Below are 57,671 nucleotides of genomic sequence, written 5' to 3'. Positions count from 1 at the left end.
CCGGCTGGCCGGTGGTGCCGCGCGGCCAGGACTGGAAGACGGGCGTGTGCCGGTCGCTGGGATGGCCGGAGAACACGGGGGCGGCCTGGCAGCGGATCCTGTCCACGGTCCGCTCCTACCGGGACCTGGAGCCGGAGCTGCTGGGCCGGGTGGAGGAACTGATCGACTTCGTGACGGCCCCCGCCACCACCTGAGGAACGTGGCCCGGGTCCTCCAGCCCCTCCGACCCTCTCCAGCCCCTCCGAGCCTCTCCAGCCCCTCCGGCGTTTGAGGAGCGGGGTCCGGGGCGGAGCCCCGGTTACGGGAAGGGGCGGGGAGGGGAACAGGCCCGCCGCAGGCGCCACCCCGCCACGCGACACGCGGCCCCGCACCCCCTCCCCCCTCAGTCCACCAGGTCCCGCACCACCGCATCCGCCAACAACCGCCCCCGCAGGGTCAGCACCGCCCGCCCCTCCCCGTACGGCCCCCGCTCCAGCAGCCCGTCCGACACCGCTCGCCCCGCCGCCGCAAGCCCCGCCGGGGCGAGCAGCGACAGCGGGCAGCCGTCGACGAGGCGCAGCTCCAGCAGGATGCGCTCGACGCGCCGGTCCTCCGCGGAGAGGATCTCGCGGCCCGCGCCGGGCGAGCGCCCCTCGGCCAGCGCCTGCGCGTACGCCCCCGGGTGCTTCACGTTCCACCAGCGCACGCCACCGACGTGACTGTGCGCGCCGGGCCCTGCACCCCACCAGTCGGCTCCGCGCCAGTACAGCTCGTTGTGCAGGCAGCGTCCCTCCGGTGTCCGGGCCCAGTTCGACACCTCGTACCAGGAGAAGCCGGCCGCGGCCATCGCCTCGTCCGCGATGAGGTACCGGTCGGCGTGCGCGTCGTCGTCCGTCATCGGGATCTCGCCGCGCTTGATCCGGCGGGCCAGCTGGGTGCCCTCCTCGACGATCAGGGCGTACGCCGACACATGGTCGGGCCCGGCGCCGATCGCCGCGTCGAGGGAGGCGCGCCAGTCGTCGTCGGACTCGCCCGGGGTGCCGTAGATCAGGTCGAGGTTGACGTGCTCGAAGCCGGCCGCCCTCGCCTCGGCGACACACGCCTCGGGCCGGCCGGGGGTGTGGGTGCGGTCGAGGATCTTCAGAACGTGCTGCCGGGCGCTCTGCATCCCGAAGGAGATCCGGTTGAAGCCGCCCTCGCGCAGCTCGGCCAGGTAGTCCGGGCCGACCGACTCCGGGTTGGCCTCGGTGGTGATCTCGGCGTCGTCCGCGAGGCCGAACTCCTCCCGGATCGCGGCCAGCATCCGGACCAGGTCGGCGGCGGCCAGCAGCGTCGGCGTGCCGCCTCCGACGAAGACCGTGCGGACCTGGCGCGGGTCGTCGCCGAGGACCTTGCGGGCCTGGCGGACCTCGCCGATGAGGTGCGAGGCGTAGTTGTCGCGGGAGGCCAGCGCACCGCCGGAGCCGCGCAGCTCGGTCGCGGTGTAGGTGTTGAAGTCGCAGTAGCCGCAGCGGGTCGCGCAGTACGGCACGTGGAGGTAGAAGCCGAGCGGGCGTTCTGCGGCGCCTTCCAGGGCATGGCGGGGCAGCGCCCCGTCGTCGGGCACGGGCTCACCATCGGGCAGTACGGAAGGCATACCGTCCATTGTCGCGCGCCGCCCGGCAGCCGGACGCCACACGCGTGCGTGCCTACTCGGCCTGGAGGACCAGCAGCGCCAGGTCGTCGTCCGGCGGGCGCTCCGCGAAGGCGTGCACGGCGTGCTTGATGCGGTCCGCGATCCCTTCGGCACTCAGCCCGGCGCACCCGGAGAGCGCCTGTGCCAGCCCGTCCTCGTCGTCGAACATCAGCGGCCCCGAGCGCCGCTCCGTCACCCCGTCGGTGACGCAGAGCAGGCTGTCGCCGGGCGCCAGGTCGAAGCTCTGGGTCTCGTAGACGGCGTCGTCCATGACGCCGAGGAGCAGTTGCGGTTCGGCGGCCGGCCGCACCGTGCCGTCGGGGCGCAGCAGCAGCGGCAGCGGGTGCCCGGCGCTGACCAGGGTGCAGCGGGCGCCGCCGCCGGGCAGCGGGACGAGCTCCCCGTACAGCAGGGAGAGGAACCGGGACTGTCCGCTGTCCGCCGAGTGCTGGCCGCCGGCGGCGGCGACCATGAGCGCGGCCGCCTCGGCGGCCTCCATCGCGTCGTCGAGGAGCAGCCGGTTGAGGCGGACCAGGACCTCGTCGGCCTGGAACCCCTCCCGGGCCAGCAGCCGCAGCCAGGGGCGGGCGAGCCCGGTGACGACGGCGGCCTCGGGGCCGCTGCCCTGGACGTCGCCGAGGACGAAGCACCAGCGATCGTTGGGGCACGGGAAGATGTCGTAGAAGTCACCCCCGACCACCCCGTCGTCGCTGGGCTCGTAGACGAGGGAGCTGACGACGCCCGGTATGTCGGCGACCTTGCTGGGCAGCAGTCCGCGCTGGAGGATGCGGCTGATGGTGGCCTGCCGGGTGTAGGCGCGGGCCGCGCCGACGGCGAGGCCGACCCTGCGTACGAAGTCCTCGATCAGGGCGGTGACCTCGTCGGGGACGCGGGCGATGCCCTCGCGGCCGAGGAGTACGGCTCCGAGGGTGCGGCCGCCCGAGGTGATCCGGTAGGCGAGCGCGACGCCTTCGAGCCCGTCCGGCTGCCCGCCGTCCTCCGCGCTGCCGGGCCACGGGATCGACACGGGTCCGGTGCCGACCCGCTCGGGGAGGCGGAGCGGGTCGCCCTCCAGCAGGGTGCGCAGCGGCTGGATGCGGGTCTCGTCGACGTGCCAGACCTTGGCGAGGCGGGGGACGGCCGCGCGGCCCGGGGTTTCGGGCTCCAGCCAGATCGCGCACCAGTCGGCGAGCCGGGGCACGAGTAACTGTCCGGCGAGCGCGGCCACGATGTCCTCGTCCAGCTGACCGGCCAGCAGGTCGGAGGCCTCGGCGAGGAACGACAGTGCGCCGCGGCCCGCCCAGTCGGCGTCGTCGCGCAGGGCGCGGCGTGCGGTGGGGGCGAGCAGTTCGGCAGCGCGCAGCCCCTCCTGGAATCCGGGCTCCGGGCGGGCGTCGGGGAACGGGTTCCAGTCGTCGACGGGGAGCCGGGCCCAGACGGTCTTGAGGCCGGTGCGGTAGGTGATGCCCCAGCGTTCGGCGAGGGTGGCGACGAGTTCCAGGCCACGCCCGTACTCGGCCGGCTCGCCGGGTCCGGCCGCGCCCGCGAAGCCGCCCTCGGAGCCGTCGCTGCGTACGGCACGGGCCGGGTGGTGGTCCGAGATCTCCAGGACCAGCGCGGCGGCCTCGTCCTCGGTGGCCTCCTCCAGCCGGAAGAGGAGTTCGACGTTGGTCCCGGCGTGCACGACGGCGTTGGTGACGAGTTCGCTGACGACGACCGCCGCGTCGTCGGCCAGCCGCTCGCTGAATCCGACGGCCGCGGGGAGCCCGAGCCCGCTCCACTCGGCGAGTGCCGCCGCGACGAACCGCCGGCCCGCGGCGGGCGCCAGCAGGTTGCCGGGCAGGCTCGTCCGGGCGGCGGGCTGTGCGCCCGTGGACGCGCCGTTGGTTCCGGGACGTTGCACGATGTCCCGCTGCAAGGGAATGGACCCCACAGGGCGGCTCCTGACCTGTTCTCGCTCTGCCTGTTCTCCGTTGGGACGAACCCTCTTGGACCGACCGGCCCAGCGCCGCTGACGACACGGACAGAGTGACAGATCGACCCCCCGCATACGCGTCGAGTTACCGAAGTGCCCGGAGAAACAGGGCCCGGCCCCCTGCGTGGTGCGCGGGGGGCCGGGGTGTCAGGCGGCTGTCACGCCTCGCGGGAGCCCGCGTACATGTCGTCGATCAGGTCCTTGTACGCGCGCTCGACGACCGGCCGCTTCAGCTTGAGGCTGGGCGTGACCTCGCCGTGCTCGATGTCGAGGTCACGCGGGAGCAGCCGGAACTTCTTGATGGTCTGCCAGCGCTGCAGGCCCTCGTTGAGGCGCCTGACGTAGCCGTCGATGAGCTCGACGGTCCTCGGGGACGCCACGACGTCCGCGTACGACTTGCCCTCCATGCCGTTGTCGGCGGCCCAGCCGAGGATGGTCGGCTCGTCGAGGGCGATGAGCGCGGTGCAGAAGTTACGGTCCGCGCCGTGCACCAGGATGTTGGAGACGAACGGGCAGACCGCCTTGAACTGGCCCTCGACCTCGGCCGGTGCGATGTACTTGCCGCCGGACGTCTTGATCAGGTCCTTCTTGCGGTCGGTGATCCGCAGATAGCCGTCCACGGACAGCTCACCGATGTCGCCGGTGTGGAACCAGCCGTCGGCCTCCAGCACCTCGGCCGTCTTGTCCGGGAGTCCCTGGTAGCCCTCCATCAGGCCGGGGCCGCGCAGGAGGATCTCGCCGTCGTCGGCGATGCGGACCTCGGTGCCGGGGAGCGGCTTGCCGACCGTACCCGTGCGGTAGGCCTCGCCCGGGTTGACGAAGGAGGCGGCGCTCGACTCGGTGAGGCCGTAGCCCTCCAGGATGTGGATGCCGGCACCGGCGAAGAAGAAGCCGATCTCGGGGGCGAGCGCGGCGGAGCCGGAGACGCAGGCGCGGAGCCGGCCGCCGAACGCCTCGCGGATCTTGGCGAAGACGAGGGTGTCGGCGACCTTGTGCTTGGCGCCGAGCCCGAAGGGCACGGAGGCGGTGCCGGTGCGCCGGAAGTTGTCCTGGGAGACCTTCGCGTACTCGCGGGCGACCCCGGCCGCCCAGAGGAAGATCTTGTACTTGGCCCCGCCACCGGCGCGGGCCTTGGCCGCGACGCCGTTGTAGACCTTCTCGAAGATCCGGGGGACGGCGGCCATGTACGTCGGCTGGACGATCGGCAGGTTCTCGATGATCTTGTCTACCCGGCCGTCGACGGCGGTGACGTGTCCGACCTCGATCTGTCCGGAGGTGAGCACCTTGCCGAAGACGTGGGCGAGCGGCAGCCAGAGGTACTGGACGTCGTCCTTGGTGATCAGGCCGGTGGAGACGGTGGCCTTGGCCATGTACGACCAGTTGTCGTGCGGCAGTCTCACACCCTTGGGACGGCCGGTGGTGCCCGAGGTGTAGATGAGGGTCGCGAGCTGCCCGGGGGTGATCGCTTCGACCCGCTCGGTGATCGCGGCCGGGTGCTTGGCCAGGTGCTCGGCGCCCAGGGCCTCCAGGTCGGCCAGCGAGAGCACCCAGCCCTCGGGGTCGCCCTCGTCCGGTACGAGGCCCTCGGTGTCGATGACGACGACGTGCGCGAGGTGCGGCAGTCCGGACCGGGACGCGCGGGCCTTGGCCAGTTGTGCGGCGTCCTCGGCGATCAGGACCCGGCTGTCGGAGTCGGACAGGATGAACGCCGACTCCTCGGTGTTCGTCGAGGGGTAGATCGTGGTGGTCGCGGCGCCTGCGCACATCACCCCCAGGTCGGCCAGGATCCATTCGACCCGGGTGCTCGCGGCGAGCGCCACGCGCTCCTCCGGCTGCACGCCCAGGGCGATCAGCCCGGCCGCCACGGCGTAGACCCGCTCGGCTGCCTGCGCCCAGCTGAGGGACTTCCACTCGTCGGGACCCTGGCCGGTGGCCGCGGGGACGGGATAGCGGTAGGCCTCCCCGTCCGGGGTGGCCGCCACCCGGTCGATGAAGAGGGTCGCCACGGAGGGCGGACGGTTCTCGATCATGGTCTGTGTGTCGCTCACGACATCCTCCGGGCCTGCGGCAGTGCTTCACGACGGGCTGCTGGTTGGGGTGTGCTCTCCGCTTGCTTCTGCGTGCTTGACGGTGCTTGTTTAACTGGCGAGTAACTACGAAGCCGTGATCAGAGTAAAGCGCCCGCGCGCCCGGCGTAAGAGGCAACGGGACCCCGCTTCATAACGAACGGGCCCCCGCGGCGCAGCGTTCTGCGATGCGGGGACCCGTTCGTCTACCGGCCAGTAGAAGTGCGGGGCGGGGCTGCGTGCCGCCGCTCCTCACTCCTTCTCTGCGTGCTACTTCTTGGCCTTGGTCTCCCCGGCGGACTCGTCGGTCGACAGCACGGAGATGAACGCGTCCTGCGGCACCTCCACGTTGCCGACCATCTTCATCCGCTTCTTGCCTTCCTTCTGCTTCTCCAGCAGCTTCCGCTTACGGGAGATGTCACCGCCGTAGCACTTGGCGAGGACGTCCTTGCGGATGGCGCGGACGGTCTCACGGGCGATGACCCGGGAGCCGATGGCCGCCTGGATCGGCACCTCGAAGTTCTGCCGCGGGATGAGCTTCTGCAGCTTGGCGACGAGTCGTACGCCGTACGCGTAGGCCTTGTCCTTGTGCGTGACCGCGGAGAACGCGTCGACCTTGTCGCCGTGCAGCAGGATGTCGACCTTGACGAGTTCGGCGGACTGCTCGCCGGTGGGCTCGTAGTCGAGCGAGGCGTAACCGCGTGTCTTGGACTTCAGCTGGTCGAAGAAGTCGAAGACGATCTCGGCGAGCGGCAGGGTGTAGCGGATCTCGACCCGGTCCTCGGAGAGGTAGTCCATGCCGAGAAGCGTGCCGCGGCGCTGCTGGCAGAGCTCCATGATCGCGCCGATGAACTCGCTGGGCGCCAGGACCGTGGCCCGGACGACCGGCTCGTGCACCTTGTCGATCTTGCCTTCGGGGAATTCACTCGGGTTGGTGACGGTGTGCTCGCTGCCGTCCTCCATCTCGACGCGGTAGACCACGTTGGGCGCGGTGGCGATGAGCTCGAGGCCGAACTCGCGCTCCAGCCGCTCGCGGACCACGTCGAGGTGGAGCAGGCCGAGGAAGCCGACGCGGAAACCGAAGCCGAGCGCGGCGGAGGTCTCCGGCTCGTACACCAGGGCGGCGTCGTTGAGCTGGAGCTTGTCCAGGGCCTCGCGCAGGTCCGGGTAGTCCGACCCGTCCAGCGGGTACAGACCCGAGAAGACCATCGGCTTGGGGTCCTTGTAGCCGCCCAGCGCCTCGGTCGCGCCCTTGTTCAGGGAGGTGATCGTGTCACCGACCTTGGACTGCCGGACGTCCTTCACCCCGGTGATGATGTAGCCGACCTCGCCGACACCGATGCCGTCGGACGGGGTCATCTCCGGGGAGGAGACACCGATCTCCAGCAGCTCGTGGGTGGCTCCGGTCGACATCATCCGGATGCGCTCGCGCTTGTTCAGCTGGCCGTCGACGACTCGGACGTACGTGACGACACCGCGGTACGCGTCGTAGACGGAGTCGAAGATCATCGCGCGGGCGGGTGCGTCCGCCTTGCCGACGGGCGCCGGGACGTCCCGGACCACCCGGTCGAGCAGCGCGTCCACGCCGACACCGGTCTTCGCGGAGACCTTGAGGACGTCCTCGGGCTGGCAGCCGATGAGGTTGGCCAGCTCCTCGGAGAACTTCTCGGGCTGGGCGGCCGGCAGGTCGATCTTGTTGAGCACCGGGACGATGGTGAGGTCGTTCTCCATCGCCAGGTAGAGGTTGGCCAGCGTCTGGGCCTCGATGCCCTGCGCGGCGTCGACCAGCAGGACCGTCCCCTCACAGGCGGCCAGCGACCGGGAGACCTCGTAGGTGAAGTCGACGTGTCCCGGGGTGTCGATCATGTTGAGGACATGGGTGCTGCCCTGGCCCTCACCGGTCGTGGGCGCCCAGGGCAGTCGCACCGCCTGGGACTTGATGGTGATGCCACGCTCGCGCTCGATGTCCATCCGGTCGAGGTACTGAGCGCGCATCTGCCGCTGGTCGACCACACCGGTCAGCTGGAGCATCCGGTCGGCAAGGGTCGACTTGCCGTGGTCGATGTGCGCGATGATGCAGAAATTGCGGATCAGCGCCGGGTCGGTACGGCTCGGCTCGGGCACGTGGAGAGGAGTCGCGGGCACGCAGGGTCCTGATTCTTGAGACGCCGAACGCCGTGTCTCGGGTCGATGTCGGGTCGGTCGGATCTGTACGTAGCCTCCATCGTCCCACGCCTGCGGCGCGAAGACCGGTTTGGGCCGGTCGGAGTGCGGCTGGTACCGTGGACAGCTGTGCCTCGTGGCTCTCGGGCCGCAAGGACACACATCGAAGATCCAACGAACCTGAAAAGGCTCTTTCGTGGCGAACATCAAGTCCCAGATCAAGCGGAACAAGACGAACGAGAAGGCGCGCCTGCGCAACAAGGCCGTCAAGTCGTCGCTCAAGACCTCGATCCGCAAGGCCCGCGAGGCCGTCGTGGCGGGCGACGTCGAGAAGGCCACCGTGGCCGTTCGCGACGCTTCGCGCGCCCTCGACAAGGCTGTCTCGAAGGGTGTCATCCACAAGAACGCCGCCGCCAACAAGAAGTCGGCGCTGGCCACCAAGGTTGCCACCCTCCAGGGCTGAGCATTCTGATGTGATCGCCGGTACGGATCCAGCGGGCCCTCTCTCCCGCTCCTGACCGGCACCCCGCGCCGCACACCGAACCTGCGTTCGCCACGCGGGTGCGGCGCACCAAGCGCACGTCGAAGGCCCCCGCTGCTCCCCTCCCCAGGGAAGCAGCGGGGGCCTTCGTCATGTCCGGCCGGAACAGTGCGGGCACTGCGTCAGGCTCGGGCTTCACGGCCGGGCCCGACCGCGTCCACCCCCCGCCGGGGCGCCTACCGCCCCGCCCGCGCGGCCCGCGCCACCGCGACCACGGCCTTCTCCAGCGCGTACTCCGGGTCGTCCCCGCCGCCCTTGACCCCCGCGTCCGCGTCCGCGACCGCCCGGAGCGCCACCGCCACTCCGTCCGGCGTCCAGCCCCGCATCTGCTGACGCACCCGGTCGATCTTCCAGGGCGGCATGCCCAGCTCCCGGGCCAGATCGGCCGGACGGCCGCCCCGCGCCGACGAGAGCTTGCCGATCGCCCGTACGCCCTGCGCGAGCGCGCTGGTGATCAGGACGGGAGCGACCCCCGTCGACAGGGACCAGCGCAGCGCCTCCAGGGCCTCCGCCGCCCGCCCCTCGACCGCCCGGTCGGCGACCGTGAAGCTCGACGCCTCCGCACGCCCCGTGTAGTAGCGCCCGACTACGGCCTCGTCGATCGTGCCCTCGACGTCCGCGACGAGCTGCGACACCGCGCTGGCCAGCTCCCGCAGATCGCTGCCGATGGAGTCGACCAGCGCCTGGCACGCCTCGGGGGTGGCGGAGCGGCCCAGCGTCCGGAACTCGCCCCGCACGAAGGAGAGGCGCTCGGCCGGCTTGGTGGTCTTCGGACACGCGACCTCCCGCGCCCCGGCCTTGCGCGCCGCGTCGAGCAGTCCCTTGCCCTTGGCGCCGCCCGCGTGGAGCAGCATGAGGGTGATCTCCTCGACCGGGTCGTCGAGATACTTCTTGACGTCCTTGATCGTGTCGGCGGAGAGATCCTGCGCGTTGCGCACGATCACCACCTTGCGCTCGGCGAAGAGCGAAGGGCTCGTCAGCTCGGCGAGTGTGCCCGGCTGGAGCTGGTCGGAAGCGAGGTCCCGGACATCCGTGTCGGCGTCGGAGGCGCGGGCCGCCGCCACCACCTGCTGCACGGCGCGGTCCAGGAGCAGGTCCTCCTGCCCCACGGCGAGCGTGAGGGGAGCGAGCGGGTCGTCGGTGGAATTCCTTCTGGTGGCCATCGCCGTCCAGCATCCCACGGGCCACTGACAGCCCGGCTGCGACCGGGGCACTCCGGCACGTACCGGAGAATGGGCGGGTGAGCGATGTGAGACATGTACTGGTGCTGCCCGACCGCGACGCCGCGGACGAGGCGGCCGGAGAGCTGGCCGACCGGTTCGGGGTAGCGGAGGAGCCGCAGCTCGTACGCGACGCGCTGGCCGGCGAGGACGACGCCGAGGACGCCCAGTGGCTGCTGGTCGTGGAGGACCCTGACCGGCGCCTGGACTCCGCGGCGCTCGATGCGTTCGCCGCGGAGTACGAGGGCTGGCTGGAGGCCCCGTAAGGGGCGCCCCGCGCCGGCCCGTCAGCTCTTCGGAACGATCTGGATGTCCATGTCGATCGAGATGCTGGAGCCGACCGCGGCGATGCCACGGGCCAGCATCGTCTGCCAGGTGAGGGTGAAGTCCTCACGGTGCAGCTCGGTGGTGGCGCGGCAGGCTGCGCGGGTCTCGCCCTCCAGGCCGTTGCCGAGGCCGAGGTACTGGGTGTCCAGCGTCACCGTACGGCTCACTCCGTGCAGGGTGAGCGCACCGCTGACACCCCAGCGGGTGCCGCCCCGGTGGACGAAGCGCTCGCTGTAGAACTCCAGCGTCGGATAGCGGCCGACGTCGAGGAAGTCGCCCGAACGCAGGTGGTCGTCACGCATCTGGACGTTCGTGTCGATCGACGCGGCATCGATGATCACGTGCATGGCCGAGTCCTCCATGCGGTCCGCGATCCGGACCGCACCGGCGAAGGTGTTGAACCGGCCGTGGATGCGGGCCATGCCGATGTGCCGGGCCGTGAAACCGATCTGCGAGTGCATCGGCTCGATCTCCCACTCGCCCGGGGCGGGCAGTTGCGGAGGAGCGGAGACCTGCAGGGTGACATCGCCCAGGCCCGCGTGGGCACCCTCGGTGACCGCGGCCGAACCGTGGAACGGGGTGAACCCCTCCGCCGTGACAGCCAGCCGGTACTCCCCCGCCGGCACCGTGGCGAGGACATTGCCGAAGGGGTCCGTCTCCCCGCCGACGACCTTGCGTCCCGCGGCGTCCGTGACGACGAACTCGGCCTGCTGCACCGCCTCGTTGACCGGGTCGAGCACCCGGCAGCTGAGGACACCCGCGGAGTCCGGTACGGCAAGTCCGGCGAGGGCGTTGCCGCGTACGGCACCCGTCGCTCCCTTGTTTCCGAGCCAACGGCCGAACATCTCCACGCACTCCCGGGGGCGGTTTCACCTCGGGCCGAAGGACTGGACGTCGTTGTCGGAACAGCGGCCCGCCGACGAGCATGCATTCGATCACCCTTGGGGTGTTCGAGGCAAACAGAGCGGCTCGCCAGGGCTTGGGTGGAGGTGTTACCGAAGGTCCGAATTGATAATTCCGTTTGTGTGTGTCACCCATTCGACGCAGAAACACCCACCCCTCCCTCGGGAGGAAGCCGGTCGAGGCGCACTCCGAAGTGCTCGCGGTAGGCGGCGAGAACCTCCTCGTCGCTCCCCAGCGGCGTCTCGTGGCGCTCCGTCCCCACCGTCGTAAGGAGCTTGTGGCCCTTGAGCGTGATCCGCCCGGTGGCGGTGAAGCGCGAGCAGACCGGCGACCGGGTGAAGCCGGATTCGGGTGAGGTCCGGTGGTACCAGGCCCCGGCCCGGAAGTCGGCGAGTGCCCGGGGCCGCAGGTCCAGACGGAACTCGGGCGTACCGTCCCGCAGCAGATCGAGGTCCCCGTACGCGCAGGGCGTCCCGTCGACGCCGCCCTCGGCAGGAGCCTGCGCGATCCGGAAGGTGCCGCGCGGGTCCCGCTGGTCCGAGCGGTCGCCGAGTGCGAGCGGTCCCTCGGCATGGTCACCGAAGCCGACATCGGCGAGCCACGGCCCCGTGCCGTCGTCCGTCTCCACCCGCAGCGCCATGTGGTCGTACGGGATGCCGAGCCGCCCCGACCCACCGTGGACGCGCGCCTGGAGCAGCGTGACGCGGAAGCCGAGGGCCCGCAGCAACACCGCGAAGGCGCCGTTGAGTTCGTAGCAGAACCCGCCCCGGCGGTCCGCCACGATCTTGTCGAGGAGCAGCTTCTCCTCCAGCACGATGTCCTCGCCGAGGTGGATCGAGAGGTTCTCGAACGGCACGGTGGTGAGGTGGCGCAGTTGCAGCTCGCGCAGCGCCGCCGCGTCGGGGCGGGCCGGCCGGGCGGCGCCGATGCGCTCCAGGTAGGCGTCGGTGGTCTGCGGCAGTTGTGGGTCCATGAGGGCAGTCTGTCCCGGCGGACGGCTCCGCGTCCTGTGCCCGTGATCAATACATCCAGGGCCTCTCGTCCGGCCGTGGTCCGGACGAGAGGGTGCGGGCACTCCCCGGCCTCGCGGACACCGCGGCCGCCGGCGCAGGCGCGGTGTCATGACCGGCCCACCGCCCGCAGCCCCGCCCCGGCGCCGGTCACCGCGATCGCGCCGTCCCGGTCCGTACGGAGCACCACCGCTCCCCCGGAGCGGAGCGCCTCGACCGTCCGCGCGGCAGGATGCCCGTACGGGTTGTCCCGCCCCACGCTCACCAGCGCGACCCTCGGACGCGTGCTGCGCACCAGGGCCGCGTCCTGATGCGCGGAACCGTGATGGGCGACCTTGAGGACATCCACCCGCGGCAGCGCCGGATGGCTGCGCAACAGCCCCTGCTGAGCCGGGGGTTCGAGGTCGCCGAGGAGTAACAGCGTGAGCCCGCCGGTCCGTACGAGCAGGGTGACGCTCGCGTCGTTCGGCTCCTGGGGTACGGGGCCGGCGGCCGGACCCGTCGCGGTCGTCGCGCCGCCGGGCGGCCACAGCACCTGCCAGGCCAGCGCGCCGGTCCTGCGCCGCTCACCGGGGGCGGTGCGCACCAGCGGGATGCCGGCCGCAGCGGCGGTTCTCCTGACGAACGCGGCTTGTTCCGGGGGTTCGTCCAGGCTCGTCGTCTGGATCGCCCCCACCGCTCTGCCCCGCAGTACCCCGGTCAGGCCGCGCACGTGGTCGGCGTGGAAGTGGGTGAGCAACAGCAGCGGGACGCGGGTGACGTCCAGGTCGCGCAGGCACCGGTCGACCAGCCGGGGATCGGGTCCGGCGTCGACGACCACGCCTGTCCCGGGGCCCGCCGCGAGCACCAGGGCGTCTCCCTGGCCTACATCGCACATCGCGAACGCCCAGCCCGGCGGCGGCCATCCCGTCAGCACCCGGGTCAGCGGCACCGGCCGGAGCACCGCGAGAACGAGCAGCAGCGCGGCGGCCGAACAGATCCAGGGGCGGCGTCCGACGCGCCGGGCGAACAGCACCAGCAGCACCGTCAGCGCCGCCAGCAACAGCGCCCCCGAGCGGCCGTCGGGCCAGTCGGCCTCCGCCCCGGGGAGCCCGGCCCCGGTACGGGCCACGGCCGCGATCCACGCCGCCGGCCATCCCGCCACCCGGGCGAGCAGCTCGGCCACCGGCATGGCCACCGGGGCCAGGGCCAGCACGGCGAACCCGAGCACCGTGGCGGGCGCCACCGCGAACTCGGCCAGCAGATTGCACGGGATGCCCACCAGACTCACGCGCGAGGCGAGCAGCACCACGACGGGCGAGCACACCGCCTGCGCCGCGGCAGCGGCCGCCAGCGCCTCCGCCAACCGCGGCGGCACCCGGCGCCGTTGCAGCGCTTCGCTCCACCGCGGAGCCAGGGTGAGAAGGGATCCCGTGGCCAGCGCCGACAGCACGAAGCCGTAACTGCGCGCCAGCCACGGGTCGTAGAGCACCAGCAGCAGGACGGCGGCGGCCAGTGCCGGAATCAGTGCTCTGCGCCGCCCGGTGCCGATGGCCAGCAGCGTGATCAGACCGCAGGCGGCGGCCCGCAGCACGCTCGGCTCCGGCCGGCAGACGAGCACGAAGCCGAGGGTGAGTCCGCCGCCGAGCAGAGCGGTGCCGCGCAGGGAGATCCCCAGCACGGGCGCCAGACCGCGGCGTTCGGCGCGCAGGGCACGCCCGGGCGGCCCGATGAGCAGCACGAGCAGGATCGCCAGGTTGGCCCCCGACACCGCCATGAGATGCGTGAGGTCGGTCGCCCGGAAGGCCTCGTACAGTTCGGGCGTGACCCGCGTGGTGTCGCCGACCACCAGCCCGGGCAGAAGCGCCCGCGCATCGGGGCCGAGGCCGTCCGTCGCCGTGCGCAGTCCGGCGCGCAGCCCGCCCGCGGTGCGCTGGAGCCGGGTGGGCGGGCCGATGACGCGGGGCAGGCCCTTTCCCCCGGCGCGCAGCACGGCGGTGGCGCGCTCCCCGCCGCGCAGCGGCGGTGCCAGCCTGCCGCTGACGCGCAGCCGGGTGGACGGAAGCAGTCGCTGCCACTGCGCCGCCGCGGTCCCGGGCGTGACGATGACCAGGACCGGCGTACGCAGCCTGACGGCCGTCCCGCCGGGCCTCGCCAGCCGGACGATCTCGGCGTCCAGGAGCAGGGAAACAGGAGTGCTGTGGTCGCCACGGACCCGGGGTGCCGTGCGGCGGGCGTCGGAGGTCAGGATGATCTCCGCGTCGATGCCGGCGAACTGCGCGGCCAGCCCGGGCACGGGCCCCTGCCGCGCATCGGCCCTGTGCAGCCCTGCTGAGGCCGCCCCGGCCGCCGCGCACAGCAGCGCCGCCGCGGCGGCCGTGGTGTGCAGCCTGGTGGCCGGCCGCCATCGGCTCCCCGCGCCGTTCCCCCCATGGCCCGTTGCTGACGGGTGTGCCGTGCGGAAGGGCCGTAAGCAGGGCAGGGAGAGGAGGATCATGGCCGCGCCGAGGCAGAGCCCCACTCCCACGGTCGCCCAGCGGCCGGGAACATCCAGAGCCGTCGCGGCACCGGCCCAGGCCGCCAGGGCCGGCGGAACCAGCCGCAGATCGACGGGACCCTCCTGCCGGGGGTCGGAGGCCCCCAGCCGGCTGCCCGCCGCCGTGTGGACGTCCTGGGCGCTCACGGACGCACCAGTGGGCGTAGGTCGGCGAACCTGCGGTCACCGATGCCGTTGACCTCGCGGAGCTCGTCGACGGACCGGAATCCGCCGTGCCGGGTGCGGTAGTCGACGATGTGCTGGGCAAGGACGGGGCCGACGCCGGGCAGGGTGTCGAGCTGTTCCACCGTCGCGGTGTTGAGGCCCACCGGGCCGGCCGCCCCGCCCGGCCCGGCCGCCGCCGCGGGACCGCCGACAGCTCCTGCCGTACCGCCTGAGGCAGCCGGGCCCGGCGGGGCACCAACGATGATCTGTTCCCCGTCGATGAGGACGCGGGCCCGGTTGAGGCTGTCGAGGCTCACGCCCGGCCGGGCCCCTCCCGCCACGCGCAGCGCGTCGGCGACCCTGGCACCGGACGGCAGTCGATGGATCCCGGGCCGCCTCACCTTCCCGCTCACGTCCACCACGACCTGCCCACCCGGCCCGGCGGCGGGTGGCGTGCCCGGCGAGGGCTCCGGCGTCCCGGCCCCGCCGCCCGTATCCGCGTGCGCGTCACCGTTCGCGTCCGTCTCCGCCACAGGCATGCGCACGGCCTCGCCCACCCGCTCCGGAGCGGGTACGGAACCGGGGCGCGCGGACCAGAAGTGCATCGCCGCGAACACCGCTGCCGCGACCAGAACGACGCTGAGCGCGGCCAGCGTCCTCGGCTCCAGGCCGCACCTGAGCTGGAGCCACACCGGGAGCCGCTCCCGCAGCGCGGGAACGGCCCGCCCCCACCGGTCCCCGGCTACCGGACCCGGCGAAGGCCGCGCCGACGGACCCGGCGAAGGTCCCGGGGCAGAGCCCGGGGCAGGGCCCGGCGCAGAGCCCGGGGCAGGGCCCGGCGCAGAGCCCGGGGCAGGGCCCGGCGCAGAGCCCGGCGCAGAGCCCGGCGCAGAGCCCGGCGCAGAGCCCGGCGCAGAGCCCGGGGGTGAAGTGCCGTGCGGGGGCGGCGGCCCGGACGGCGGCGGGACCGTCGTCGCAGGGCGAGAGGCGGTCGCCGCCGCAGAGAAGGAGGCCGCCCCCGCGCGGATCGGCGCCGGCACATGAGGCGCTGTCACGGCAGACGGCAGGTCCGGGGCCGGCCGCGCGGGCGACGACGGGCGCCCCGCCGGCGCGGTATCCACGCCCACCCCCAGCACCGGCCGCGCGACCCGCCCCCCGTAACCGCCCGCCATCAGCGCGTCCGCGCGGCTGCGCGAGGCCGCAGCCGCGGCGGTACGCCCCCGCGCCCGCCGGCGGCCCGGCCCGGTCCCGGCCCCTCCCCGGATACGGCCCGGCCCGGACCCTCCGCTTCCGGCGCCGGCGAAACGACTGAGGCCGGTAACACGCCCGACGCGTCCCACGCCTACGCCTACGCCTACGCCACGGTCGGCACGACTGCTTGCACGCCTGCCTGAAGAACGGGTTGCAGAACTGGTTGCACGACTGGTTGCACGGTGTGATCGGGAAGCCATGCCACGTGACGCTAGGCGCATCCGCGGGATCGCCGCTGAGCACACCCAATTCCGGTGGAAAACCGGCCCGTTGTGTATAACCACGCCACTCCGGAGAGTGACGTCAGCGAGGCGAAATCACCGCTCCCAGCAGCCCAGGACCGGTGTGCGCGCCGATCACCGCGCCCACCTCGCTGACATGCAGGTCGGCCAGGCCCGGAATCCGCTCACGCAGCCGCTCGGCGAGGCGCTCGGCCCGCTCCGGGGCCGCGAGGTGATGCACCGCGATGTCCACCGGTCCGCTGCCCGCCCGCTCCGCGACGATCTCCTCCAGCCGGGCGATGGCCTTCGAGGCCGTCCGTACCTTCTCCAGCAGTTCGATCCGGCCGCCGTCCAACTGCAGGAGCGGCTTCACTGCGAGGGCCGAACCGAGCAGGGCCTGCGCGGCGCCGATCCGGCCGCCACGGCGCAGATAGTCCAGGGTGTCGACGTAGAAGTAGGCCGACGTACCCGCCGCCCTCTTCTCGGCGGCGGCCACCGCGTCGTCCTGGCTGCCGCCCGCCTCGGCCGCCTCCGCCGCGGCCAGGGCACAGAATCCGAGGGCCATGGCGACCATGCCGGTGTCCACCACGCGCACCGGCACCGGGGCGTCCTTCGCCGCGAGAAGAGCGGCGTCGTACGTGCCGGAGAACTCCGCCGACAGGTGCAGCGAGACGATGGCGCTCGCCCCCGCGTCGGCAGCCGCGCGGTAGGCGGCGGCGAAGACCTCGGGACTGGGCCGTGAAGTCGTCACGGAACGGCGCTTCTGCAGGGCCAGGGCGAGGGAGCGGGCCGAGATCTCGGTGCCCTCCTCCAGCGCCTGGTCGCCGAGAACGACGGTCAGCGGCACTGCGGTGATGCCATGCCGTTCCATCGCCTGGGGCGGCAGGTAGGCCGTGGAATCGGTGACGATCGCGACATGGCGGGACATGAGCGGGAGGTTACCTGCCGGGGAGGGGGCTCGGCAGTCCGACCCCGACCGAATGATCAGTTCCGGTCGCTTCGGGCCGCATCCCGCCATCCTCGTTCACCTGCTGCCGGCCGCCGCCACCCGCTCCTGCCAACCGTGGCCACGACCACAACCGCCGACCCTGGCCACGACCACAACCACAACCACAACCAACAAGATCAGTTCGTGGTCTCCGGCCGTGCCGCCTTCTGCCACGGATATCCCGTCCCCAGCCGGGGGTCCGGGGCCGTGATGGCCTGCGGGGCCCCCTCACTGCCCGCCGGGTCCGTCCCGGACCGCTCCTGACCGCGGGCCGCCGGAGACTCCGGAGCCGCCGCCCGAGCCTCCGCGGCCGGCTCCTCCGTCGTCCAGTGCCGCAGCGCCCCGGCCTCCACGTCGATCTGCACGTTCAGCGCCTCCAGGTCGTCGTCGGCGAACTGCCGGGCCCGGTCCCTGGCGGCCCACCGCAGGGACTCCGCGGCGCGCGTGATCCGCTCGGTGCGCTTCTTCAGGTCCGGCAGCAGCGAGGTGACCGTCGCCTTGTCGGGCTCGCGCTCCAGCCGCTTCAGGTCCTCGTCCAGCTCGCGGCCGTGCACCCCGAGGCGCTGGAACAGGCCCAGCGACTCCGAGAGCGAGGCGTCCTCGACCGCGCCCGACTGCAGCGCCTCCTGAGTGGCCCGCATCGAGGTGCGCAGCGAGAGGCGGAGCTGCGCCAGTTCGCCGCCGACGCCCAGCTGCCCGTAGCTCTTGGCCCGCAGCGTGGTGTCCTCCACCGTGCGGCGGGCCTGCGTGATCGTGCGGTCCACGCCGCGCTTGGCGGCGCCGACGACCTTGACGGTCGCGTAGACGCCCAGGGCCATGAAGGCGACGACGAGCAGCCCCAGAATCAGGATCACGGCTTCCATGAGCGCCCCTCGGATGGTGTGACGGCTTGCGGCACGGTTTCACCCGCCCCTCCACCGTAAACGGAACGGGCAGGCGGAGGGTTCCATCGGAACCCCCAACCTGCCCGTAGGGGAAAGCCCTCACACCCGGAGAGCGGCCCCACACCGTCACGACGACGAGCGCCGCGGCCGCCGACTAGGCCGGAACGATGTTCACCAGCTTCGGTGCCCGGACGATCACCTTGCGGATGCCCGCTCCGTCCAGTGCCGCGACGACGGCCGGGTCGGCCAGGGCCAGGGCCTCCAGCTCGGTGTCCGTGATCGACGGGGAGATCTCCAGGCGAGCCCGGACCTTGCCCTTGATCTGGACGACGCAGGTCACGGTCTCGTCCACGACGTACGCCGGGTCGGCGACCGGGAAGTCCTGGTGCACGACCGACTCGGTGTGACCCAGCCGGCGCCACAGCTCCTCGGCGATGTGCGGCGCCAGCGGCGCCACCAGCAGCACCAGTGCCTCGGCGACGGGGCGCGGCAGCGGGCCACCGGCCTTGGTCAGGTGGTTGTTCAGCTCGGTGACCTTGGCGATGGCCGTGTTGAAGCGCATCCCGGCCATGTCGCCGCCGACGCCGTCGATCGCCTTGTGCAGCGCGCGCAGCGTGTCCTCACCGGGCTCGGTGTCGACGACGGTGACCTCGCCGCTCTCCTCGTCGACGATGTTGCGCCACAGCCGCTGCAGCAGCCGGTACTGGCCGACGACCGCACGCGTGTCCCAGGGACGCGACACGTCCAGGGGGCCCATGGCCATCTCGTACAGGCGCAGCGTGTCCGCGCCGTACTCGCCGCAGATCTCGTCGGGCGTCACGGCGTTCTTCAGGGACTTGCCCATCTTGCCCAGGACGCGGGAGACCTTCTCGCCCTCGTAGTAGTACGCCCCGTCGCGCTCCTCGACCTCGGCTGCCGGGACCGCGATGCCGCGGCTGTCCCGGTAGACGAACGCCTGGATCATGCCCTGGTTGTACAGCTTGTGGAAGGGCTCGGCGGACGAGACGTGGCCCAGGTCGTGCAGCACCTTGGACCAGAAGCGGGCGTACAGCAGGTGCAGTACGGCGTGCTCGGCACCGCCCACGTACAGGTCGACACCACCGGTCGGCTGCCCCTCGCGCGGGCCCATCCAGTACTGCTCGATCTCCGGGTCGACCAGCTTGTCGCTGTTGTTCGGGTCCAGGTAGCGCAGCTCGTACCAGCAGGAACCGGCCCAGTTGGGCATCGTGTTGGTCTCGCGGCGGTACTTCCGCGGACCGGCGCCGTCGCCCAGGTCCAGCGTGACGTTGACCCAGTCGGCGTTGCGCGACAGCGGCGTCTCCGGCTGGGTGTCGGCGTCGTCCGGGTCGAAGGTGCGCGGCGAGTAGTCGTCGACCTCCGGCAGCTCCAGCGGCAGCATCGACTCGGGCAGCGGGTGGGCGATGCCCTCCTCGTCGTACACGATCGGGAAGGGCTCGCCCCAGTAGCGCTGGCGGCTGAACAGCCAGTCGCGCAGCCGGAAGTTGACGGTGCCCTCGCCGACCCCGTGCTCCTTCAGCCACTCGGTGATCCGGATCTTGGCATCGACGACGCCCAGGCCGTCCAGCGAGATCTCGCCGTTCGCGGAGTTGACCAGCTTCGCGTCGTACGAGCCGAAGGCGTCCTCCCACGTGGAGGCGTCCGTGCCGCGGTCGTCCGACGGCTCGACGACACAGCGCATCGGCAGCTCGAAGGCGCGTGCGAAGGCGAAGTCGCGCGCGTCGTGCGCCGGTACGGCCATGATCGCGCCGGTGCCGTAGCCCATCAGGACGTAGTCGGCGATGAAGACGGGTACCTGCTCGCCGCTGACCGGGTTGGTCGCGTACGCGCCGGTGAAGACGCCGGTCTTGTCCTTGGCCTCGGCCTGGCGCTCCACGTCGGACTTGGCGGCGGCCTGCTTGCGGTACGCGGTGACGGCCTCGGCCGGGGTCGCGTGGCCGCCGGTCCAGACCGCGTGGGTGCCGTCGGGCCAGGCGGTGGGAGTGATCCGTTCGACCAGCTCGTGCTCGGGCGCCAGCACCATGTAGGTGGCGCCGAACAGGGTGTCCTGGCGGGTGGTGAAGACGGTGATGCTGCCGGCTCCGTCGACCGGGAAGTCGACGCGCGCGCCCTCGGAGCGGCCGATCCAGTTGCGCTGCTGCAGCTTGATGGCCTCGGGCCAGTCCAGCCCGTCCAGGTCGTTCAGCAGCCGGTCCGCGTAGGCCGTGATGCGCATGTTCCACTGGCGCAGCTTGGCCTTGAACACGGGGAAGTTGCCGCGCTCGGAGCGACCGTCGGCCGTGACCTCCTCGTTGGCCAGGACGGTGCCCAGGCCCGGCGACCAGTTGACGGGCGCGTCGGAGGCGTAGGCCAGCCGGTGGTCACTCAGGACGTCGGCGCGCTCGGCGGCGCTCAGGGCGCTCCAGTCACGGCCGTCCGGAGTCGGGCGCTCGCCGCTCTCGAACTGGGCGACCAGCTCGGCGATCGGCCGGGCGCGGTCCGCGTCGGTGTCGTACCAGGAGTTGAAGATCTGCAGGAAGATCCACTGGGTCCACTTGTAGTACTCGGACTCGATCGTGGCGAACGAGCGGCGCTTGTCGTGGCCCAGGCCCAGCCGGCGCAGCTGCGCCGTCATGTTCTCGATGTTGGCCTCGGTCGAGATCCGCGGGTGCGTGCCGGTCTGGACGGCGTACTGCTCCGCGGGCAGGCCGAAGGCGTCGAAGCCCAGGGTGTGCAGGACGTTGTGGCCGCTCATCCGCTGGTGACGGGCGAAGACATCGGTGGCGATGTAGCCCAGCGGGTGGCCCACGTGCAGCCCCGCCCCCGAGGGGTACGGGAACATGTCCATGATGAACTTCTTCGGCTTGGCGGCCAGCTCCGGGTCGCCCGCCAGGTCACCGGTCGGGTTCGGTGCCTCGTACGTGCCCTCGGCGTCCCAGAAGTCCTGCCAGCGTGCCTCGATGTCGGCGGCCATCGCTGCCGTATAGCGGTGCGGCGCAGCAACGTCGGCTGCGGAATTCGTCTCGCTCATGATCCTCAAAGCTCCATCGATCGTCATCTGCCGGCGCCCACGTCTACGGACACGCGTCTACGGAAACGAAAAAGCCCCTCGCACAGGAGGGGACGCCGCGCTGATGCCGACCAGGCATTCTCACCGGTCGGGACTGATCAGCGCGGCTCGCTAAGCAGAAGGCGTACGGCACGCATGGCGTCAGGGTACCGCACGGGCCCGGCTCTCATCCGGGCGCCGCCGATCCGTGGACACGAGGGGCGGTGGACCACGCGTCAGAACGTCCGGGAAGCGGGGGTTACTCCGCGTAATGCCCTCTATCGGGGCAACCATCCAAACCTCGTACCGGCCGGTATGGGGCGACTTAGCATGCGGCAACGGGACCGCTTTGCCGAGCCATTCGGAGTCGCCCCCCATGAACCCTCATCGCAAGATCCGCTCATCGGCCGCCCCTTTCCAGGGGCCGAGCCGTCAGGTGCAGGGCGGGCTGACCGTCACTGTGCTGGTTCTGCTGCCGCTGCTCGCCGTGGCGGGCAGTGACGGTGTACGCGCCACGCTCGACTTCACGACCGGTGTCCTCTCGCTGGTCTCGCTCACCGCCGCGGTGGGCTGGGGCCTCCTCGCGACCGACCGGCTGTTCCTCTCCTCGCGTCAGCGGCTGATCGGCCAGGCCGTCCACCGCACCGCCGCGGCCGCCTCGCTTGGCTTCCTGCTGCTCCATGTCACGGTGAAGGTCTCGCTGGGGCACGTGGCGCTGCTCGGCGCCGTCGTCCCCTTCGGTCTCGGTGTCGGGGGTACGGCGGGGCTCATCGGCTTCGGCGCGCTGGCCGGACTGCTGATGGTGGTGGCCGCCGCCACGGGTGCGCTGCGCAGCGCCTTCGCCAGCCCCAGCAAGGTCGCCGGGCGCTGGCGTGCGCTGCACGCGCTGTCCTACCCGGCCTGGTGCGCCGCGCTGGTGCACGGCCTGTACGCGGGCAGGCCGCCCGCGGTCTGGGTCGTCGTGATGTACAGCCTGTGTCTCGTCGCGGTGGCGGCCGTGCTGTGCCTGCGCATGCTGCCACCGCCGGTGAAACGGCGGATCGCCGGACTGATCACCGCTCTGGTCAAGCCGGACGCCCTGCCCGACGATCCGGAGCCGGTGGCCCGCGCGGCCCCGCTGCCCGGTGCGGACACCACGGCCCTGCCGGGGGCGTACGGTGCGGACGCCGTCAGCACCGGCACCGGCCGCAGCGGCCTCGGCGGTCAGTTGCGCGGCACCCCGCTGCCCTCGTCCTTCGAGCACCCCCGGACCACGCTCCCGGCACCCGCCCCGCCGTTGTACGAGGCCCCGCCCCGCAGCTCCGACCGCCTCACCGGCCCTCCCCCGAGCAGGCCCGGCGGCCTCAAGGGGCCCGGGCCGGGGATAGCCGCCGGGTACCGCGCGGTCTCGCCGGCCGCCGGAACGGCCACGCGGCGGGAGCCGTCCGGACGCTGGCCGGCGCCTTCGCCCGCCCCGCCGGTCCAGGCGCTGCGCCCGCCGCCCGGGCCCGCGGCAGCGGCGGACCCTCCGTACACGGCGTACGAGCCCCCCGCGCCCTACGCACCCGCCCAGGAACCTCCGTACGTCTCCGGAGCCGCGACCGCCCCACTGCCCGCCGTCGGCGACACCGCACCGCTTCCGGGGCCGTTCTACCCGCCCCCGGCCGGAGAGCCCTGGACCGCACCCGCAGGAGACCGACCGTGAACATCCCCCTCCCCGACGTACCGGAAGTGCGCGTCGTCGGCCTCCCCCAACTGACCAGCGGATTCGACCTGGTGGAGCGGCTCGACCTCGGTATGCACCTGAAGGTGCACGGACCACTGGAGCCGATGACCGGCGAACGTCTGGCGGAGCTCGCCGAGTCCATCTCGCTGAACGGCCGCGGCGGAGCCGGATTCCCCTTCGGCAGAAAACTGCGGGCCGTCGCCAAGGCGTCGATCCGGCGAGGGGTGCGGCCGGTCGTCGTGATCAACGGCAGCGAGGGCGAGCCCGCCTGCCGCAAGGACACGGTGCTCCTCAACCGCGCCCCCCACCTCATCCTGGACGGCGCCCTGCTGGCCGCGGAGGCGCTCGGCGCCCGCACCCTGATCGTCGCCGTCACCCGCAACTCCACGGAGATCTCGGTACGGTCCGCCCTCGCCGAGCGGGGTCTGTCCGACCGGCGCGGGCAGCCCTTGCGGGCCCGGGTGGTGCGTACGCCGGAACGCATGGTCTCCGGTGAGGCCTCGGCCGTCATCCGGGCCGCGTCCGGTGGCCCCGCACTGCCGCCGGGGCGCCGCGAACGGGCTGCCGAGTCGGGGGTCGGGGGCGCCCCGACCCTGCTGTCGAATGCGGAGACGTACGCGCAACTCGCCGTCGCCGCCCGCATGGGCGCGCGTCGCTACGGGAACACCGGGCTGCCCGACGAGCCGGGAACGGTGCTCCTCACGCTCTCCGGCGCGGTCGCGCGGCCGATGGTCGTCGAGGTGCCCACGGGGGTGCCGCTGCGGTACGTGCTCCAGCTGGCCGGCGCGCCCCCACTGCCGCAGGGCGTGCTGACGGGCGGTTATCACGGCAATTGGATCAGTGCGAACGCCCTGCATGACGCCGTCGTCTCCCGTCAGTCGCTGGCCGCGGTGGGCGGCGCGCTGGGAGCGGGCGCGATCCTGCCGATCGGGCCGGAGACCTGTCCGCTCGGCGAGTCCCTGCGCGTGGCGAACTGGCTGGCCGCCGAGACCGCGGGCCAGTGCGGCCCGTGCAAGCTCGGGCTGCCGGCCGCCGCGGGCGGGCTCTCCGACGTGCTGAACGGGGGCGGGCCGGCGGCACTGGAGGCGCTGCGTGAGGTGACCCTGGCGGTGAAGGGGCGGGGCGCCTGCAAGCACCCGGACGGTTCGGCGCGCTTCCTGTCCTCCACACTCTCCACGTTCACCGACGATCTGGCCGCGCATGTGCTGGACGGCGGCTGCGGCCGCGAGACGCTCGGCGTCCTGCCGCTTCCGGCACCCGGTTACCAAGATGTGGAGGAGTCCATTCCCAGCGGCGAGAAGCTGGCCGTGGACTGGACGCTCTGCCGGGGCCACGGCCTGTGCGCCGACATCGTCCCGGAGTTGATCAGACTGGGCGCCGACGGCTACCCCGCCCTCGCGGACGCCGCGGTCCCGATGCATCTGCGGGGACGCGCACAGCGTGCCGTACGCCGTTGTCCCGCCCTGGCGCTCCGGATCGAGCAACCGGCTCCCGAGCGGCCCGTCCTGCCTCCGGGCAGCGGCCGGAAGGCCCTCGGCAGCGGCCGGAGTTGACCTGACACAAACGACTGGCGGGCCATCCGAATCGGATGGCCCGCCAGTCGTTCTTCACTGTGGAGCTAAGGAGAATTGAACTCCTGACCTCCTGCATGCCATGCAGGCGCTCTACCAACTGAGCTATAGCCCCGTGCTGTGTTGCCCGGTCTCCCGTGGCGACATCGAGAACATTACCGGTCACCCCGGCCGTCCACCAAATCGTTTCCGATCGGCCCCTCTCCGGCCGATCACCGAGGCGGGTCAGGCGGTGGCGAAGGAGTAGAACCGCTTCAGCGTGCAGTGCTCCTCCAGCAGCCGTCCGTAGATCGGCTCCCCCTCGAGCTCCCGATAGGTCTCGATGGGGTCCCCCTTTATGACCAGCGCCCGTGCGCATTCCTCGCACCAGTACTGGTAGTCCACGTTGACCGGGTCCATGTCCCTGACGATGGGCGTACCGCTGCCGCACCAGTCGCATTTCCGCCTGTGTGCACCCATGCATCAGCTCCGGGTGCGGCCGCGGGCCGTGCACAGGGGGAGGATTCCGGTGTGACCACCGGGCGTTCGGATCACCGGGGGACGCATCGGGACGGGCTCCGGGGGCAGGTCCGGGAGCTCGTGGCGGCTCGCAGGCATCGCACGCTCCTCCCCGTTCGGTCCGTCTCCCCCTCCGGCGGTCCGATTCTGCCATGAGCCCGCAAGGGGGGCAGCCCGCCGGAGATCCTCGGAGACCAGACCCGGGAACAAGCAAGGATCCCGCCCCCTGACGGGGACGGGATCCTGATTGTGGAGCTAAGGAGAATTGAACTCCTGACCTCCTGCATGCCATGCAGGCGCTCTACCAACTGAGCTATAGCCCCGCTGTCCGCTGTGTTTCCCTGCGTTTCCGCGCTGCGAACAAGAAGAACTTTAGCCTGTGACCAGCCAGAAAGTGAAATCCGGCCCGTGCTGCCCGAAGACGCCCCGCGGGCGCCGCCCGGGCACCCGGTCAGGCGTCGTCGCCGAGCACAGGTTCGGGCAGGGTGCCGGCGTTGTGCTCCAGCAGGCGCCAGCCGCGGGCGCCCTCGCCCAGCACCGACCAGCAGCAGTTGGAGAGTCCGCCGAGCCCTTCCCAGTGGTGCGCTTCCAGACCCAGCAGCCGGCCGATGGTGGTCCGGATGGTGCCACCGTGGCTGACGACGACGAGCGTGCCGTCGTCGGGCAGCTTGTCGGCGTGCGCGAGCACGACGGGGGCAGCCCTGTCGGCGACCTCGGTCTCCAGCTCACCGCCGCCGCGCCGTACGGGCTCGCCGCGCTTCCACGCCGCGTACTGCTCGCCGTACAGCCCCACGATCTCCTCGTGGGTGAGGCCCTGCCAGGCACCCGCATAGGTCTCACGCAGACCCGGGTCGTGCGCGATGGCGTGCCCGGTGATCGCGGCGAGCTCGGCCGCCGTGGCCGCGGCCCGCCGCAGATCGGATGCGACGATCGCGTCCGGCTTCAGCGAGGCGAGCAGCCGGGCGGCCCGCCGGGCCTGCCCGACGCCCTCTTCGGTGAGGTCGATGTCCGTGGTGCCCTGGAACCGGCGCTCCAGGTTCCACGCCGTCTGGCCGTGTCGCCAGAGGACGATCCTGCGGCCCCTGCCGCCTCCGCTGCCGGTCAGCTCTGTTCACCTTCCGTGCCGCCGGTGAGCTGTGCGTGCTCCTCGGCCTTGCCGCGGGTCTTCACGGCGTCCTCGGGAAGGGGGATCTCGGGGCAGTCCTTCCACAGGCGCTCCAGCGCGTAGAAGACGCGCTCCTCGCTGTGCTGGACGTGGATGACGATGTCGACGTAGTCGAGGAGGATCCAGCGGGCGTCGCGGTCGCCCTCACGGCGGACCGGCTTGGCGCCGAGCTTCTTCTGAAGCTGCTCCTCGATCTCGTCGACGATCGACTTGACCTGGCGGTCGTTGGGGGCCGAAGCCAGCAGGAAGGCGTCCGTGATCGACAGCACGTCGCTGACGTCGTACGCAATGATGTCGTGCGCGAGCCGGTCGGCGGCCGCCTGAGCGGCGGCGTTGATGAGCTCGATGGAGCGGTCCGTGGCGGTCACATGCAGGCTTTCGTCGGCGGTCAGATCAACCTCTAGGGTCTCACGGACCGCCGACAGCCCACGCAGTCATCTTTCGAAGCCGTTCAGAAGTCGTCGGGCGGCGCCCCGGAGCAGGACCGGAGCAGGTCCGGGAACGGCTGCGGGGCGGCTCCGGAAAGGACTCCGGAGCCGCCCCGAACCTGACCGGTGCCCCGGCCCGGCCGCGCCGCCGAGCTACTTGATCTTGTAGTCCTTGCCGAGGACGACGGACACGTCAGCGTTACCGGCCGGCTTGCCCGGCTTGGCCGCGCTCGCCGGCAGCCCGAGGGTCGTGGCGACCTCGGCCGCCTTCTTCTTGTCCGCCGCGTCCTTGTAGACGACCTCGGAGGAGGTCACGGCGTCGGACTTCCCGCTGTTGACGAAGGTGTAGCCGCCGTTGACCAGCTCGATCCGGGCGGACTCCGTACCTCGGTCGCTGCCCGTGGCGTTCTTGACGCCGACCCGCACCGCCGCGTCCGCGGCCGGGGCCTTGAACGAGCCGCCCAGGATGTCCTTGACCACGCTCTCCGTGGCGGCCTCGGTCAGGGTGCCGTCGTCCTGGACGGGCAGCAGCGCGGTCTTGTAGTCGCCGATCTTGGCGTGCTCGGCAAGCTTGGCCAGGGAGGCGCCCAGGTCCTGCTCGGGCAGGGACGGGTCGAGGATCTGGGCCAGCGTCTGGACGGTGACCGTGGCGGCCTTCGGGTCGTCGGAGATCTTCCGCAGCACGCCGCGCATGACCTGCCCGAACCGCATCAGCTGCTTGGCCTCGGCCTCGTCGGGACCGCGGTACGTGGCGTACGCGACGGCCATCGGGCCACTGAGGGTCTGCGCCTCGCCCTTCTTCACCAGCGGCGCGGCGCCCTTCTTGGCGTCGGGAACATCGGTGTCCGTGTCGACCTCGATGTTGCCGACCAGGTCGACGAGGTTCTCCAAATACGGGGTGTCGAGCCGCCACGTGCCGCTGATCTCGGTGCCGAGCAGGGAGTCGATGGACTCGCGGGTTCCGGACGTCCCGTCGTCGTCGACCGACTTGCCGAGCGTGGTGGTGGCACCGTCCTCGTCGGAGACGGCCAGCGAGTTGGGCAGCAGGACGGTCGTGCCCTGCTTGGTGGTGACGTTGTCGACGAGCAGGGCCGTGGACGTGCCGCCTGCCTTGGTGTTGTGGAGGTGGACCACGATGACGTCCCGCCGCTGCGGGCCGGTCGCCGCGGTGCTCTTCTCCTCCGACGCGGAGAGGCCGGGAAGCTTGTCCGCCGACCACAGGTAGCCGACGCCGCCGACCACGACGAGGGCGGCGACGACGATCAGCGCGACCATCCGGTTGTGACCGCGCCGGCGCGCTTCCTCCCGGCGTTCACTGCGGCTCTCGGTGAACTTCAGCCAGTCGATGACGTCTTCGGAGTCCTCGTCGGGCTCCTCGATGAAGGAGAACTGCTCCGTGCGGTAGTCGCGGTCGCCTCTGCGCGGCCCCGGGACACCCGTCTCGGGCTCCGTGGCCTGCTCCGGTTCCGGGGCCTGCCGAGGCGGGGCCGGCGCGGCTTCGGGCGCCGGGGCCTGCTGCGGGATGCTCCACTGCTGGGTGGTGTCGACCGCGGCGGGCTGCTGGCCCGTGTCGTAGCCGTAGCCACCGTCGTAGCCGTAGCCCTGCTGCGGAGGCTGCTGCTGCGGGTGGTGCTGGGTGCCGTACGGGTCGTACCGCTGCGGGGGCGCGGTGGGCTGCTGCTGTTGCTGCTGGGCGTACGGGTCGTAGCCGTACCCCTGACCGGCCTGCGGCGCCTGCTGCTGGGGCTGCTGGGCCTGGTGCGGCGCCTGGGGCTGCTGCTGGGCGTACGGGTCGTACGGCTGCTGTCCGGGCTGCTGGTACACCGGCTGCCCGTACTCGTCGTAGCCGACGATCTGCGGCTGCTGGTAGTACGGGTCGTACGGATTCTGTCGGTCGTTCACCGGTGCCCCTCTCCGTGGCTCATTCGCCGCGGTACAGCTGGCGCTTGTCGATGTAGCGGACCACACCGTCCGGCACCAGGTACCAGACCGGCTCCCCCTGGGCGACCCTCGCACGGCAGTCCGTGGAGGAGATGGCCAGTGCGGGAACCTCCACCAGGGAGACGCCCCCCTCCGGCAGCCCGTCGTCCGTGAGCACGTGCCCCGGCCGCGTCACACCGATGAAGTGGGACAACGAGAAGAGCTCGTCGGCGTCCCGCCAGGTGAGGATCTGGGAGAGGGCGTCGGCGCCCGTGATGAAGAAGAGGTCCGCGTCGCCGTGGACCTCGCGCAGGTCCCGCAGGGTGTCGATCGTGTACGTCGGACCCTTGCGGTCGATGTCGCTCCGGCTGACGGAGAACTGCGGGTTGGACGCCGTCGCGATGACGGTCATCAGATAGCGGTCCTCGGCCGGGGAGACCTCCTTGTGGCTCTTCTGCCACGGCTGCCCGGTCGGAACGAAGATCACCTCGTCGAGGTGGAACTGGGCGGCCACTTCACTGGCCGCCACCAGGTGTCCATGATGAATCGGGTCAAACGTCCCGCCCATCACGCCGAGTCGGCGCTTTCCGCGGCCGGTAGGCACTTCCTGCTCTCCCATGCGTGCAGAGCCTACTGGCACAGCTGTACGCCTCGGCCTCAGCGGTCGCGGTTGAAGCGCGTGGTGATCCACAGAAGGAGGAGAAGCGCGACAAACGCACCGCCACCGGTGAGGAGCGGGCTGAGACTTTCGTGGTTTCCACCGTGCTCGCCCTCGGCGGCGACGGTGACCAACTGGTGTGCGGTGCTCGTGAGGCTCATCTTCGGCAGGACCTATCGATCGGGAGTCGGAGGGAAGACGTCGCGGACATCGTATGCGGGCGCCCCGGGCACGCTCACGCCGACTCAGTCGTTGTTGTCGTCGTTGCGGTATCCGCGCAGCAGGAACCAGGCGAGCAGGGCCGCTCCGACGAGCGAGGCGATCAGCACGATGCGGATCGTGTTGCCCGGCCCCTGGTCCTCGGATGCGGCAGCGAGCAGAGCAACGGTGTGCGGCATGTCGGGCGTCTCCTTGGTTATCCACAGCCCCCCGCACACCGTAGCCCCAGCACCTACGCTGGGATTTGTCAGGGGGCGAGCAGCGTCTCGTACGAACAGGGGGCCCATTCATGACCGACGGCAGCCACGAGAGCCAAGGCCAGGTGCCGAGCAGGCAGCGCAGGCGATTCCCCGGGATCTCCTCCCGGGCGTACGAACACCCGGCGGACCGCTCGGCCCTGGTGGCGCTGCGCAGGCTGAGCGGTTTCGACACCGTCTTCAAGGCGCTGAGCGGACTGCTGCCGGAGCGCAGCCTGCGACTGCTCTTCCTGTCGGACTCCGTCCGGGTGAGCGACGCACAGTTCAGCCATCTCAACGACATGCTGCGGGACGCCTGTTACATCCTGGACCTGGAGAAGGTCCCGCCGATGTACGTCAGCCAGAACCCGCAGCCGAACGCCATGTGCATCGGTCTGGACGAGCCGATCATCGTGGTGACGACGGGCCTGGTCGAGCTGCTCGACGAGGAGGAGATGCGGGCGGTCGTCGGCCACGAGGTGGGGCACGCCCTCTCCGGTCACGCCGTGTACCGCACGATCCTGCTCTTCCTCACCAACCTCGCCCTCAAGGTGGCCTGGATCCCCCTCGGCAACGTCGCGATCATGGCGATCGTCACTGCGCTGCGCGAGTGGTTCCGCAAGTCCGAGCTGTCCGCCGACCGGGCCGGGCTGCTGGTCGGCCAGGATCTGCGGGCCTCGATGCGCGGGCTGATGAAGATCGCCGGCGGCAACCATCTCCACGAGATGAACGTGGACGCGTTCCTCGCCCAGGCCGACGAGTACGAGAAGGCCGGCGATCTGCGCGATTCCGTCCTCAAGATCCTTAACGTGCTCCCCCGTTCTCACCCGTTCACCACGGTGCGCGCGGCCGAGCTGAAGAAGTGGTCCGAGACCCGCGACTACCAGCGGATCATGGACGGCCACTACCCGCGGCGCGACGAGGACAAGGACACCTCGGTGACGGACGCGTTCAAGGAGTCCGCCTCGCACTACGCCGATTCGGTGCGCAGCAGCAAGGACCCGCTGATGAAGCTGGTCGGCGACATAGCGGGCGGCGCCGGCGACCTGGGCGGCAAGCTCCGCGACAAGTTCACCGGCGCGGGCGGCGGCAGCGGCAAGGGCGCCGGGGCGGCCGGGGGCGACGCTACGGACGGCTCGCAGGAGTCCCGGAGGCCTGAGGACCCTGAGGATCCGTCCGGTCCCGGGGCGGCGGGGAGCTGATCTCCAGGGTCCCGCACAGCGCTCCGGTGGGCCGGCCCGTCGCGTACGGGTCGGTTCCCGCCGGGCCGCGGGCCACCGCCCGCTCGCCCGCGAGCAGCGGCCGCAGGGCACCGGTGGTGTCGTCCGGGCAGGACTGCGGGCCGGCCTGGACGTAGCTGGTCTGCACCTCCAGCCGGTGCAGCCGCAGATCGTCCCGGTCGAACCGGAAGCGCATCTCCCTCCGCACGGTGAACAGCGAGGCGCCGCCCGCCTTTTGGGGTCCGGAGACGGCCGGGTGGAGCACATAGGCGAAGGTGTGGTCCGACACCACCTCCAGGGCGTCGGCCCCCGTCTCGGCGTACCGCAGGGTGCCCCGGACGCGGATCTCCGGATCGGGGGTGACCTCGTCCGGGTCGAAGCGCACCAGCCAGCCGGCCGCCGCGTGCCGGCCGTCGTCGTGCGGGGTGTCCATGCTCCGTTCGAACTGCTCCATCTGGTCCGGATCGAGGAGTGACTCCACGGGCCGTACCGCGTTCCCGCCGAGGACGTCGAGGTCGAGCGAGGAGGCCATCAGATAGTCCTTGGCCGTGGCCAGGGCGGTGTAGACCTGGCTGTCGGAGAAGTTGTCCGTCCGCCGGGTCACCGGAAGGCTGATGCCCGCGGCCCCCTTCGGGAACGAGGCGGCGGGGCTGCTCGCGAAGAGGCCCGCCGGAGTGCCGGCGGGCACGGCCCCGCGCGGGGCCAGCGGGACGACGGTCATCCGCATCGGCTCGGCCCGCCTGGTGACGGGGTTCTGGTAGGGGTGCCGGAAGCCCATGAAGACGGCGGCACCGAAGGCCAGGGCGATCAGGACGACCAGGGCGAGCGCGGCCCGTGAGCCGTTGCGGACGGACCGGCCCGGCAGGCTCCGGACGGCACGGGCGTGCTCCCCCATGCGCTCCTGGGCGGAGAACTCCTGCAGCCGGGCAGCCCGGACGAAGGACTCGTCGAAGACGAGTGAGCGGTACTCGTCCTCGCTGCCGCTCGCCCCGTTCTCCGACGGGCCTTCGGGTGGATCTCCGCGGTCTGCCATGACTTCTCCCGACTCCACGCCACCGACCGGGGCCGAAACGGTGCACCCCTTCCGGCCGGAAGGCTCCGGGCAGGGTCTGCCCGCCATGCGTGGGCATGCACGGACAAGTGAGAAGCCCCCTCTTCGAACGGGTGAGGGGTCATATCTTCAGAGTAGGTCGATTACGACGGAGGTAAACGCGGTGACGGGCGGGAACTGCCGCGGGGTTCCCCCGGTCGGGCGGATCCGGGCCGGGGAATCGTCAGCGGCCCGGGAGACGTCAGCGGCGGGAGCGGGCACCTCGGCGGCCGGGCCCGGCGGGCGCTTCGGCGGTGTCAGGGGGTGCGCGGGACGGCGGAGACCATCGGGCGGGAGTAGCCGTCCGCGGCGGACGGGGCCGCTGTGGGCCCGGGCGCGCTGTCCACGCCACTCGTCGCCGGGGGCGGCACCTGGTCCTGGCGGTCGCCCGAGGTGTTGCGGAAGACGGCGCTGAAGGCCAGCGCGACCATGCCGACGCCCATCAGCAGTGCGAGCAGCCAGGCCACCGGCCGGTGCCAGCGGGCGGCGCCCCGGTAGGGGCGCAGAGCGCCGCCGTGACGCCCGTAGGGGCCGCTGACGTGGTATTCGTCGTCCTCGTCGAGCGGGTCGTAGTCGGGCCCGTAGGTGCCGCCCGGCCCGTAGCCGTCGTCGTAGAGGTCGTCGTCCAGCGGGCCACCGCCGGCCCGGGCCCGGAACGCGTCGGCCTCGGCGCGCGCCTCGGCGGCGGCCAACAACCGCTCGACCGCGGTCGGTTCGTGGAACTCGGCTGCCTGGACGAAGTCCTCGTCGAACACCACGGAGGCGAAGTCCTCGTCCGCGCCCCCGCGGTCGTCGTCGGGCTCCCAGCCGTTCGGGAACGGCCTGCCCCCCACGTCGTCCGGCACAGCTTCAGCCTAGACCCGCGGGGTGGTTTTGGGCAGGGAGACGGCACATTCGCCGCGTCACACCGGTCACCTCACATGGCCGTCGCCGGTCACGATGTACTTCGTGGACGTCAGCTCCGGGAGCCCCATCGGGCCCCTGGCGTGCAGCTTCTGGGTGGAGATACCGATCTCCGCGCCGAAGCCGAACTGGCCGCCGTCCGTGAACCTCGTCGAGGCGTTCACGGCCACCGTCGTCGAATCCACCAACTGGGTGAAACGGCGTGCCGCGGCCTGCGAGGTCGTCACGATCGCCTCGGTGTGGCCGGAGGACCAGAGCCGGATGTGCGCCACGGCCGCGTCCAGCGACTCCACGACGGCCGCCGCGATGTCGTACGAGAGGTACTCGGTCTCCCAGTCCTCCGCTGTCGCCGCCACCACGGTGGCCTTGGTGCCCTCGGCGTACTCCAGGACCCGCTCGTCACCGTGCACCGTCACACCGGCCTCGGCGAGGGCGTCCAGGGCCCGGGGCAGGAACGCGTCGGCGACGTCCTTGTGGACCAGGAGCGTCTCCGCGGCGTTGCAGACGCTCGGGCGCTGCGCCTTGGAGTTGACCAGGATGGCGACGGCCATGTCGAGGTCGGTCTGCGCGTCCACGTACACGTGGCAGTTGCCGGTACCGGTCTCGATCACCGGAACGGTGGACTCCTCGACGACGGTGCGGATCAGCGAGGCGCCGCCGCGCGGGATGAGCACGTCGACGAGGCCGCGCGCCCGCATGAGCTCGCGTACTGAGTCACGGTTCTCGCCCGGCACCAGCTGGACCGCGTCGGCCGGCAGACCGGAGCCGCCGACCGCGTCACGCAGCACCCGTACGAGTGCGCTGTTGGAGGCGTAGGCGGATGACGAACCCCGCAGCAGCACGGCGTTGCCCGACTTCAGGCAGAGGGCCGCGGCGTCCACCGTGACGTTGGGCCGTGCCTCGTAGATGATCCCGACGACGCCGAGGGGCACCCGGACCTGGCGCAGGTCGATGCCGTTGGGCAGGGTCGAACCGCGCACCACCTCGCCGACCGGGTCGGGCAGCGCCGCCACGTCCCGCACGTCGGCCGCGATGGCACGGATCCGCTCGGGGGTGAGGGTGAGCCGGTCGACGACCGACTCGCTGGTCCCGGCCTCGCGGGCGCGCGCCACGTCCTCGGCGTTGGCCGTGAGGATGTCGCTGGTCCGCACTTCGAGCGCGTCCGCGATCGCCAGCAGCGCGTCGTCCTTCGCCGCGCGCGGAAGTGGCGCGATGTCGGCGGCGGCGGAGCGGGCCCGGTAGGCGGCCTGGGCGACCGGGGACATGTTGTCGTACGGCGAAAGCGTGGTCATGCCCGCAGGGTAATGCGCACGCTGCGGGCATCTGTCACGTATCCCGTGATGCGAGACGGCCGTCCGGGGACGGCCGTCTCAGTACGGGTGCACGCCGACCGGGGCGGCCGGGGGTGGCCCGTACCCCTCGGCGACGCGCTGGTGGTACGTCTCGCGGTCGATGACCTCCAGGCCGACGATCTCCCAGGGCGGCAGCCCCGCGCTGGAGCGGTGCTCACCCCACAGCCTCAGGGCCACCGCCGCCGCGTCGTGCAGGTCGCGGGCCTCTTCCCAGTAGCGGACTTCCGCGTGGTCGTTGGCGTAGCGGCTGGTCAGCAGGAAGGGGTGGTCGTGCGCGAGCTGTTCCAGGCCGCGTCTGACCTCCTTCAGCGGAATCTCGGTGCCGGAGACGCAGAGCGTGATGTGCCACAGCTTCGACTGCGTGCGTTCCTGGCCCGCTGACGCCGGTTCGGGCCCGGGCCGTTCGTCTCTCCGGTCCGCGGACCTGCTTCCGTCGAAGCCGATCCCTGCTCCGACGCTGGTCAGGGCGCGGCCACCCGTTCCTCGGGGCGGCGCCCCCGGGCGCGCTCGTCTCACCGGCGGCCTCCTGTGAATGTGTTGCTGTGCTGAACCCCGCAGTGTCCCTGCTACAAAGTGGACCAGTCCGCGGCCCGGCTTGGGGCGGTTTTCGTGAAGGTCTCTGCCCGGAGGCTGGACTTTCAGCCGTTTCAGGGGTTCGTCAGGTGTCGAGAACGACAAGATCGTCCCTGTGTACGACCTCGCGTTCGTAGGCGGGACCGAGTTCGCGGGCCAGGTCACGGGTGGAGCGTCCGAGGAGCTGCGGGATCTCCTTGGCGTCGAAGTTGACGAGGCCGCGGGCGACCGGCCGGCCCCGCAGATCGCGGAGCTCCACCGGGTCCCCCGCGGTGAACTCGCCCTCGACCGCGGCGATCCCGGCCGGCAGCAGCGAGCTGTGGCGCTCCACGACCGCCTGCACGGCCCCGTCGTCCAGGGTCAGCGAACCCTGCGGGGTGGAGGCGTGGGCGAGCCACAGCAGCCGGTCCGCCGAGCGGCGTCCGGTGCGGTGGAAGTAGGTACCCGTGTCGCGGCCGGCCAGCGCGTCGGCCGCGTGGCTCGCGGAGGTCAGGACGACCGGGACGCCGGCCGCTGTGGCGATCCGGGCGGCCTCGACCTTGGTGACCATGCCGCCGGTGCCGACGCCCGCCTTGCCGGCGCTCCCGATGCTGACCCCGGCCAGATCGGCGGGGCCGGTGACCTCGGCGATGCGGGTGGTGCCGGGGATGCTCGGGTCGCCGTCGTAGAGGCCGTCCACGTCGGAGAGCAGGATCAGCAGGTCGGCGCGGACCAGGTGCGCGACGAGCGCGGCGAGCCGGTCGTTGTCGCCGAAGCGGATCTCGTCGGTGGCGACGGTGTCGTTCTCGTTGACGATCGGCAGCGCGCCCATGTCCAGGAGCTGGTCCAGGGTGCGGTAGGCGTTGCGGTAGTGGGCGCGGCGGCTGGTGTCGTTGCTGGTGAGGAGGACCTGGCCGACACGGACGCCGTAGCGGGCGAAGGAGGCGGTGTAGCGGGCGACGAGCAGCCCCTGGCCGACGCTGGCGGCGGCCTGCTGCCTGGCCAGGTCCTTGGGCCTGCGGTGCAGGCCCAGCGGGGCGAGTCCGGCAGCGATGGCGCCGCTGGAGACGAGGACGACCTCGCGCTCGCCGCCGCTGCGCACCTTGGCGAGTACGTCGACGAGTGCGTCGACCCGGTCGGCGTCGAGGCCTCCCGCGGCGGTGGTGAGAGAGGAGGAACCGACCTTGACGACGATCCTGCGGGCCTCCGTGACGCCCTGCCTGGCCCCTGACACGTGCATCCCCCATGGTTCGCCTCGCTGGACCCTGCAATCTACGCGAGCACGGGAATCGGCGCCTTCACGTTCCGCACCGTGGACCCCGCTTCGTCCGCATCCGTACCGTTCCGTATCCGTTCCGCCCCGCGACTCGTTGCAGGGGGTGGCGGCTCCACCGCCGAAGACCCGGCGAATTCCAGGAACAGGACGTGATCGCATGCGCCAGCTCTCCATCCCCGGGGCCTGGGTGCACGAGCCCGAGGTCATCCCCGACTCCCGCGGGAGCTTCCACGAGTGGTTCAGGGCCTCGGATCTCGGGGAGGCCGCGGGCCATGGGCTGGGGCTCGCGCAGGCCAACTTCTCCACGTCCCGCCGGGGCACGCTGCGTGGGATCCACTTCGCCGATGTGCCGCCGGGTCAGGCGAAGTACGTGAAGTGCGTACGGGGCGCGGTTCTCGACGTGATCGTGGACGTCCGGGCCGGCTCGCGCACGTACGGACGGTGGGAGGCGGTCCGTCTCGACGACACCGATCACCGGGCGGTCTACATCGCCGAGGGGCTCGGTCACGCCTTCATGGCGCTGACGGACGACGCGGGCGTCCTCTACCTCTGTTCCGAGGGCTACGCGCCCGGGCGCGAGCGCGGCATCGATCCGCTCGATCCGGAGCTGGGCATCGAGTGGCCCGCGGACATCGTGCCGCTGCTGTCCGGGAAGGACGCCGCGGCGCCGTCGCTCGCCGAGGCGGGGCAGCTGGGGCTGCTTCCCTCGTACGCGGAGTGCGAGGCGTACTACGCGCGGCTCCGGGCGGGGGAACCCGCGCTCAGCCCGGCCGGCCGCTGATCAGGGGGCGTTCCGCGGCGAGCAGCGCCGGGAACGCCTCGCCGAGGGCGGCGCGCCAGTCCCGGATGGGCTCGATCCCGGCGGCGGCGAACCGGTGGTGGGCGAGCACGCTGTACGCGGGCCGGGGGGCCGGGCGGGGGTACGCGCCGCTGGTGGTGGGCCGGACCCGGGCGGGGTCCGCGCCGAGCAGCCGGAAGATCTCCCGGGTGAAGCCGCACCAGGTCGTCTCGCCTGCGCTGGTGCCGTGGTAGATGCCCGCCGGGGCGGTGCCGTCGAGCGCGGCCTGTCCGAGCCGGACCAGCCGCGCGGCCAGGTCGACGGTCCAGGTGGGCTGTCCGCGCTGGTCGTCCACCACGTCGAGGGTGTCCTTGGCGCCCTCCAGCCGGATCATCGTGCGGACGAAGTTGGCGCCGCCCGCGCCGTAGAGCCAGGCGGTGCGCACGACGTAGCCGGTGTCGGGGAGGGTCTCCAGCACGGCGCGTTCGCCGGCGAGTTTGGTGCGGCCGTAGGCGCTGCGCGGGTCGGTGGGGGCGTCCTCGGGGTACGGGCGGGCGGCGTCCCCGGCGAACACGTAGTCGGTGGAGACATGGAGCAGGACGGCGCCGTGCTCACGGCAGGCCGCCGCCAGGACGGCGGGGCCGGTGCCGTTGATCCGCAGGGCGGCGTCCTCCTGGCTCTCGGCGTCGTCGACGGCGGTCCAGGCCGCGCAGTTGACGACGACGGCGGGCCGGTGGGCGGCGAACATCTCACGGACGCGGCCGGGATCGGCGATGTCCAGGGCCGTGCGGTCAGCGGCGACGGCGGTGACGTCCTGGTGGGCGAGCGCGGCCACGAGGTCCTGCCCGAGCATGCCCGCGGCCCCGGTGACCAGCCAGCGCGCGCTCACAGGGCGGCCCTCTCCTTGAGCGGCTCCCACCAGGAGCGGTTCTCGCGGTACCACCGCACGGTCTCGGCGAGCCCGGTGCGGAAGTCTTTGCGGGGCTCGTAGCCGAGTTCCTCGCGGATTCTGGTGCAGTCGACGGAGTAGCGCCGGTCGTGGCCCTTGCGGTCCTCGACGTGGACGACGTCGGTGTCCCATGCGGCGTCGCACGCCTCCAGGAGCAGTCCGGTGAGCTCCTTGTTGGAGAGCTCGGTGCCGCCGCCGATGTTGTAGACCTCGCCCGCGCGGCCCTTGGTGCGGACGAGTTCGATGCCCTGGACGTGGTCGTCGATGTGCAGCCAGTCGCGGACGTGGGCGCCGTCGCCGTACAGCGGGACCGGCCGGCCGTCCAGCAGGTGGGTGACGAAGAGCGGGATGACCTTCTCGGGGAAGTGGTGGTGCCCGTAGTTGTTGGAGCAGCGGGTCACCCGCACGTCGAGTCCGTGGGTGCGGTGGTAGGACAGCGCGATCAGGTCGCTCGACGCCTTGGAGGCGGAGTACGGGGAGTTGGGCGCGAGCGGTTCGCTCTCGGTCCAGGAGCCCTCGTCGATCGATCCGTAGACCTCGTCGGTGGAGATGTGCACGAAGGTCCGGACGCCCGCCAGGTGCGCGGCATGGACGAGGGTGTGGGTGCCCAGGACGTTCGTACGCACGAACTCGGCGCCGCCGTCGATGGAGCGGTCCACATGGGATTCGGCGGCGAAGTGCACCACCTGGTCGTGTCCGGCCATCAGGCCTCCGACCAGCTCCGCGTCACAGATGTCGCCCTGGACGAACGAGAATCCGGGGTGGCCGCGCACGGCGTCGAGGTTGGCCGGATTGCCCGCGTAGGTGAGCTTGTCGAGCACGGTCACGGCGATGTCGCCGGGGCCGTCGGGGCCCAGCAGCGTACGGACGTAGTGGGAGCCGATGAAGCCGGCACCGCCGGTCACCAGGAGGTGGTTCGTCATGAGGAGATCTGCACCTTGCTGTGGTCGCCGAGGACGAGTCGGTGGGCGGAGGGGCTCCGGGGTGCGGGGGTCACCTCGACCTCGTGGCCGATGAGGGAGGCCTCGACGCGGCGGACGCCGTCGATCGAGGCGCCCCGCAGGACGATGGAGTACTCGATCTCGCTGTCCTCGATCCGGCAGTCGTGGGCGACCGAGGTGAACGGTCCGACGTAGGCGTCGCTGATCACCGAGCGGGCGCCGATGATGGCGGGGCCGACGATCCGGCTGCGGGTGACGCGGGCACCCGGCTCGATCCGGACCCGGCCGATGATCTCGCTCTCGTCGTCGACGTGGGCGCCGCGGGTGCAGGGCTCGACGGTCTCCAGCACGGTGCGGTTGACCTCCAGCATGTCGGTGACGTTGCCGGTGTCCTTCCAGTATCCGCGGATCGTGGTGGAGCGGACGTCGCGCTCCTGGTCGATCAGCCACTGGATGGCGTGGGTGATCTCCAGCTCGCCGCGCCAGGACGGGCGGATGGAACGGACGGCCTCGTGGATGACCTTGGTGAAGAGGTAGACGCCGACGAGCGCCATGTCGCTCTTGGGCTCCTTGGGCTTCTCCTCCAGGGCCACGACCCTGCCGTCCCCGTCGAGTTCGGCGACGCCGAAGGAGGTCGGGTCGGGCACCTGGGTCAGCAGGATCTGGGCGTCGGGCCGGTCCGCGCAGAATCCCTCGACCAGTCCGGCGATCCCGCCGACGATGAAGTTGTCGCCGAGGTACATGACGAAGTCGTCGTCGCCGAGGAAGCGCTGGGCGATCAGGACCGCGTGGGCGAGGCCGAGCGGTTCGGACTGCGGGATATAGGTGACGTCGATGCCGAACCGGGATCCGTCGCCGACCGCCGCACGGATCTCCTCCTCGGTTTCGCCCACGATGATGCCGACCTCGGTGATACCGGCTTCCGCGATGGCTTCGAGCCCGTAGAACAGCACCGGTTTGTTCGCCACCGGGACCAGTTGTTTGGCCGAGGTATGAGTGATGGGACGAAGCCGGGTGCCTGCCCCACCGGAAAGTACGAGAGCCTTCACTGATCTGCCCCACGATGAGTCGGCGGTCCTGTCGCAGCTGCGACCTACCGGGTGACCTTAGTCAGGTCCGTCCGCTCATCCGCGGCGAAACAGCTGCGCCGACCCGCTTACCGACTCGTCCGGAGGAAAAGCGACGGCCCCCCGTAACCATTCCGCCTCTTTCCGCTCCCGTCGGTTCACGAAATGCGTCACACCGGCGCGTGATGTCGAACTCGATATCGAATTCTCCGCATTTCGCTTATCTCTCGGCCAGAGGCCCCAGGGTCTTCCGTTTGGATCAGGCCGGACCCCGCGAGCCCGGCCTGATCCAAACGAGAGGCCTCAGGGGTGGCGCAGCCGCCAGCCCTGCCAGGCGGACTCGATCATCTCGTCGACGCCGTACCGGGCCGACCAGCCAAGCTCCGCGCGGATCCGGTCCGCGCCCGCGACCACGCGAGCCGGGTCACCGGCACGGCGGGGGGCCACCTCTGGCGTGATGTCCCCGTGGTCCGTCGCCTTGAGGATGCGGTCGACCATCTCGCGCACCGAGCTGCCCTCGCCGCGGCCGATGTTCAGCGTGAGGTCCGTGCCGGGCTCGGCCCCCTCCAGCCGGCGTGCGGCGGCGAGGTGGGCGGACGCGATGTCCTCCACATGGATGTAGTCGCGGACGCAGGTGCCGTCGGGCGTCGCGTAGTCGTCGCCGAAGATCCGCGGGCCCTCGCCGGCCTCCAGGCGCTCGAAGACCATCGGGATGAGGTTGAACACGCCGGCGTCGGCGAGCTCGGGCGAGGCCGCACCGGCGACGTTGAAGTAGCGCAGGGACGCGCAGCGCAGTCCGTGGGCCCGGGCGGCGGCGTGGATCAGCCATTCGCCGACGAGCTTGGTCTCCCCGTACGGGCTCATCGGCGCGCAGGGGGTGTCCTCCGTGACGAGGTCCACGTCGGGCATGCCGTAGACGGCGGCCGACGAGGAGAACACCAGCCGGTCGACTCCCGCCGCGACCATGCTCTCCAGCAGCACCTCCAGACCGGTGACGTTCTCCCGGTAGTAATGGAGGGGGCGCTCGACGGACTCGCCGACCTGCTTCTTGCCTGCGACATGCACCACACCCGTCACGGTGTGGTCACGGATCGCGGCGTCCAGGGCCGGCCGGTCCAGCACGCTGCCGGTGACCAGGGGCACACCGTCGGGCACGCTCGCGGCGTTCCCCGTGGAGAGGTCGTCGTACACGACCACCCGCAGTCCGCCGGCGAGCATCGCCCGCACGACGTGCGCACCTATGTATCCGGCCCCGCCCGTAACCATCCAGGTCATTCTGTGCGTCTCTCCCTCTGTACGTGGTGCTGCCGTGCGCGCTCCGTCGACAGGTTCACCTTACGTGCACGCGAAATCGAATCAGACAAATAGCCGTCAACCGTATTATCGTGCGACATGAAGCCGTGCATGGAGTGACACCCGGGGAACACCGCGGGTGAAGCCGGACAGTCATGGATGAAGCCGGGGCAAACACAAGGCCACGGCGGGTGGATGTCGATCAATTACGCTGTTCAGGTGCTCAGGCCCTCCCCCACGATTCCGCGGTGCGAATCGGTGCCTGCGCACAGACCCTGCAGACAGCTCTCTGGACTGGTGAAGGATGCCTCGACTGACACTCATCGTGCCTGCGTACAACGTGCAGGGGTATGTTCGGGAGTGCCTCGACTCCGTGCTGCAGCAGGACTTCACCGACTTCGAGGTCGTCGCCGTGGACGACTGCTCGCCGGACGGCTCCGGCGCCATCCTCGACGAGTACGCGGAGCGCGACCCCCGGGTGCGCGTACTCCACCTGAGCGAGAACGTGGGGCCGGGCCACGCCCGTAACGCCGGGATGGATCTGGCGACCGGCGACTACCTGCTCTTCCTCGACAGTGACGACACCCTGGCGCCCGGCTCGCTGAGCGGCATCGCCGGACGCCTCGACGCGACCGACGACCCCGACATCCTGGTCCACGACTACGCGCGCAGCTTCTGGGACGGCCGGCTGCTGCCCGGCCGGCGGGCGGATCTCCTCGGCGGCGCCGAGCCCGCGGTGTTCCCCCTGTCGGAGCGGCCCGCGCTGCTCGACCTGCTGCAGATCGTCTGGAACAAGGCCTACCGGCGCGATTTCGTCGAGGCGCACGGGTTCCGCTTCCCGTCCGGGTACTACGAGGACGCGCCCTGGACGTACACCACCCTGGTCACGGCGGAAAGCATCGCGCTGCTCGACCGTGTCTGCGTGCTCCACCGGCAGCGACGCGAGGGCGGAAACATCCTCGACACCGTCAGCCGCAGGCATTTCGATGTATTCGACCAGTACGACCGCGTCTTCACCTATCTGGACGAGCATCCGGAATTCGATTCCTGGCGCCCCGTCCTTTTCCGTAAAATGGTCGACCACTACCTCACGGTGCTGGAGAAGCCGGGCCGCCTCCCCAGGAATGCGCGGGCAGAATTCTTCCACCGTGCGGCCGCCGACTACAACCGCCGGCTGCCCGAGGGATTCGAACGTCCGGGCGGCGCCCTCGGTTACCAGTACGCGATGCTCGGCAGGGACTCCTATCCGGCACTGACCGGTGTCACCCGGGCGAACCAGGTGCGCACCCGGGCCCGGGCGCGCAACACCCGGAGCATCAGCCGGGCCAAGCGGGCCGCGATGCGGATGATCTACCAGTCGCAGCTGCGGCTGCCCCTGGACGAGAACCTCGCGGTCTTCTCCGCCTACTGGGGCCGCGGCTACGCGTGCAACCCCGCGGCCATCGACGCCGAACTGGCCCGGCTGGCCCCGCACATCCGCCGGGTCTGGACCGTGCGCGCCGAGCATGTGAGCCGGGTCCCCAAGGGTGTGGAGGTGGCCGTCGTCGGCTCCCGCGAGTACTGGACGGCGCTGGCCCGCGGCACGTACTTCATCAACAACGTGAACTTCGCGGACTCGCTGATCAAGCGCCCGGGCCAGATCCACCTGCAGACCCATCACGGCACCCCGCTGAAGACGATGGGCCTCGACCAGGCCGACTACCCGGCGTCCACGAACATGGACATGGCGGATCTGCTCCGGCGCTGCGACCGCTGGGACTACAGCATCACGTCCAACCGCCACTCCACCACCGTGTGGGAGCGGGTCTATCCGTGTTCCTACACCTCGCTGGAGACCGGCTACCCGCGCAACGACGTCCTGATCAACGCCGGGGCCGAGGAGGTGGCACGGGCCCGCCGCGAGCTCGGTGCGGCGGACGGTTCCAAGGTCTTCCTGTACACGCCGACCCACCGCGAGTACCAGAAGGAGTTCTCGCCCCGGATCGACCTCGCGAAGCTGGCCGAGGAGCTGGGCCCGGACGTCACCCTGCTGGTGCGCGGCCACTACTTCTACAAGCCCACGGGCAGGCTCGCCGAGCTCCAGGCCAGCGGCCGGGTGATCGACGTCTCCGCACACCCGTGCGTGGAGGAGCTCTACCTCGCAGCCGACGCCATGATCACCGACTACTCGTCGGCCATGTTCGACTACGCCAACCTCGACCGGCCGATCGTGATCTTCGCCGACGACTGGGACACGTACAAGGTCGTCCGGGGCAGCTACTTCGACCTGATGGCCGAGCCTCCCGGGGCCGTGGCCACCACCCAGGCGCAGCTCACCGATATCCTCCGCTCCGACGAGTGGCGGAGCGAGAGGTCCGCGGCCTTCCGGGCCGCGTTCCGTCAGCGCTTCTGCGACTTCGACGACGGCCGTGCGGCCGAGCGCGTCGTACGCACCGTGTTCCTCCGCGAAGAGGAACCACTCCCTGTCACACCGCTTGCCGAGCGCACTCCGGCACCGTCCCCTACCCAGGCGCTCGAACTGGTCGAGCGGGTCTGACCCGAAAGGAATGCCGAAAAACATGACCCCCCGGCTCAGTGTCATCGTGCCCGTGTACAACGTCGAGGAGTACCTCGAGGCCTGCCTCGACTCGGTGGAGGCACAGACCTTCACCGACCTGGAAGTCGTCATGGTCGACGACGGCTCCACCGACGGCTCGGCTGCGATAGCCGCCGCCTTTGCCGAGCGCGACCCGCGCTTCCGGCTGGTGACGAAGGAGAACGGCGGCCTCGGCTCGGCCCGCAACGCGGGCCTGGCCGACATGGCGCCGGAGAGCGAGTACTTCGCCTTCCTCGACAGCGATGACGTCATCCCGCCGGACGCCTACCGCATGATGGTCGCCAGCCTCGACGACACCGGTTCGGACTTCGCCACCGGCAACGTGTTCCACGTCAAGGGCGAGCGGTCCTGGCAGGTGCCGCTCCTCAAGATGCTGGCCGGCGAGGCCCGCAAGCGCACGCACATCTCCGAGTACCCCAAGCTCGTCGCGGACCGCATCTCCTGCAACAAGGTCTGGCGCCGCACCTTCTGGGAGAAGAACGGCTTCGCGTTCCCCGAGGGCGTGCTCTACGAGGACAGCGCCGTGGTGCTGCGTGCCCACTACCTGGCCGACGCCATCGACCTGATCGGCGAGCCCGTCTACTACTGGCGGCAGCGCGAGGGCGAGGCCGCCCCGTCCATCACCCAGCGCCGCACCGACCCGCAGGGCGTCCGCGACCGCGTCGCCGCCTGTGAGTCCGTGACCCAGTTCCTCGCCGACCGCCCCGGCCCCCAGTGGGCCCAGTTCAAGCGGGAGTACGACGCCCGCGTGCTCCGGGACGACCTGCGCATCTTCCTCAACGTCGTGCCGGACGGCGACGTTGAGTACCGCGAGGCCTTCCTCGTGGCCGCCAACCGCTACCTCGACCAGGTCGATCCGCAGGTCCTGGACGAGCTGCCGGCCGTGCTGCGCGTGCAGTACGCGCTGGTGCGCCGCGGCGCGATCTCCGAGCTGATCGACCTCCTCGCCGACCAGCGGCGCCGTGAGCCGGTCGAGGTCAGCGGCTTCCTGCGCAAGTACGCCGGGTTCAAGGCCCTGGACCGCAGCGGTGTCACGCTCTCCCGCAAGACCCTGCGCATCGACAAGGACCTGGAGCTCAGGACCCCGCTGGTCGGTGTGGAGTGGCAGAAGGGCAAGCTGCTGCTGAGCGGCGACGCCTGGATAGACAAGATCGACATCCCGAACCGGCGCAGCACCGCCAAGTTCATCCAGATCAAGAAGGGCGGCTCCCGCCGCCGTCTGATCTTCCCCGCGAAGAACGTCTTCCGCCCGGGACGCACGTCGGACACGTGGCAGAAGCGCTACAACTACGACTGGTCCGGCTGGGAGTTCTCCTTCGATCCCGCCAAGCTCCGCCACAACGGGCAGTGGGAGGAGGGCATCTGGCACATCGGCGTGATCGTCATGAGCTCCGGTCTCCTGCGCCGCCGGGGCATCCAGTCGAACGGCGGCAGCGCCGCCAACTTCCCGCCCTATCAGTGGCTCGACAAGAACTACCGGATGCTGCCGAGCGTCGAGGGTGCCGCGCTCAAGCTGCGCATCGAACGGGTCGACGCGCTGGTGACCGGCCGTGAGCTGGACGGCGACCGGGTCGTGATCCGAGGTGAGATCCGCACCCCGCTGGAGAGCGGCGCGTCCGTCGCCCTGCACGTCTCCAACCAGTCCAGCGGCGAGATCCGGCGCTACCCGGTCACCGTCGGGGCCGAGCAGAACGGCACCAGCGCCTTCGACGTCGAGGTGCCGCTCACCGACATCGCGCTGGTCACCGCCGAGAGCACCGAAGGTCACGCCCAGCCGCGGGTGCGCAACTGGTCCACCGCCCTGATGGTCTCCGGCCCCGACGAGACCGCGGAGCCGCGCCGGCTGAGCCCCGTCGTCCAGGAGGGCATCGAGGACGCGCGCTTCCAGCTGCCCGCGAGCATGGGCCGGCAGGCGGGCCGTCACGAGCTGGCGGTCATCGCCGGCCACAACGGCTACCTCAAGTTCCGCGGCCAGACCGAGCGTGCCGTCATGACGCGGGCGAGCGAGCGGGACGGCAAGCTCGTCCTGTCCGGTCACGCACCGCTGCACCTCGTGGGTTCCGAGCTGCTGCTGAAGGCCAAGGGCCGGTTCGACGAGCGCCTGGTTCCGGTCAACTGGGCCGCCGACGGGACGTACGAGACGGCCTTCGACCCGTCGACCCTGGGCGGTGGCGCCCAGGGCACCGTTCCGCTCAAGGCCGGCCGGTGGAACTTCTTCCTCCGCCAGGCCGATGGTCCGGACGTCGAGTTCGTCATTGACCGGCTCGCCTCGGACCAGTTCCCGCTGCACACCACGCTGAAGGGCCGCCGGTACTGGCTCGAGGCCCGCTGGCACGACTTCCCGCAGCTCAACTGCCGCTCCGAGCTGGCCGATGTGGAGCGCGGCCCGTTCCGCCAGGCCCAGTTGCGCCGTGAGGTGTACGACGCCAAGTGCCTGGAGCCGCTGCGCGACCAGGTGTTCTACCTGAGCTACAACGGCAAGCAGTACTCGGACAGCCCGCGTGCCATGCACGAGGAGCTGGTGCGCCGGGGTGCCGACCTCAAGCACCTGTGGGCGGTCCGCGACGGCCAGGTGGAGCTTCCGCCGACGGCCGAGAAGGTCCGGATGTGGGGCACCGAGTGGTTCGACGCGCTGGCCTCCAGCAAGTACATCGTGACCAACGCGCACCTTCCCGAGTGGGTGGTCCGGCGTCCGGGACAGGTCATCGTCCAGACCTGGCACGGCACGATGCTGAAGAAGATCGGTCATGACATCGACACGCTCCACTTCGACAAGGAGTACCAGAAGCGTCTGGAGCTCGAGGCGAAGAACTGGAGCATGCTCGTCTCCTCCAACCGCTTCAGCACGCCGATCCTGAAGCGTGCCTTCTCCTACGACGGGGAGATCCTCGAGGCCGGTTACCCGCGCAACGACTACCTGTACTCCGACGAGCGGGTCAAGCTCGCCGAGGAGATCAGGAAGCGGATCGGGCTGCCCGAGGGCAAGAAGGTGGTGCTCTACGCGCCGACGTGGCGCGACGACCAGTCGCACCGGGCCGGGCAGTACTCCTTCGACCTCCGCCTCGACCTGGAGGATGCCCGGCGCCGCCTCGGCGACGAGTACGTCCTGCTGATCCGGCGCCATTCCAACGTCGTGGACCAGGTGCCCGGCGCCGGCAACGGCTTCGTCTGGGACGTCTCCGAGTACCCGGACATCGCCGACCTGTATCTGGCGTCCGACATCATGATCACCGACTACTCGTCCGTGATGTTCGACTACGCCCACCTCAAGCGGCCGATGCTCTTCTTCGCGTACGACCTGGAGCACTACCGCGACACGCTGCGCGGGTTCTACTTCGACTTCGAGAAGGACTCGCCCGGCCCGCTGGTCCGTACGTCCTCCGAGCTCATCGACTCGATCATCAACATCGACACGGTGTGGCCCGAGTACGGCGAGCGGTTCGACCGCTTCCACCACCTGTTCTGCGACCTGGACGACGGCCGGGCCTCGCAGCGCGTCGTGGACCGCATGATCGAGCAGGCCACGGAACTCACCGAGGAGAAGTAGCCGCACACGCCGAAGGGGCGGGCCCGGAGATCAGATCTCCGGGCCCGCCCCTTCGTTCTGTCCACGCCGCCCTACGGCGCGACGTCCACCGTCTTGAAGGCGAGCTGCGACAGAGCCGTGTAGTACGGCCGGATCTCGACCTTCGTGACCGGGCGCGGCGCCGGCTTGCCGCCGTTCAGCGTCCGGGTCACCCGGCGCCCCACCTTCGCCAGCAACGTCCTGCTGGGATCGGGCAGGATCCGGATCACCGGGCGCGGGAAGGTGAACACTCCTATGGGCGCCAGGACGTCGGTGGCGAGCTTGCCGACCTGGACGCGGTCCGCGCCCGCGGCCGGGCGCAGCCACACGTCCCAGATCTGCTCGGGCCCCTCGTGCTCGGCCACCAGCGCGGCGCAGTCGACCGAGGCGGTGATCCGTCGGTCTTCCAGTGCCGCTGCCGGGAACGACAGCACCCTGTCCTTGTCCTTGCGGTGCACGGCCTCCAGGACCGCGCCGGGGCCCAGGGTCACGCCCCAGGCGGCGGCCTCCAACTGGATGGTCCCGGTGTCGACCGCGAGCGCGTCTATCTCCAGGTGGGCGTCGCGCACCACACTGCGAATCCGCAGACGGTCCATCTCACCCCGGTGCGGGAGCAGCAACTCCAGCGCGGGGGCGCCGTTCTCCCGGGGCAGCTGGACGTTGAGCAGATCCCGTACGTCGCAGCCGTAGCCGTCGACCGTGAGCGGAACCTCGTTGCCGTCCGGGGTGCGCACGGACAGCTCCCAGGTCCCCTCGGGCAGCCCGTCGTGCCAGGGCACCACGGCGCTGCCGTCGGGCGCGATCGCGAACCGCTCCTCGGCCGGGTTCCGCCCGACCCTGCGGCAGGCGATCTCGGCGCCGTGGGCCTCCGCGGGCAGCGTGCCGACGTCGATGCGGACCGATCCCAGGGTATCCACCTGCGCCGTCGCGGTCGTGGGCAACGCCCGGCGGGCGGCCGCGTCGCGCAGGATCGCCTCGAAGCGCGCACAGCTGGCCGGCTCCTGGAAGCGGACCGCGTTGCGCACGGCTGCCTCCCCCATGCGCTTGCGCCGCTCGTCGTCCTCGACCAGTTCGAGGAGGGCCTCGGCCATGGCGGCGGTGTCGCCGCGCGGGACGATGAGTCCGTCCTCGCCGTGGGTGAGGATGTTGCGCGGGCCGTGGTTGGCGTCGGTGCTGACGACGGGAAGTCCGGCCGCCATCGCCTCGACGATCACGTTGCCGAACGCCTCCCGCTTGGAGGGGAGCACGAAGATCGAGCCCTTGCTGAACTCCGGCGCCACCGGGGCGGCCGGTCCCATCAGCGTCACGGTGTTGTGCAGGCCGAGGCTCTCGATCTGCTTGCGGAGGTTGGCCTTCTCGGTACCGCCGCCGTAGATCCGCAGGCGCCAGTCGGGACGCTTGGCCACGACGGTGGCGAACGCCTCGACGACCGCCGCGAAGTTCTTGTTCTCCTTGAGGAGACCGGCCGCGATGATGACCTTGTTGGTGGTCTTGGACTGCACGGGGGCCGGGGGCACACAGTTCGGCATGACGGCCAGCCGGTTGCGTACGCCCGGCACCAGCTTGCCGATGCTCTCGACCTCTTCGGGCGTCAGCGCGGTGAGCGCGTCCAGCGAGTGGTACGCCTTGAACAGCCGTCCCTGGTAGTACTTCGCGTAGATCGAGGGCATCGAGTGCTCCTGCGTGACCCGCAGATAGTCGCCCTCGGCGTACGACAGCATGATCGTGTTCCGCGGGCTGGAGCTGACCACGACGTCGGAGTCCGTGGTCGCGAGGAACTCGAGGAGCCGCAGCTCGGCCAGCCGGCTGACGACCGGCTTCTTCTCGGCCGGGTCGACCGGGTAGACCTTGGGGAAGACCTCGATCAGCGGGTCGTCCAGATCCGACATCGGCGAGTGCTTGCGCAGATCGGTCAGCGCGCGCACGGAAACCCGCGGGTCGAGTGGGAAGTAGGACTCGTCCCGCACCTTGCGGAGAGCGATGATCTCCACCTCGTGCCGGGCCGCCAGCGCGCCCGCCAGGTTCTGTGTGGCACTGACCACTCCGCCCATGTGGCAGAGGTCGCGCACCAGAAATGAAATCTTCACTTGCGTCTTTCGGCTGGGCCGCGGCTCGCGGCAGTCCCCGGGCGGCCTCGCGTGAATAACACCTTCACGCTTCCCCTACCCCCTCGGCGTTGCGAGGGCAGGCGCTGCCCTCGCACAAGGAAGACGGACAGGAGGTGCACAGGGTTGTGTGGGAAGTCAGAGTTTATCGAACCTTGAACTGAACGGACGGACAACGACGGCATACCGAATCCACTTCTCAGCCGCCCCGATCGCCCGGCCGGCGAAAGAGGCGTGTCCCCGCACCGGGAAGCCGGTACGGGGACACGCCTCCCACACATCCGTCCTACGCGAACGGATCGAACTCCTGGTACTCCTTGCTGACGTCGTCGCGCTCCGTCTCACGGTCACGACGGCGCTGCGCCGCCGGACGCGGCTCCTCCAGACGGTGGTCCTCACCGCGGCGGCCGAGCATCTCCGCACCGGCCGTCACCGTGGGCTCCCAGTCGAAGACCACGGCGTTGTCCTCGGCGCCGATGGCCACGCCGTCGCCGGCCCTGGCACCTGCCTTGCGCAGCTGGTCCTCGACGCCCAGCCGGTTCAGCCGGTCCGCGAGGTAGCCGACGGCCTCGTCGTTGTTGAAGTCGGTCTGGCGCACCCAGCGCTCCGGCTTCTCGCCGCGCACCCGGTAGATGCCGTCGTCCTCCAGGACCACGGTGAACCCGGCATCGTCCACGGCCTTGGGCCGGATGACGATGCGGGTGGCCTCCTCCACGGGCTTGGCGGCACGCGCCTCGGCGGTGACGCCGGCCAGCGCGAAGGAGAGCTCCTTGAGCCCCGTGCGCGCGACGGCGGACGCCTCGAAGACGCGGTAGCCGCGGGCTTCCAGCTCGGGACGGATCATGTCCGCGAGGTCCTGGCCGTCCGGAATGTCGATCTTGTTGAGGACGACGATACGGGGCCGGTCCTCCAGTCCCCCGTACAGCTTCAGCTCCTCCTCGATCATGTCGAGGTCGGAGACCGGGTCGCGGTCGGACTCCAGCGTCGCCGTGTCCAGGACGTGGACGAGTACCGAGCAGCGCTCGACGTGCCGCAGGAACTCCAGGCCGAGGCCCTTGCCCTGGCTGGCGCCCGGGATCAGACCCGGTACGTCGGCGATGGTGTAGACGGTGCTGCCCGCGGTGACCACGCCCAGGTTCGGGACGAGGGTCGTGAACGGGTAGTCGGCGATCTTCGGCTTGGCGGCCGACAGGACCGAGATCAGCGAGGACTTGCCCGCACTCGGGTAGCCGACGAGCGCCACGTCGGCGACGGTCTTCAGCTCCAGGACGACGTCCCGGGCCTCACCGGGCTCGCCGAGCAGCGCGAAGCCGGGGGCCTTGCGGCGGGCGGAGGCCAGCGCGCCGTTGCCGAGGCCGCCGCGGCCGCCCTGGCCGGCGATGAACATCGTGCCCTGGCCGACGAGGTCGGCCAGCACGTTGCCCGCGCCGTCGAGGACGACGGTGCCGTCCGGCACGGGCAGGACCAGGTCCTGGCCCTCCTTGCCGGTGCGGTTGTCGCCCGCGCCGGGCTGGCCGTTGGTGGCCTTGCGGTGGGGGTGGTGGTGGTAGTCGAGGAGCGTGGTGACAGCCTGATCGACGATCAGGGTCACGTCGCCGCCACGGCCGCCGTTGCCGCCGTCCGGGCCGCCGAGCGGCTTGAACTTCTCACGGTGAACGGAGGCACAGCCGTGGCCTCCGTTACCCGCGGCGACATGCAGTTCGACGCGGTCCACGAAGGTGGTCATGGGTGGAACCTCCAGTTACATACGTGCAGAAATGTCTCGCTCGTGCGCCCCTGTAGGAGCAACACGCGAAAGGCGGACCCACTTCCCGTATCAGGAAGTGAGGTCCGCCTCCACGTCATACCGCTCGACGAGCGCCGAAAATCAGCCGGCGATCGGAACGATGTTCACGACCTTGCGGCCACGGTGCGTGCCGAACTCGACCGCACCGGCGGCGAGGGCGAACAGCGTGTCGTCGCCGCCACGGCCGACGCCCGTGCCCGGGTGGAAGTGGGTGCCGCGCTGGCGGACCAGGATCTCACCGGCGTTGACGGCCTGACCGCCGAAGCGCTTCACGCCGAGCCGCTGAGCATTGGAATCGCGCCCGTTCCGGGTGGACGATGCGCCCTTCTTGTGTGCCATGTCTCCTCAGTCCCTTACTTCGCAGCCGCGGGGATACCGGTGACCTTGATCGCCGTGTACTGCTGGCGGTGACCCTGGCGACGGCGGTAGCCGGTCTTGTTCTTGTAGCGAAGGATGTCGATCTTCGCGCCCTTGTGGTGGTCCACAATCTCGGCCTGGACCTTGATGCCGTCAAGCACCCACGGGTCGCTGGTCACGGCGTCGCCGTCGACAACGAGCAGGGTAGAGAGCTCTACCGTGTCGCCAACCTTGGCGGTGGGAATCTTGTCAACCTCAACGATGTCGCCGACAGCAACCTTGTGCTGGCGACCACCGCTGCGCACGATGGCGTACACGCGGATCTCACTCTCACTCGAAGACGAAACCCCTGAAGCCAGCCGCTCACACGGGTCCGGGGACCCGTGATGATCCGGATTGGACGAGCGGCCTCTCCCGAACGAGCGGGAGGTCAGTGCTCAGAGGTGTGGCGAAACAAACGCCGACGGTCAAGATTACGGGGACCTGTACAGCCCGGTCAAACCGGGCCCCCTTCCGGGGCCCGGCCTCAGACCTCGATGGCCCCGACGTACTCCGCGTAGGCGTCCCGGATCCCGTCCGGGGACAGGTCCAGATGCTCCAGGATCGTGTAGCGGCCCGGCCTGGTCCGGGGGGCGAAGCCGACCACCTGGACGAACTCCTCCGCACTGAACCCCATCTCCTCCGCCGTGACCGGCAGGCCGTGGCGCCGCAGCGCCCCGGCCATCCGTACCGACTCCTGGCGCGCGCCCCGCAGGTACATCGCGAACGCCGCGCCCAGGCCGCACTGCTCACCGTGGCTCGCGGCCCGCTGGGGGAAGAGCAGGTCGAAGGCGTGGTTGATCTCGTGGCAGGCGCCCGAGGCGGGACGGCTGTCCCCCGCCACCGACATCGAGATGCCGGTCAGCACCAGCCCCTCGGCCAGCACCTGGAGGAAGCCGTCGTCACCCAGGGATCCGGGATGGCGCAACACGGCCTCGCCGGCCTGCCGGGCCATCGCGGCGGCCAGTCCGTCGATGTCCTCCCCGTTGACCCGGTGGGCGAGCTCCCAGTCCGCGACGGCGGAGATGTTCGAGAGCGCGTCACCGATCCCGGACCGCACGAAGCGGACCGGTGCCTCACGGATGATGTCGAGGTCGATGACGACGGCGATCGGGTTCGGGACACCGTACGAGCCGCGGCCCGCGTCGTTGTCCAGCGTGGCCACCGGTGAGCACAGACCGTCGTGGGACAGGTTCGTCGCCACGGCGACCAGCGGCAGCCCGACCCGCGCCGCGGCGAACTTCGCACAGTCGATGATCTTGCCGCCGCCGAGCCCGACGACGGCGTCGTACCGGCCGGACTTCATGGCCTCGGCGAGCTTGACGGCGTCATCCAGCGTGCCGCCGCCCACCTCGAACCAGGAAGCACCCGGCAGGCTGTCCGAGAGCCGCTCGCGCAGCGCCCGTCCGGAACCCCCGCTGATCGCGATCGCCAGTTTGCCCGAGCCGGAGATCCGCTGATCGGCGAGGACACCCGCCAGATCGGACAGAGCGCCGGCCCGGATGTCGACGACGACCGGTGCGGGGATCAGCCGGGTCAGTACTGGCACGCGATGGTCCTGCCCTTGGCCAGGTCCTCGTGGTTGTCGATCTCGACCCACTTGACGTCGCCGATCGGCTCCACGTCGACCTTGAAGCCGCGGTTGACGAGCTCCTGGTAGCCGTCCTCGTAGTAGAGGTCCGGGTCACGCTCGAAGGTCGTCTTCAGCGCGTCGGCCAGCTCCTCGGCCGCGTCGCCCTCGATGAGGGTGACACCGATGTACTCACCGGTGGCCTCGGCGGGGTCCATCAGCTTGGTGATCCGCTGAACGCCCTTGCCGGGGTCGACGACGACCTTCATCTCCTCGTCCGCCAGCTGCTTCACCGTGTCGAGGGCGAGGATGATCTTCTTGCCCTCGCCGCGGGCGGCGAGCAGCGTCTTCTCGACGGAGACGGGGTGCACGGTGTCGCCGTTGGCGAGGATCACGCCGTCCTTGAGGGCGTCACGGCCGCACCAGAGGGAGTAGGCGTTGTTCCACTCCTCGGCCTTGTCGTTGTCGATCAGCGTGAGGGTCACGCCGTACTTCGCCTCGAGGGCGGCCTTGCGCTCGTACAGGGCCTCCTTGCGGTAGCCCACGATGATGGCGACGTCGGTCAGGCCGACCTCGGCGAAGTTGCCGAGCGTCAGGTCGACGACGGTCAGGCTCTCCTCGTCCCCCTCGGGACCGACCGGCACCAGGGCCTTGGGAAGCGTGTCGGTGTAGGGGCGCAGACGACGGCCTGCGCCGGCCGCCAGAATCATGCCGATCATGAGGGTTCTCCTTGGTCCTTGGTGCGGTGCGGGTGTCTGGGATGGGGTGTGTGGGGCAGCCGTGGCTCAGAGGCTGCCGGGTGACCTGCGATCGGAAAGCGGACGCGGTCCGGTGCGTGCGATTCCAAGGCGCCGGGATGTCCTAGTAGCGGAGCTACTCGGGCATTTCGGCAACGCGGGAAGCGTGCGTGCCAGGGCGTGGCCGCCCGATCGCAGGTCACCCGACAGCCTCTCAGAGCTCGGTGGCCACGAAGTCGCGCAGCCAGGTCCGGAAGTCGGGCCCCAGGTCCTCGCGCTCGCAGGCGAGCCTGACAATGGCCCGCAGATAGTCGCCCCGGTCACCGGTGTCGTACCGGCGGCCCCGGAAGACGACACCGTGCACCGGACCGCCGAGCTTCTCGTCGGCGGCCAGCTGCTGCAGTGCGTCGGTCAGCTGGATCTCGCCGCCCCGGCCCGGCTCCGTGTCCCGCAGCACGCCGAAGACGGCCGGGTCCAGGACATAGCGTCCGATCACGGCGAGATTGCTCGGGGCATCGCCCGCCTCCGGCTTCTCGACCAGTCCGGTGACCCGGACGACGTCGCCCTCGGGCGTGGCCTCCACGGCGGCGCATCCGTACAGATGGATCTGCTCGGGAGCGACCTCCATCAGCGCGACGACGCTGCCGCCCTCACGCTCCTGGATCTCGGTCATGCGGGCCAGCAGCGGATCGCGCGGGTCGATCAGGTCGTCGCCGAGCAGGACGGCGAAGGGCTCGGAACCGACGTGCGGCTCCGCGCACAGGACGGCGTGGCCGAGGCCCTTCGGGTCGCCCTGCCGGACGTAGTGCATGGTCGCCAGTTCGCTGGACTCCTGGACCCGGACCAGCCGTTCGTCGTCGCCCTTGCGGGTCAGCGCCGACTCCAGCTCGTAGTTCCGGTCGAAGTGGTCCTCCAGGGCACGCTTGTTGCGCCCGGTGATCATGAGCACGTCGTTGAGCCCCGCGGCAGCGGCCTCCTCCACGACGTACTGGATCGCCGGCTTGTCGACGACCGGAAGCATCTCCTTGGGAGTCGCCTTCGTCGCCGGCAGGAACCGGGTACCGAGCCCGGCGGCAGGTATGACGGCCTTCTGGATCTTGTGCATGTGGGAAGAGCTTCCGTGTGGGGTTACGGGGACCGGCCGGGCGCCGGAACGCAGCCGGCCGGCCCCGTGGAGGGACCGGCCCGACTGCGTCGCGCGCGGTGCCGGGGCCCGTGCCGGTCAGGCACGGGCCCCGGGTGGGTCAGGCCTCGTCGGCCGCAGCCGTGACGGTGGTCGACGACTGCTCGGCCGCCACCGTCTTCTTGGCCGCCTTCTTGGCCGTCGTCTTCTTGGCGACGGTCTTCTTGGCCGCCGTCTTCTTGACGGCCGCCTTCTTGGCCGTGGCCTTCTTCGCGGTCTTGCGGGCCGCCTTCTTGGCCGGTGCCGGTTCGGCGTCGGCCTCGGGGGCGGACTCCGGCTCGGCGCCCGTCACCACGACGACCGCGGCCTCCTCGGCACCTGCGGGGGAACCCGCGGGTGCGGTGACCTTACGGGTCACCCGGCGCCGGGCACGCGGCGGTGCGGCCGGCTCCTCGGCGGGGGCCTCGACGTGCGGCGCCTCGACGACCGGGTCCTCCGCGGCGACCGGGTCGGCGTCGGACACCGGCTCCTCGGCGACAGCGGCGGGCTCGGCGGCCGGGGCCGGCTCGACGACCGGGACGGGCTCGGCGGCCGGGGCCGGCGAACCCGCCGGGGCGGTCGCCTTACGGGTCGCCCGACGGCGCGTACGGCCCTGCGGCGCCTCGGCCGGAGCCTCGGCAACGGGGGCCTCGGCGACCGGCTCCGGCTCCACCACGGGCTCCGGCGTCACGACCGGCTCGGCCACCGGGGCCGGGGCGGACGCGGACCGGGGGGCGCCGGCCGGGGCCGTCGCCTTACGCGTGGCCCGGCGACGGCCACGGCCGCGCCCGGCTGCCGCCTCGGCCTCGGCCGGACTGCTGTACAGCTCCTCGTCCGGGACGAACTCCGGCTCGGGAAGCGCCAGCGGAGCGGCGATCTCCGCGGCCACCTCCGCCTCGGTCTCGACGTCGGTGTCCGTCTCGGAGACGTGCTCGTGGTCGTGCTCGTGGTCCTGGCCCGAGCCGCCGCGGCGCTTCTTCGAACGCTTGCCGCTGCCGCCGCCACCGATCGAGGTGGGCTGCTCCATGTGCACGATCACGCCGCGCCCGTTGCAGTGGACACAGGTCTCGGAGAAGGACTCCAGCAGACCCTGGCCGACCCGCTTACGGGTCATCTGCACCAGGCCGAGCGAGGTGACCTCGGCGACCTGGTGCTTCGTACGGTCGCGTCCCAGGCACTCCAGCAGGCGCCGCAGCACCAGGTCCCGGTTGGACTCCAGCACCATGTCGATGAAGTCGACGACGACGATGCCGCCGAGGTCGCGCAGCCGCAGCTGGCGCACGATCTCCTCGGCCGCCTCCAGGTTGTTCTTGGTGACGGTCTCCTCGAGGTTGCCGCCCTGACCGGTGAACTTGCCGGTGTTGACGTCGACGACGACCATCGCCTCGGTCTTGTCGATCACCAGTGAGCCGCCGCTCGGCAGGTAGACCTTGCGGTCCAGCGCCTTCATGAGCTGCTCGTCGATCCGGTACGTCGCGAAGATGTCGACCTCGGAGGTCCACCGCGACAGCCGGTCCGTCAGGTCGGGCGCCACGTGCGAGACGTAGCCGTAGATCGTCTCCCACGCGTCGTCACCGCTGACGATGACCTTGGAGAAGTCCTCGTTGAAGATGTCGCGGACGACCCGGACGGTCATGTCCGGCTCGCCGTAGAGAAGCGTCGGCGCGTTGGAGCTGCCGCTGCTCTTCGACTTCTTCTGGATGTCCTCCCACTGCTGCTGCAGCCGCTCCACGTCACGGCGCAGCTCGTCCTCGCTCGCGCCCTCCGCGGCGGTGCGGACGATGACGCCCGCGTCCTCGGGAACGATCTTCTTGAGGATGGTCTTGAGCCGGGCGCGCTCGGTGTCGGGCAGCTTGCGGCTGATCCCCGTCATCGAGCCCTCGGGCACGTAGACCAGGTAGCGGCCGGGCAGCGAGACCTGGCTGGTCAGGCGGGCGCCCTTGTGGCCGATCGGGTCCTTCGTCACCTGGACGAGGACGGACTGGCCGGACTTGAGCGCGGTCTCGATACGGCGCGGCCCGTGGGCCATGCCGAGCGCCTCGAAGTTGACCTCACCGGCGTACAGGACGGCGTTGCGGCCCTTGCCGATGTCGACGAAGGCGGCCTCCATCGACGGCAGGACGTTCTGGACCTTGCCCAGGTAGACGTTGCCGACGTAGCTGGTGGCCTGCTCCTTGTTGACGTAGTGCTCGACGAGCACGTTGTCCTCGAGGACGCCGATCTGGGTGCGCTCACCGTTCTGGCGGACGACCATGACGCGCTCGACGGCCTCGCGACGGGCGAGGAACTCCGCCTCGGTGATGATCGGCACCCGGCGGCGGCCCTGCTCGCGTCCCTCACGGCGGCGCTGCTTCTTCGCCTCCATACGGGTCGAGCCCTTGATGGACTGGACCTCGTCGAAGCCGGTGCCGGGCTCGCGCTCGGCCTCCTTCTTGCGGGGCTCACGGACCTTGACGACCGTACGCTCCGGGTCGTCCGTGCCGTTCTCGGCGTCGGACGAGGAGTCACCGCTGCGGCGACGCCGGCGCCGGCGACGGCGGCTGCTGCTCGATCCGGAGGCACCGGAGTCGTTGTCGTCCTGCTCGTCGTCGCCCTCGTCCTCGGACTCCTGAGCAGGCTCGTGCTCGTCCTCGGCGTGGTCGGCGGAGTCGTCGGCGTGCTGCTCGGCGGCGTCGTCCTCGGCGGACTCGCCACGGCGGCGGCGGCGGCCTCCGCGACGACGGCGGCGCGACGGGCGGTCGCCGTACTCGTCGGTCTCCTCCCCGTCCTGCTCGGCGTCGCTCTCGTTCGACGGCTCGTGCTCGTCCTCGGTCTGCTCCTGGACCGGAGCGGCGGCCGGGGCGGACGCGGCGACGGGCTCGGCCTCGGCGGCCTCACCGCGGCGACGGCGACGGCGGCGCGAACCGCCCTGCGGCGCGGCCTCGGCGGGGGCGGCCGGCTCGGCGGGGGCGGTGGTCTGCTCCTCCGTCGTCACGGTCTCGTCCTCGAGCTCCTCGTCGTGCGC

General features: G+C 71.1%; 45 protein-coding genes and 2 tRNA genes (2 of these 47 running past the window's edge). 9 read left to right on the top strand and 38 right to left on the bottom strand.

What is annotated here, in order from left to right:
- Window positions 1-194 carry the end of a DUF3097 domain-containing protein gene (locus OG959_RS26420; RefSeq protein WP_326662340.1) on the top strand. Its footprint begins 631 nt before the window's first position, so the window shows 194 of its 825 coding nt (coding positions 632-825); its start codon lies beyond the left edge, outside the window; it ends in the stop codon at window positions 192-194.
- 188 nt (window positions 195-382) lie between these two features.
- Here OG959_RS26420 and hemW read toward each other — a convergent pair whose 3' ends face one another.
- From hemW to lepA, 4 genes are all read right to left on the bottom strand, one after another.
- Complete coding sequence (hemW, locus tag OG959_RS26415) at window positions 383-1,615, bottom strand: radical SAM family heme chaperone HemW (protein ID WP_326662339.1); 1,233 nt, start codon at window positions 1,613-1,615, stop codon at window positions 383-385.
- A 52-nt stretch (window positions 1,616-1,667) separates the two neighbouring features.
- Window positions 1,668-3,572: a SpoIIE family protein phosphatase gene (locus OG959_RS26410; RefSeq protein WP_326666620.1), complete on the bottom strand. Its 1,905-nt coding sequence runs from the start codon at window positions 3,570-3,572 to the stop codon at window positions 1,668-1,670.
- A 215-nt stretch (window positions 3,573-3,787) separates the two neighbouring features.
- Window positions 3,788-5,677 (bottom strand): AMP-dependent synthetase/ligase, encoded by a 1,890-nt coding sequence (locus OG959_RS26405; RefSeq protein ID WP_326662338.1) that lies wholly within the window; start codon window positions 5,675-5,677, stop codon window positions 3,788-3,790.
- 288 nt (window positions 5,678-5,965) lie between these two features.
- Entirely contained in the window at window positions 5,966-7,840 is a 1,875-nt protein-coding gene (lepA, locus tag OG959_RS26400) for a translation elongation factor 4 (RefSeq protein WP_326662336.1), read from the bottom strand.
- A gap of 214 nt (window positions 7,841-8,054) precedes the next feature.
- On the opposite strand from lepA, the gene rpsT reads away from it, so the two are divergent.
- Entirely contained in the window at window positions 8,055-8,321 is a 267-nt protein-coding gene (rpsT, locus tag OG959_RS26395; protein WP_136325190.1) for a 30S ribosomal protein S20, read from the top strand.
- 254 nt (window positions 8,322-8,575) lie between these two features.
- On the opposite strand, the gene holA is transcribed toward rpsT, so the two are convergent.
- A complete protein-coding gene (gene holA / locus OG959_RS26390) occupies window positions 8,576-9,562 on the bottom strand; it encodes a DNA polymerase III subunit delta (protein WP_326662332.1) in 987 nt (328 codons plus the stop codon).
- Between the two features lie 77 nt (window positions 9,563-9,639).
- Here holA and OG959_RS26385 point away from each other — a divergent pair, with 77 nt between their 5' ends.
- Window positions 9,640-9,885 carry a hypothetical protein gene (locus OG959_RS26385; protein WP_326662331.1) on the top strand — a complete coding sequence of 82 codons (246 nt, stop codon included), beginning with the start codon at window positions 9,640-9,642 and terminating at the stop codon, window positions 9,883-9,885.
- A gap of 21 nt (window positions 9,886-9,906) precedes the next feature.
- On the opposite strand, the gene OG959_RS26380 is transcribed toward OG959_RS26385, so the two are convergent.
- From OG959_RS26380 to leuS, 7 genes are all read right to left on the bottom strand, one after another.
- The gene (locus tag OG959_RS26380) at window positions 9,907-10,791 is read right to left on the bottom strand and encodes a YceI family protein (protein WP_326662330.1); all 885 of its coding nucleotides are present in this window, start codon (window positions 10,789-10,791) and stop codon (window positions 9,907-9,909) included.
- Between the two features lie 185 nt (window positions 10,792-10,976).
- Window positions 10,977-11,822 (bottom strand): arylamine N-acetyltransferase family protein, encoded by an 846-nt coding sequence (locus OG959_RS26375; RefSeq protein ID WP_326662328.1) that lies wholly within the window; start codon window positions 11,820-11,822, stop codon window positions 10,977-10,979.
- 146 nt (window positions 11,823-11,968) lie between these two features.
- On the bottom strand, window positions 11,969-14,521 hold the full coding sequence (locus OG959_RS26370) for a ComEC/Rec2 family competence protein (protein WP_326662326.1): 2,553 nt from the start codon (window positions 14,519-14,521) through the stop codon (window positions 11,969-11,971).
- On the bottom strand, window positions 14,518-15,231 hold the full coding sequence (locus tag OG959_RS26365) for a ComEA family DNA-binding protein (RefSeq protein WP_326662324.1): 714 nt from the start codon (window positions 15,229-15,231) through the stop codon (window positions 14,518-14,520). Before OG959_RS26365 ends, OG959_RS26370 begins: the two co-directional genes overlap by 4 nt.
- Window positions 15,232-16,093: 862 nt before the next feature.
- Window positions 16,094-16,939, bottom strand: coding sequence for a DegV family protein (locus tag OG959_RS26360; RefSeq protein WP_326662322.1), 846 nt, complete (start codon window positions 16,937-16,939; stop codon window positions 16,094-16,096).
- Window positions 16,940-17,136: 197 nt separating this feature from the next.
- Window positions 17,137-17,862, bottom strand: a complete 726-nt coding sequence (locus OG959_RS26355; RefSeq protein ID WP_326662320.1) for a hypothetical protein — start codon at window positions 17,860-17,862, stop codon at window positions 17,137-17,139.
- A gap of 175 nt (window positions 17,863-18,037) precedes the next feature.
- Window positions 18,038-20,911: a leucine--tRNA ligase gene (gene leuS / locus OG959_RS26350; protein ID WP_326662318.1), complete on the bottom strand. Its 2,874-nt coding sequence runs from the start codon at window positions 20,909-20,911 to the stop codon at window positions 18,038-18,040.
- Window positions 20,912-21,305: 394 nt separating this feature from the next.
- Between leuS and OG959_RS26345 the strand changes: the two genes are divergently transcribed.
- Together OG959_RS26345 and OG959_RS26340 are read left to right on the top strand one after the other, a co-directional pair.
- A complete protein-coding gene (locus tag OG959_RS26345; RefSeq protein WP_326662316.1) occupies window positions 21,306-22,613 on the top strand; it encodes a hypothetical protein in 1,308 nt (435 codons plus the stop codon).
- Complete coding sequence (locus OG959_RS26340) at window positions 22,610-24,187, top strand: ferredoxin (protein WP_326662314.1); 1,578 nt, start codon at window positions 22,610-22,612, stop codon at window positions 24,185-24,187. Before OG959_RS26345 ends, OG959_RS26340 begins: the two co-directional genes overlap by 4 nt.
- Window positions 24,188-24,247: 60 nt before the next feature.
- Here the strand turns inward: OG959_RS26340 and OG959_RS26335 are convergent.
- From OG959_RS26335 to OG959_RS26295, 9 genes are all read right to left on the bottom strand, one after another.
- Window positions 24,248-24,320 (bottom strand) — tRNA-Ala (locus tag OG959_RS26335).
- A 110-nt stretch (window positions 24,321-24,430) separates the two neighbouring features.
- Complete coding sequence (locus tag OG959_RS26330; RefSeq protein WP_148018647.1) at window positions 24,431-24,664, bottom strand: hypothetical protein; 234 nt, start codon at window positions 24,662-24,664, stop codon at window positions 24,431-24,433.
- A 289-nt stretch (window positions 24,665-24,953) separates the two neighbouring features.
- Window positions 24,954-25,026: transfer RNA gene (locus tag OG959_RS26325), tRNA-Ala, on the bottom strand.
- Between the two features lie 128 nt (window positions 25,027-25,154).
- Complete coding sequence (locus OG959_RS26320; protein ID WP_326666618.1) at window positions 25,155-25,808, bottom strand: histidine phosphatase family protein; 654 nt, start codon at window positions 25,806-25,808, stop codon at window positions 25,155-25,157.
- Window positions 25,805-26,236 (bottom strand): ribosome silencing factor, encoded by a 432-nt coding sequence (gene rsfS, locus OG959_RS26315; protein ID WP_219571509.1) that lies wholly within the window; start codon window positions 26,234-26,236, stop codon window positions 25,805-25,807. Before rsfS ends, OG959_RS26320 begins: the two co-directional genes overlap by 4 nt.
- A 213-nt stretch (window positions 26,237-26,449) precedes the next feature.
- Window positions 26,450-28,198, bottom strand: coding sequence for an LCP family protein (locus OG959_RS26310; RefSeq protein WP_326662312.1), 1,749 nt, complete (start codon window positions 28,196-28,198; stop codon window positions 26,450-26,452).
- Window positions 28,199-28,217: 19 nt separating this feature from the next.
- Entirely contained in the window at window positions 28,218-28,835 is a 618-nt protein-coding gene (gene nadD / locus OG959_RS26305; RefSeq protein ID WP_219571511.1) for a nicotinate-nucleotide adenylyltransferase, read from the bottom strand.
- A 38-nt stretch (window positions 28,836-28,873) separates the two neighbouring features.
- On the bottom strand, window positions 28,874-29,035 hold the full coding sequence (locus tag OG959_RS26300; protein ID WP_187285139.1) for a hypothetical protein: 162 nt from the start codon (window positions 29,033-29,035) through the stop codon (window positions 28,874-28,876).
- Between the two features lie 84 nt (window positions 29,036-29,119).
- Window positions 29,120-29,272: a hypothetical protein gene (locus OG959_RS26295; protein ID WP_219571512.1), complete on the bottom strand. Its 153-nt coding sequence runs from the start codon at window positions 29,270-29,272 to the stop codon at window positions 29,120-29,122.
- A gap of 110 nt (window positions 29,273-29,382) precedes the next feature.
- Between OG959_RS26295 and OG959_RS26290 the strand changes: the two genes are divergently transcribed.
- Complete coding sequence (locus tag OG959_RS26290) at window positions 29,383-30,531, top strand: M48 family metallopeptidase (protein ID WP_326662310.1); 1,149 nt, start codon at window positions 29,383-29,385, stop codon at window positions 30,529-30,531.
- On the opposite strand, the gene OG959_RS26285 is transcribed toward OG959_RS26290, so the two are convergent.
- The 5 genes from OG959_RS26285 to proB form a co-directional block, all read right to left on the bottom strand.
- Window positions 30,455-31,582 (bottom strand): SCO2583 family membrane protein, encoded by a 1,128-nt coding sequence (locus tag OG959_RS26285; RefSeq protein ID WP_326662308.1) that lies wholly within the window; start codon window positions 31,580-31,582, stop codon window positions 30,455-30,457. The two genes, OG959_RS26290 and OG959_RS26285, sit on opposite strands and share 77 nt — an antisense overlap.
- A 314-nt stretch (window positions 31,583-31,896) precedes the next feature.
- Window positions 31,897-32,484, bottom strand: coding sequence for an SCO2584 family spore wall biosynthesis protein (locus OG959_RS26280; RefSeq protein ID WP_326662307.1), 588 nt, complete (start codon window positions 32,482-32,484; stop codon window positions 31,897-31,899).
- Between the two features lie 66 nt (window positions 32,485-32,550).
- Entirely contained in the window at window positions 32,551-33,834 is a 1,284-nt protein-coding gene (locus OG959_RS26275) for a glutamate-5-semialdehyde dehydrogenase (protein ID WP_326662305.1), read from the bottom strand.
- A 78-nt stretch (window positions 33,835-33,912) separates the two neighbouring features.
- Window positions 33,913-34,410 carry a hypothetical protein gene (locus OG959_RS26270; protein ID WP_326662303.1) on the bottom strand — a complete coding sequence of 166 codons (498 nt, stop codon included), beginning with the start codon at window positions 34,408-34,410 and terminating at the stop codon, window positions 33,913-33,915.
- 142 nt (window positions 34,411-34,552) lie between these two features.
- Complete coding sequence (gene proB / locus OG959_RS26265; RefSeq protein ID WP_326662301.1) at window positions 34,553-35,680, bottom strand: glutamate 5-kinase; 1,128 nt, start codon at window positions 35,678-35,680, stop codon at window positions 34,553-34,555.
- A gap of 199 nt (window positions 35,681-35,879) precedes the next feature.
- Between proB and OG959_RS26260 the strand changes: the two genes are divergently transcribed.
- Entirely contained in the window at window positions 35,880-36,503 is a 624-nt protein-coding gene (locus tag OG959_RS26260; protein ID WP_326662299.1) for a dTDP-4-dehydrorhamnose 3,5-epimerase family protein, read from the top strand.
- Here OG959_RS26260 and rfbD read toward each other — a convergent pair.
- The 4 genes from rfbD to galE form a co-directional block, all read right to left on the bottom strand.
- Entirely contained in the window at window positions 36,484-37,389 is a 906-nt protein-coding gene (rfbD, locus tag OG959_RS26255; protein ID WP_442805630.1) for a dTDP-4-dehydrorhamnose reductase, read from the bottom strand. The genes OG959_RS26260 and rfbD overlap by 20 nt on opposite strands.
- Entirely contained in the window at window positions 37,386-38,372 is a 987-nt protein-coding gene (rfbB, locus tag OG959_RS26250; protein ID WP_326662297.1) for a dTDP-glucose 4,6-dehydratase, read from the bottom strand. The genes rfbD and rfbB overlap by 4 nt, the downstream gene beginning before the upstream one ends.
- Complete coding sequence (locus tag OG959_RS26245; RefSeq protein ID WP_326662295.1) at window positions 38,369-39,439, bottom strand: glucose-1-phosphate thymidylyltransferase; 1,071 nt, start codon at window positions 39,437-39,439, stop codon at window positions 38,369-38,371. The genes rfbB and OG959_RS26245 overlap by 4 nt, the downstream gene beginning before the upstream one ends.
- Before the next feature lie 321 nt (window positions 39,440-39,760).
- Window positions 39,761-40,732 (bottom strand): UDP-glucose 4-epimerase GalE, encoded by a 972-nt coding sequence (gene galE, locus OG959_RS26240; protein WP_326662293.1) that lies wholly within the window; start codon window positions 40,730-40,732, stop codon window positions 39,761-39,763.
- 322 nt (window positions 40,733-41,054) lie between these two features.
- On the opposite strand from galE, the gene OG959_RS26235 reads away from it, so the two are divergent.
- Both OG959_RS26235 and OG959_RS26230 read left to right on the top strand, forming a co-directional pair.
- Window positions 41,055-43,286 carry a bifunctional glycosyltransferase/CDP-glycerol:glycerophosphate glycerophosphotransferase gene (locus OG959_RS26235; RefSeq protein ID WP_326662291.1) on the top strand — a complete coding sequence of 744 codons (2,232 nt, stop codon included), beginning with the start codon at window positions 41,055-41,057 and terminating at the stop codon, window positions 43,284-43,286.
- A 22-nt stretch (window positions 43,287-43,308) separates the two neighbouring features.
- A complete protein-coding gene (locus tag OG959_RS26230) occupies window positions 43,309-46,893 on the top strand; it encodes a bifunctional glycosyltransferase/CDP-glycerol:glycerophosphate glycerophosphotransferase (RefSeq protein WP_326662289.1) in 3,585 nt (1,194 codons plus the stop codon).
- A gap of 71 nt (window positions 46,894-46,964) precedes the next feature.
- On the opposite strand, the gene OG959_RS26225 is transcribed toward OG959_RS26230, so the two are convergent.
- From OG959_RS26225 to OG959_RS26190, 8 genes are all read right to left on the bottom strand, one after another.
- Window positions 46,965-48,998 carry a glycosyltransferase gene (locus OG959_RS26225; protein WP_326662287.1) on the bottom strand — a complete coding sequence of 678 codons (2,034 nt, stop codon included), beginning with the start codon at window positions 48,996-48,998 and terminating at the stop codon, window positions 46,965-46,967.
- Between the two features lie 304 nt (window positions 48,999-49,302).
- Window positions 49,303-50,742, bottom strand: coding sequence for a GTPase ObgE (gene obgE / locus OG959_RS26220; protein WP_326662285.1), 1,440 nt, complete (start codon window positions 50,740-50,742; stop codon window positions 49,303-49,305).
- 141 nt (window positions 50,743-50,883) lie between these two features.
- Entirely contained in the window at window positions 50,884-51,141 is a 258-nt protein-coding gene (gene rpmA, locus OG959_RS26215) for a 50S ribosomal protein L27 (protein ID WP_018103204.1), read from the bottom strand.
- Window positions 51,142-51,155: 14 nt separating this feature from the next.
- Complete coding sequence (gene rplU, locus OG959_RS26210; RefSeq protein ID WP_018551604.1) at window positions 51,156-51,476, bottom strand: 50S ribosomal protein L21; 321 nt, start codon at window positions 51,474-51,476, stop codon at window positions 51,156-51,158.
- 209 nt (window positions 51,477-51,685) lie between these two features.
- Window positions 51,686-52,747 carry an iron-containing alcohol dehydrogenase family protein gene (locus tag OG959_RS26205; RefSeq protein ID WP_326662278.1) on the bottom strand — a complete coding sequence of 354 codons (1,062 nt, stop codon included), beginning with the start codon at window positions 52,745-52,747 and terminating at the stop codon, window positions 51,686-51,688.
- Entirely contained in the window at window positions 52,735-53,487 is a 753-nt protein-coding gene (locus OG959_RS26200) for a phosphocholine cytidylyltransferase family protein (RefSeq protein WP_326662277.1), read from the bottom strand. The genes OG959_RS26205 and OG959_RS26200 overlap by 13 nt, the downstream gene beginning before the upstream one ends.
- A 232-nt stretch (window positions 53,488-53,719) precedes the next feature.
- Entirely contained in the window at window positions 53,720-54,610 is an 891-nt protein-coding gene (gene galU, locus OG959_RS26195; protein WP_326662275.1) for a UTP--glucose-1-phosphate uridylyltransferase GalU, read from the bottom strand.
- Between the two features lie 139 nt (window positions 54,611-54,749).
- Window positions 54,750-57,671: the 3' portion of an Rne/Rng family ribonuclease gene (locus OG959_RS26190; protein WP_326662273.1), read on the bottom strand. 1,152 nt of this gene lie beyond the right edge of the window; the window shows 2,922 of its 4,074 coding nt (coding positions 1,153-4,074); its start codon lies beyond the right edge, outside the window — the gene reads right to left on this strand; its stop codon occupies window positions 54,750-54,752.

It is taken from the genome of Streptomyces sp. NBC_00385, from assembly GCF_035917155.1.
GTDB classification, from domain to species: Bacteria; Actinomycetota; Actinomycetes; order Streptomycetales; family Streptomycetaceae; genus Streptomyces; species Streptomyces poriferorum.
This window is presented reverse-complemented; position numbering and strand designations above follow the sequence as displayed.

Excerpts from the sequence above, each read along its gene's own strand:
- OG959_RS26260 (WP_326662299.1), top strand. The coding sequence starts at position 35,880 with ATGCGCCAGCTCTCCATCCCCGGGGCCTGGGTGCACGAGCCCGAGGTC.
- OG959_RS26330 (WP_148018647.1), bottom strand. The coding sequence starts at position 24,664 with ATGGGTGCACACAGGCGGAAATGCGACTGGTGCGGCAGCGGTACGCCC.
- nadD (WP_219571511.1), bottom strand. The coding sequence starts at position 28,835 with ATGGGAGAGCAGGAAGTGCCTACCGGCCGCGGAAAGCGCCGACTCGGC.
- galU (WP_326662275.1), bottom strand. The coding sequence starts at position 54,610 with ATGCACAAGATCCAGAAGGCCGTCATACCTGCCGCCGGGCTCGGTACC.
- OG959_RS26285 (WP_326662308.1), bottom strand. The coding sequence starts at position 31,582 with ATGGCAGACCGCGGAGATCCACCCGAAGGCCCGTCGGAGAACGGGGCG.
- OG959_RS26355 (WP_326662320.1), bottom strand. The coding sequence starts at position 17,862 with ATGGAAGCCGTGATCCTGATTCTGGGGCTGCTCGTCGTCGCCTTCATG.
- obgE (WP_326662285.1), bottom strand. The coding sequence starts at position 50,742 with ATGACCACCTTCGTGGACCGCGTCGAACTGCATGTCGCCGCGGGTAAC.
- OG959_RS26295 (WP_219571512.1), bottom strand. The coding sequence starts at position 29,272 with ATGCCGCACACCGTTGCTCTGCTCGCTGCCGCATCCGAGGACCAGGGG.
- OG959_RS26235 (WP_326662291.1), top strand. The coding sequence starts at position 41,055 with ATGCCTCGACTGACACTCATCGTGCCTGCGTACAACGTGCAGGGGTAT.
- OG959_RS26380 (WP_326662330.1), bottom strand. The coding sequence starts at position 10,791 with ATGTTCGGCCGTTGGCTCGGAAACAAGGGAGCGACGGGTGCCGTACGC.
- OG959_RS26360 (WP_326662322.1), bottom strand. The coding sequence starts at position 16,939 with ATGTCCCGCCATGTCGCGATCGTCACCGATTCCACGGCCTACCTGCCG.
- OG959_RS26300 (WP_187285139.1), bottom strand. The coding sequence starts at position 29,035 with ATGAGCCTCACGAGCACCGCACACCAGTTGGTCACCGTCGCCGCCGAG.
- galE (WP_326662293.1), bottom strand. The coding sequence starts at position 40,732 with ATGACCTGGATGGTTACGGGCGGGGCCGGATACATAGGTGCGCACGTC.
- OG959_RS26345 (WP_326662316.1), top strand. The coding sequence starts at position 21,306 with ATGAACCCTCATCGCAAGATCCGCTCATCGGCCGCCCCTTTCCAGGGG.
- rfbB (WP_326662297.1), bottom strand. The coding sequence starts at position 38,372 with ATGACGAACCACCTCCTGGTGACCGGCGGTGCCGGCTTCATCGGCTCC.
- leuS (WP_326662318.1), bottom strand. The coding sequence starts at position 20,911 with ATGAGCGAGACGAATTCCGCAGCCGACGTTGCTGCGCCGCACCGCTAT.
- OG959_RS26275 (WP_326662305.1), bottom strand. The coding sequence starts at position 33,834 with ATGACCACGCTTTCGCCGTACGACAACATGTCCCCGGTCGCCCAGGCC.
- rpmA (WP_018103204.1), bottom strand. The coding sequence starts at position 51,141 with ATGGCACACAAGAAGGGCGCATCGTCCACCCGGAACGGGCGCGATTCC.
- hemW (WP_326662339.1), bottom strand. The coding sequence starts at position 1,615 with ATGCCTTCCGTACTGCCCGATGGTGAGCCCGTGCCCGACGACGGGGCG.
- OG959_RS26230 (WP_326662289.1), top strand. The coding sequence starts at position 43,309 with ATGACCCCCCGGCTCAGTGTCATCGTGCCCGTGTACAACGTCGAGGAG.
- holA (WP_326662332.1), bottom strand. The coding sequence starts at position 9,562 with ATGGCCACCAGAAGGAATTCCACCGACGACCCGCTCGCTCCCCTCACG.
- OG959_RS26375 (WP_326662328.1), bottom strand. The coding sequence starts at position 11,822 with ATGGACCCACAACTGCCGCAGACCACCGACGCCTACCTGGAGCGCATC.
- OG959_RS26290 (WP_326662310.1), top strand. The coding sequence starts at position 29,383 with ATGACCGACGGCAGCCACGAGAGCCAAGGCCAGGTGCCGAGCAGGCAG.
- OG959_RS26200 (WP_326662277.1), bottom strand. The coding sequence starts at position 53,487 with ATGATCGGCATGATTCTGGCGGCCGGCGCAGGCCGTCGTCTGCGCCCC.